Annotated in this window: 52 protein-coding genes; 26 read left to right on the top strand and 26 right to left on the bottom strand. The window is 63.6% G+C overall.

The genetic code is table 11. The annotated features are described in order from the left end of the window. On the top strand, nt 1-724 hold a 724-nt coding region (locus C1H69_RS11050; RefSeq protein WP_102651734.1), incomplete at its 5' end, for a transposase. Nucleotides 725-758: 34 nt separating this feature from the next. On the opposite strand, the gene C1H69_RS11045 is transcribed toward C1H69_RS11050, so the two are convergent. Beyond that, nucleotides 759-1,973, bottom strand: a complete 1,215-nt coding sequence (locus C1H69_RS11045; RefSeq protein WP_102653461.1) for a benzoate/H(+) symporter BenE family transporter — start codon at nt 1,971-1,973, stop codon at nt 759-761. A gap of 188 nt (nt 1,974-2,161) precedes the next feature. Between C1H69_RS11045 and C1H69_RS11040 the strand changes: the two genes are divergently transcribed. Then, on the top strand, nt 2,162-2,725 hold the full coding sequence (locus tag C1H69_RS11040; RefSeq protein WP_102653460.1) for a helix-turn-helix domain-containing protein: 564 nt from the start codon (nt 2,162-2,164) through the stop codon (nt 2,723-2,725). On the opposite strand, the gene C1H69_RS11035 is transcribed toward C1H69_RS11040, so the two are convergent. From C1H69_RS11035 to C1H69_RS11005, 7 genes are all read right to left on the bottom strand, one after another. Further along, entirely contained in the window at nt 2,713-3,627 is a 915-nt protein-coding gene (locus tag C1H69_RS11035) for an N-acetylmuramoyl-L-alanine amidase (protein ID WP_102653459.1), read from the bottom strand. The genes C1H69_RS11040 and C1H69_RS11035 overlap by 13 nt on opposite strands. Nucleotides 3,628-3,630: 3 nt before the next feature. Beyond that, a complete protein-coding gene (locus C1H69_RS11030; RefSeq protein ID WP_102653458.1) occupies nt 3,631-4,389 on the bottom strand; it encodes a DUF3307 domain-containing protein in 759 nt (252 codons plus the stop codon). After that, on the bottom strand, nt 4,386-5,033 hold the full coding sequence (locus C1H69_RS11025; protein ID WP_102653457.1) for a hypothetical protein: 648 nt from the start codon (nt 5,031-5,033) through the stop codon (nt 4,386-4,388). Before C1H69_RS11025 ends, C1H69_RS11030 begins: the two co-directional genes overlap by 4 nt. Nucleotides 5,034-5,146: 113 nt before the next feature. Then, entirely contained in the window at nt 5,147-6,325 is a 1,179-nt protein-coding gene (locus C1H69_RS11020) for a vWA domain-containing protein (protein ID WP_102653456.1), read from the bottom strand. 3 nt (nt 6,326-6,328) lie between these two features. Continuing rightward, a complete protein-coding gene (locus C1H69_RS11015) occupies nt 6,329-7,183 on the bottom strand; it encodes an AAA family ATPase (protein WP_102653455.1) in 855 nt (284 codons plus the stop codon). 160 nt (nt 7,184-7,343) lie between these two features. Next, nucleotides 7,344-8,546, bottom strand: coding sequence for an MFS transporter (locus tag C1H69_RS11010; protein WP_102653454.1), 1,203 nt, complete (start codon nt 8,544-8,546; stop codon nt 7,344-7,346). A 153-nt stretch (nt 8,547-8,699) separates the two neighbouring features. Continuing rightward, nucleotides 8,700-9,581, bottom strand: a complete 882-nt coding sequence (locus C1H69_RS11005; protein ID WP_102653453.1) for an NAD(P)-dependent oxidoreductase — start codon at nt 9,579-9,581, stop codon at nt 8,700-8,702. Between the two features lie 59 nt (nt 9,582-9,640). Here C1H69_RS11005 and C1H69_RS23815 point away from each other — a divergent pair, with 59 nt between their 5' ends. The 4 genes from C1H69_RS23815 (at nt 9,641) to C1H69_RS10985 (ending at nt 12,998) form a co-directional block, all read left to right on the top strand. After that, nucleotides 9,641-9,967, top strand: a complete 327-nt coding sequence (locus C1H69_RS23815) for a VOC family protein (protein WP_205738467.1) — start codon at nt 9,641-9,643, stop codon at nt 9,965-9,967. Beyond that, a complete protein-coding gene (locus C1H69_RS10995) occupies nt 9,949-10,230 on the top strand; it encodes a DUF503 domain-containing protein (RefSeq protein ID WP_102653452.1) in 282 nt (93 codons plus the stop codon). Before C1H69_RS23815 ends, C1H69_RS10995 begins: the two co-directional genes overlap by 19 nt. Before the next feature lie 486 nt (nt 10,231-10,716). After that, complete coding sequence (locus tag C1H69_RS10990; protein ID WP_102653451.1) at nt 10,717-12,042, top strand: NTP/NDP exchange transporter; 1,326 nt, start codon at nt 10,717-10,719, stop codon at nt 12,040-12,042. Between the two features lie 11 nt (nt 12,043-12,053). Next, nucleotides 12,054-12,998 carry an aldo/keto reductase gene (locus tag C1H69_RS10985; protein ID WP_102653450.1) on the top strand — a complete coding sequence of 315 codons (945 nt, stop codon included), beginning with the start codon at nt 12,054-12,056 and terminating at the stop codon, nt 12,996-12,998. Between the two features lie 145 nt (nt 12,999-13,143). On the opposite strand, the gene C1H69_RS10980 is transcribed toward C1H69_RS10985, so the two are convergent. The 4 genes from C1H69_RS10980 to C1H69_RS10965 all read right to left on the bottom strand — a co-directional run bounded on the left by C1H69_RS10980 (nt 13,144) and on the right by C1H69_RS10965 (nt 18,304). Continuing rightward, nucleotides 13,144-13,347 carry a hypothetical protein gene (locus tag C1H69_RS10980; RefSeq protein ID WP_102653449.1) on the bottom strand — a complete coding sequence of 68 codons (204 nt, stop codon included), beginning with the start codon at nt 13,345-13,347 and terminating at the stop codon, nt 13,144-13,146. A gap of 17 nt (nt 13,348-13,364) precedes the next feature. Next, nucleotides 13,365-13,724 carry a con-10 family general stress protein gene (locus C1H69_RS24595; protein WP_102653448.1) on the bottom strand — a complete coding sequence of 120 codons (360 nt, stop codon included), beginning with the start codon at nt 13,722-13,724 and terminating at the stop codon, nt 13,365-13,367. Nucleotides 13,725-13,929: 205 nt separating this feature from the next. Beyond that, nucleotides 13,930-15,693: an ABC transporter transmembrane domain-containing protein gene (locus C1H69_RS10970; protein ID WP_102653447.1), complete on the bottom strand. Its 1,764-nt coding sequence runs from the start codon at nt 15,691-15,693 to the stop codon at nt 13,930-13,932. 112 nt (nt 15,694-15,805) lie between these two features. Then, nucleotides 15,806-18,304, bottom strand: coding sequence for a vitamin K epoxide reductase family protein (locus C1H69_RS10965; RefSeq protein WP_102653446.1), 2,499 nt, complete (start codon nt 18,302-18,304; stop codon nt 15,806-15,808). A gap of 262 nt (nt 18,305-18,566) precedes the next feature. Here C1H69_RS10965 and C1H69_RS10960 point away from each other — a divergent pair, with 262 nt between their 5' ends. Beyond that, on the top strand, nt 18,567-19,361 hold the full coding sequence (locus tag C1H69_RS10960; protein WP_102653445.1) for a metallophosphoesterase family protein: 795 nt from the start codon (nt 18,567-18,569) through the stop codon (nt 19,359-19,361). A 17-nt stretch (nt 19,362-19,378) separates the two neighbouring features. Continuing rightward, nucleotides 19,379-20,104, top strand: a complete 726-nt coding sequence (locus tag C1H69_RS10955; RefSeq protein ID WP_102653444.1) for a glutamine amidotransferase — start codon at nt 19,379-19,381, stop codon at nt 20,102-20,104. A gap of 3 nt (nt 20,105-20,107) precedes the next feature. Here C1H69_RS10955 and yejK read toward each other — a convergent pair whose 3' ends face one another. The 5 genes from yejK to C1H69_RS10930 form a co-directional block, all read right to left on the bottom strand. After that, nucleotides 20,108-21,145 carry a nucleoid-associated protein YejK gene (yejK, locus tag C1H69_RS10950; RefSeq protein ID WP_102653443.1) on the bottom strand — a complete coding sequence of 346 codons (1,038 nt, stop codon included), beginning with the start codon at nt 21,143-21,145 and terminating at the stop codon, nt 20,108-20,110. 140 nt (nt 21,146-21,285) lie between these two features. Continuing rightward, a complete protein-coding gene (locus C1H69_RS10945; RefSeq protein ID WP_102653442.1) occupies nt 21,286-22,047 on the bottom strand; it encodes an ABC transporter permease in 762 nt (253 codons plus the stop codon). Beyond that, nucleotides 22,044-22,967 carry an ABC transporter ATP-binding protein gene (locus C1H69_RS10940; RefSeq protein ID WP_422666895.1) on the bottom strand — a complete coding sequence of 308 codons (924 nt, stop codon included), beginning with the start codon at nt 22,965-22,967 and terminating at the stop codon, nt 22,044-22,046. Before C1H69_RS10940 ends, C1H69_RS10945 begins: the two co-directional genes overlap by 4 nt. Before the next feature lie 217 nt (nt 22,968-23,184). Continuing rightward, nucleotides 23,185-23,463 carry a peptidylprolyl isomerase gene (locus C1H69_RS10935; protein WP_102653441.1) on the bottom strand — a complete coding sequence of 93 codons (279 nt, stop codon included), beginning with the start codon at nt 23,461-23,463 and terminating at the stop codon, nt 23,185-23,187. A gap of 91 nt (nt 23,464-23,554) precedes the next feature. Next, the gene (locus C1H69_RS10930) at nt 23,555-24,433 is read right to left on the bottom strand and encodes an SDR family NAD(P)-dependent oxidoreductase (protein ID WP_102653440.1); all 879 of its coding nucleotides are present in this window, start codon (nt 24,431-24,433) and stop codon (nt 23,555-23,557) included. An 80-nt stretch (nt 24,434-24,513) separates the two neighbouring features. Between C1H69_RS10930 and C1H69_RS10925 the strand changes: the two genes are divergently transcribed. From C1H69_RS10925 to C1H69_RS10905, 5 genes are all read left to right on the top strand, one after another. After that, entirely contained in the window at nt 24,514-25,299 is a 786-nt protein-coding gene (locus tag C1H69_RS10925; protein WP_102653439.1) for an aspartate racemase/maleate isomerase family protein, read from the top strand. A gap of 16 nt (nt 25,300-25,315) precedes the next feature. Next, complete coding sequence (locus C1H69_RS10920; RefSeq protein WP_205738466.1) at nt 25,316-25,555, top strand: DUF3185 family protein; 240 nt, start codon at nt 25,316-25,318, stop codon at nt 25,553-25,555. A 61-nt stretch (nt 25,556-25,616) separates the two neighbouring features. Continuing rightward, the gene (locus tag C1H69_RS10915) at nt 25,617-26,123 is read left to right on the top strand and encodes a hypothetical protein (protein ID WP_133154968.1); all 507 of its coding nucleotides are present in this window, start codon (nt 25,617-25,619) and stop codon (nt 26,121-26,123) included. 130 nt (nt 26,124-26,253) lie between these two features. Next, nucleotides 26,254-27,282 (top strand): sensor domain-containing diguanylate cyclase, encoded by a 1,029-nt coding sequence (locus C1H69_RS10910; RefSeq protein WP_102653437.1) that lies wholly within the window; start codon nt 26,254-26,256, stop codon nt 27,280-27,282. Nucleotides 27,283-27,413: 131 nt separating this feature from the next. After that, complete coding sequence (locus tag C1H69_RS10905) at nt 27,414-28,427, top strand: M28 family peptidase (protein WP_102653436.1); 1,014 nt, start codon at nt 27,414-27,416, stop codon at nt 28,425-28,427. 82 nt (nt 28,428-28,509) lie between these two features. Here C1H69_RS10905 and C1H69_RS10900 read toward each other — a convergent pair whose 3' ends face one another. Next, nucleotides 28,510-28,980 carry an aminoacyl-tRNA deacylase gene (locus C1H69_RS10900; protein ID WP_102653435.1) on the bottom strand — a complete coding sequence of 157 codons (471 nt, stop codon included), beginning with the start codon at nt 28,978-28,980 and terminating at the stop codon, nt 28,510-28,512. 155 nt (nt 28,981-29,135) lie between these two features. On the opposite strand from C1H69_RS10900, the gene C1H69_RS10895 reads away from it, so the two are divergent. Beyond that, nucleotides 29,136-29,672: a PH domain-containing protein gene (locus C1H69_RS10895; RefSeq protein ID WP_102653434.1), complete on the top strand. Its 537-nt coding sequence runs from the start codon at nt 29,136-29,138 to the stop codon at nt 29,670-29,672. Next, the gene (locus C1H69_RS10890) at nt 29,669-31,201 is read left to right on the top strand and encodes a PH domain-containing protein (protein ID WP_102653433.1); all 1,533 of its coding nucleotides are present in this window, start codon (nt 29,669-29,671) and stop codon (nt 31,199-31,201) included. The genes C1H69_RS10895 and C1H69_RS10890 overlap by 4 nt, the downstream gene beginning before the upstream one ends. On the opposite strand, the gene C1H69_RS10885 is transcribed toward C1H69_RS10890, so the two are convergent. The 6 genes from C1H69_RS10885 to glnH all read right to left on the bottom strand — a co-directional run bounded on the left by C1H69_RS10885 (nt 31,189) and on the right by glnH (nt 35,794). Then, complete coding sequence (locus C1H69_RS10885) at nt 31,189-31,596, bottom strand: glutaredoxin family protein (protein WP_102653465.1); 408 nt, start codon at nt 31,594-31,596, stop codon at nt 31,189-31,191. The two genes, C1H69_RS10890 and C1H69_RS10885, sit on opposite strands and share 13 nt — an antisense overlap. 84 nt (nt 31,597-31,680) lie before the next feature. Beyond that, nucleotides 31,681-32,607 (bottom strand): MurR/RpiR family transcriptional regulator, encoded by a 927-nt coding sequence (locus tag C1H69_RS10880; protein WP_240609909.1) that lies wholly within the window; start codon nt 32,605-32,607, stop codon nt 31,681-31,683. Then, complete coding sequence (locus C1H69_RS10875) at nt 32,579-33,631, bottom strand: C45 family autoproteolytic acyltransferase/hydrolase (RefSeq protein ID WP_102653432.1); 1,053 nt, start codon at nt 33,629-33,631, stop codon at nt 32,579-32,581. Before C1H69_RS10875 ends, C1H69_RS10880 begins: the two co-directional genes overlap by 29 nt. Next, a complete protein-coding gene (gene glnQ / locus C1H69_RS10870; protein ID WP_102653431.1) occupies nt 33,621-34,352 on the bottom strand; it encodes a glutamine ABC transporter ATP-binding protein GlnQ in 732 nt (243 codons plus the stop codon). Before glnQ ends, C1H69_RS10875 begins: the two co-directional genes overlap by 11 nt. Beyond that, complete coding sequence (glnP, locus tag C1H69_RS10865) at nt 34,349-35,005, bottom strand: glutamine ABC transporter permease GlnP (protein WP_102653430.1); 657 nt, start codon at nt 35,003-35,005, stop codon at nt 34,349-34,351. Before glnP ends, glnQ begins: the two co-directional genes overlap by 4 nt. Before the next feature lie 51 nt (nt 35,006-35,056). Continuing rightward, nucleotides 35,057-35,794 (bottom strand): glutamine ABC transporter substrate-binding protein GlnH, encoded by a 738-nt coding sequence (gene glnH, locus C1H69_RS10860; protein ID WP_102653429.1) that lies wholly within the window; start codon nt 35,792-35,794, stop codon nt 35,057-35,059. A gap of 359 nt (nt 35,795-36,153) precedes the next feature. On the opposite strand from glnH, the gene C1H69_RS10855 reads away from it, so the two are divergent. The 8 genes from C1H69_RS10855 to gntR all read left to right on the top strand — a co-directional run bounded on the left by C1H69_RS10855 (nt 36,154) and on the right by gntR (nt 43,709). Continuing rightward, the gene (locus C1H69_RS10855) at nt 36,154-36,528 is read left to right on the top strand and encodes a hypothetical protein (RefSeq protein ID WP_205738465.1); all 375 of its coding nucleotides are present in this window, start codon (nt 36,154-36,156) and stop codon (nt 36,526-36,528) included. 23 nt (nt 36,529-36,551) lie between these two features. Beyond that, nucleotides 36,552-37,673 (top strand): acyltransferase family protein, encoded by a 1,122-nt coding sequence (locus tag C1H69_RS10850; RefSeq protein WP_102653428.1) that lies wholly within the window; start codon nt 36,552-36,554, stop codon nt 37,671-37,673. Then, nucleotides 37,673-38,788, top strand: coding sequence for a serine hydrolase (locus tag C1H69_RS10845; protein WP_102653427.1), 1,116 nt, complete (start codon nt 37,673-37,675; stop codon nt 38,786-38,788). Before C1H69_RS10850 ends, C1H69_RS10845 begins: the two co-directional genes overlap by 1 nt. Before the next feature lie 239 nt (nt 38,789-39,027). Then, the gene (locus C1H69_RS10840; protein WP_102653426.1) at nt 39,028-40,104 is read left to right on the top strand and encodes a TRAP transporter substrate-binding protein; all 1,077 of its coding nucleotides are present in this window, start codon (nt 39,028-39,030) and stop codon (nt 40,102-40,104) included. 77 nt (nt 40,105-40,181) lie between these two features. After that, nucleotides 40,182-40,769, top strand: a complete 588-nt coding sequence (locus C1H69_RS10835; protein ID WP_102653425.1) for a TRAP transporter small permease — start codon at nt 40,182-40,184, stop codon at nt 40,767-40,769. Nucleotides 40,770-40,772: 3 nt separating this feature from the next. Beyond that, nucleotides 40,773-42,056 (top strand): TRAP transporter large permease, encoded by a 1,284-nt coding sequence (locus C1H69_RS10830; RefSeq protein WP_102653424.1) that lies wholly within the window; start codon nt 40,773-40,775, stop codon nt 42,054-42,056. 14 nt (nt 42,057-42,070) lie between these two features. Next, nucleotides 42,071-42,592: a gluconokinase gene (locus C1H69_RS10825; RefSeq protein WP_338066171.1), complete on the top strand. Its 522-nt coding sequence runs from the start codon at nt 42,071-42,073 to the stop codon at nt 42,590-42,592. Nucleotides 42,593-42,713: 121 nt separating this feature from the next. Then, nucleotides 42,714-43,709: a gluconate operon transcriptional repressor GntR gene (gene gntR / locus C1H69_RS10820; RefSeq protein ID WP_102653422.1), complete on the top strand. Its 996-nt coding sequence runs from the start codon at nt 42,714-42,716 to the stop codon at nt 43,707-43,709. Nucleotides 43,710-43,739: 30 nt separating this feature from the next. Here gntR and C1H69_RS10815 read toward each other — a convergent pair whose 3' ends face one another. Further along, the gene (locus tag C1H69_RS10815) at nt 43,740-44,153 is read right to left on the bottom strand and encodes a RidA family protein (RefSeq protein WP_102653421.1); all 414 of its coding nucleotides are present in this window, start codon (nt 44,151-44,153) and stop codon (nt 43,740-43,742) included. Nucleotides 44,154-44,363: 210 nt separating this feature from the next. On the opposite strand from C1H69_RS10815, the gene C1H69_RS10810 reads away from it, so the two are divergent. Further along, nucleotides 44,364-45,770: a bifunctional enoyl-CoA hydratase/phosphate acetyltransferase gene (locus C1H69_RS10810; protein ID WP_102653420.1), complete on the top strand. Its 1,407-nt coding sequence runs from the start codon at nt 44,364-44,366 to the stop codon at nt 45,768-45,770. Continuing rightward, entirely contained in the window at nt 45,767-47,020 is a 1,254-nt protein-coding gene (locus C1H69_RS10805) for an acetate/propionate family kinase (protein WP_205738464.1), read from the top strand. Before C1H69_RS10810 ends, C1H69_RS10805 begins: the two co-directional genes overlap by 4 nt. A gap of 17 nt (nt 47,021-47,037) precedes the next feature. On the opposite strand, the gene C1H69_RS10800 is transcribed toward C1H69_RS10805, so the two are convergent. Further along, entirely contained in the window at nt 47,038-48,432 is a 1,395-nt protein-coding gene (locus C1H69_RS10800) for an aminotransferase-like domain-containing protein (RefSeq protein WP_102653419.1), read from the bottom strand. Between the two features lie 99 nt (nt 48,433-48,531). Here C1H69_RS10800 and C1H69_RS10795 point away from each other — a divergent pair, with 99 nt between their 5' ends. Next, nucleotides 48,532-49,134, top strand: coding sequence for a LysE family translocator (locus C1H69_RS10795; RefSeq protein WP_102653418.1), 603 nt, complete (start codon nt 48,532-48,534; stop codon nt 49,132-49,134). Nucleotides 49,135-49,516: the final 382 nt, after the last annotated feature.

The raw sequence follows: 49,516 nt of genomic DNA, 5'->3' as shown, positions 1-49,516 counted from the left end.
TCCTGCGCAGGTACGTGACTTCTCTCGTAGCCTGGGGGTACGCGGCAAAACGGACAAGAAGGACAGCGTGGTGTTGGCACGGTATGGCGCAACTCAACAGCCTGAATGCTGGCAGCCAGAGCCTGAGGAAGTGCGCAAGCTCAAGGCGCTGGCGGCGCGACTCGATGCAATGGACAAAGACATTCACCGTGAGCGAAACCGGCGGGAAAAAGCCGAGTTCATCATGGCAACCGATATTCTCCGCTCGATTGATGACATCCTGCTGGCATTGACGCGCGAGCGGGATCGCCTCCAGCAACAGATCGATGATCATCTCGATCAGCACCCTGGCTTAAAGCGGGACCGGGTCTTGTTGCAAACGATCCCGGGGGTTGGTCCCGCCGTGTCACTCAGGTTGTTGGCGATGCTACGTAGCCGCGCGTTCCAGAGCGCTCGGCAGGCTGCTGCTTTTGCGGGACTTGTGCCCGTTAGTTGGGAGTCGGGTAGTTCCGTGCGCATGCGGCCCCGTCTTTCGAAAGCTGGCAACCCGAAGCTGCGCCAGAGCCTGTACATGGCGGCCGTCGTAGGGCTGAGGCGAAACCCAGATATCTCGGCGCTCTACCGGCGGCTGACAGGAAACGGCAAGAGCACAATGGCGGCCTTGGGGGCGGCGATGCGGAAGCTAATCCACATCGCCTATGGCATCCTCAAGACCCAAACCGAATATCGGTCGCAAACCACCTAATGGGTTGTTTGTGACTGGTTAGGAGAGATGGTATCTAGCGGCTGCCTGTCTGGCGGCGCGCTGCGCCGCCGACCCACAGCATTGCCATGCCGGCCACCAGGCCCCAGAAGGCCGAGCCGATCCCCAGCAGGCTGATGCCCGAGGCGGTGAACAGGAAGGTCACGAGCGCGGCATCGCGCTGGCCGGCATCTTCCATGGCGCCGGCCAGGCCGTTGCCGATGGTGCCGAGCAGAGCCAGGCCTGCCAGCGCCATGATCAGCTCGGCGGGAAAGGCGGCGAACAGCGCCGTGACGGTGGCACCGAACACGCCCATCACCAGATAGCCGACCCCGGCGGCAACCCCGGCGGTGTAGCGCCGTGCGGGGTCTTCGTGCGCCTCGCGGCCCATGCACACGGCGGCACTGATCGCTGCCAGGTTGAGTGCGTAGCCGCCGAAGGGCGCCAAGGCCAGGGTGGCGGCCCCGGTCCAGCCGATCAGGGGTGAGCTGGGCGCCTGATAGCCGGCGGCACGCAGCACCGTGATACCGGGCAGGTTCTGGGTCGTCATGGTCACCACGAACAGCGGTATCCCCACCCCGATCAGCGTCGACAGCGCGAATTCAGGCGCAGTGAACATCGGCACGGTGGGCACCAATCGAACGCTGTCCAGGCTGAAGTGCCCCTGCCCCGCGGCAATGGCGATTCCCACCAGCAGTACCACGGCGATCGCATGGCGCGGTACCAGGCGCCGGCTGAGCGTATAGGCGACCAGCATGGCCAGCGGCAGCAGCCACTGGCGCTCCAGGGCCACGAACAGATCCATCCCGAAGCGCAGCAGCACTCCGGCCAGCAAGGCGGCGGCCAGCGTGGGCGGAATGCGCTTGACCAGCGTGCCGAACAGACCGGTAACTCCGCACAGGGTGATCAGTGCCGCCGAGAAGAGAAAGGCGCCGATGGCTTCTTCCATGGGTACGCCCGGCAGGCTGGTGGCCAACAGCGCGGCGCCGGGTGTCGACCAGGCGGTGAGCACCGGCATGCGGTAGCGCAACGACAGGCCCAGTGATGTCACGCCCATGCCGATGCCCAGTGCCCACAGCCAGGAGCCGATCTGCGCCGGCGTGGCACCGGCGGCCTCGGCGGCCTGGAAGATGATTACCGCGGAACTGCTGTAGCCGATCAATACTGCCACGAGGCCAGCGGTGGCAGTCGATAGGCTCAGGTCGCGCCATAGGGAGCGGTGTCTGGTTGTGGGGGTGGGCGTTTCGGACATCTCGGCTCCCGGCGGCTCGGAATTCCCGTGGGGGCGTCGACACGGGGGCGTATGGCGATGATCGCTCTGCGTGGTTGGTGTGCGTTATAGCGCACGGGTACGATACCACTGTGCGTTATAACGTACAATGAGCCATCCACGGTCAGGATTCCGCATGGAAAGCATTCATTCACCATGGGAGAAGCCGCATGCATGACATCGCCCGGCAGATCGCCACCACCCTGAAATCCCTGCGCCAACAGCGTGGCTGGAGCCTGGATCGCAGTGCGGCGGAGACCGGCGTCAGCAAGGCCATGCTGGGTCAGATCGAGCGTGGCGAGTCGAGCCCGACGGTAGCCACGCTATGGAAGATCGCCAGTGGCTTCGAGGTCTCCTTTTCGGCATTGGTCGAGCCGCCGGGTGTGGGCCAGAACGATGGGACTTCGCTGCGCCAGGCGGATGTGACGAGCCTGGACGGGGATGCTTCGGGTATGCGCTTTGCGACGCTGTTTCCCGTGGATGAGCGGTTGGGGTTCGAACTGCTCGTCGTCGAACTGGCACCGGGGACGATCAGCGAATCGGACCCCCACGCGTCTGGGGTGATCGAGCATGTCGTGGTGGTGGAAGGTGAACTGGAGATTGGCTTGCAAGGCTGCTGGCAGCACATGAAAGCGGGGCAGGGGCTACGTTTTGCTGCCGATCAGCCCCACGCCTACCGCAACCTGAGTGAGAGCAGGGCGCTGTTCCACGATATGGTTCACTATCCGCGATAAGCCTTTCGGTCACTCAGGCGGCGTAGGGCCTCGGGCTGGTATCGTTCCAGCAACGCCCATAGGATCGCGGCGGTTTCGGCATCCGCCTGGCCGCGGTAGTCGTCGGGACGAAAGCGCATCTGGAAGGCGCGCAATACGGCGCGAGTCTGCGTATCCAGCTCGCCGCTTGCCGCCAGCGGATAGCCCCAGGCCTGGAGTGCTTGCTGCAAGGTGGCAAGCCCGGGGGGCGCATGGTCGAAGCGGTCGCGGTAGCGAGCCGTTGTCTCGTCCTCTGGCCATACCCCGATACCCGCTTCGTATAGCGCGTACCAGGGAAATGCCGGGCCCGGGTCGATCTTGCGCGTCGGAGCGATGTCCGAGTGGGCCACCACGTCGGTGGGATGAATAGCGTGGCGCTCGATGATATCCCGTGACAGGGCGATCAGCGCCTCGATCTGTGCGTCGGGGTAGGGTGCCCAATGGATCCCGGATACGTTTTCCGAGTCGCTTTCCAGCGCTTGCTTCACCTCGGCGTAGGGGCGATCGGGTCCGGTATTGACGATCTCGATCCCGATGGAGGTGTCGTTGATGTTGGTGCGGTTCTTCCAGGCGCTGGCGCCGGCATGCCAGGCCCGGCGCGACTCGTCCACCAGTTGATAGACCAGCGGCTCGCCGGCCCGTTGGTGAGCCGGTAGCGGCAGCACGTAGTGGGCACTGACATGGGGTCCGGTCAGGGTTGCCAGAGACTCGGCCTCGTCCACGTCGGTGTAGTGCACTACCAGGTGGCGCACCCTGCTGTTATGAGAATGCGAGACGTGGAAGTGGTCCACCACGTAGCCATCACGTCGCTCCAGGTGCTCGGGGCCCGCGCAGGCGCCCAGCAGCAGGGCGAGAGGCAGGAGGGCTGCAATGGGATAGCGCATGCCTCAACGCTCCAGCAGCAGTCTGAGCGTCAGGCCCAGCACCAGCGTCGATGCCACGCTCACCAGGGTGCCCAGCAACACATACTCGGTCAGCTTGCGATCCTTCGATTCCCGCAGGTCGCCGTAGCGCAGCACCGACTTGGCGGTCAGCAGAAAGCCCACCGCCGTCAGTTGGTCGAGCAGTACAAGCGAGAGCACCAGCAGGCGTTCGAGTATGCCGATGCGTGCACCGGCCCGGGCCAGGGTGCCGGTATCCTCGAGCTGGCTGCTCCAACGCTTCATCACCATGGCGATGGCGAACGAGAAGGGCCGCGTCACGATCAGATAGGCGGTGGCCACGCCCAGCACCGTCGGCGTGAGCAGCCAGGCGCCGAGCGCCTCGAGTGGTGCCAGGCTGCCGAGCCAGGCCAGCCACAGCATGCACAGCACCAGCAGGTGCAGCAACTGGTCGAGCAGGAACCAGCGCAGCCGGCCGGCGGGCAGCTTCGCCTTGCCCAGGTCGATCAGCCAGTGGCTGGCGGCCACCGCCGCAGCCCCGGCGAGCACTCCCGGCGGACCGGGGGAACCCGGCAGCAGCCAAGATGCAACCATCAACACCAGGGCGGTCAAGCCGGCGTGAACCAGCACGTGGTAGAGCAGGTGGTGCGAGCGGTGCAGGCGACGCACCCGCTCGTCGACCCAGTGGCGCGGCTGCAGCAGGAAGTCGCCGGCCAGGTGAGCCAGCACCAGCCCCATCAGCAGTGAGAGATCGTGGGGGTTCATCGGCGTTTATCCTTTTCCGCCAGCCGCTCGTTCAGGTAGGTCAGGGTATCGGCCAGCAGTGGCCAGCGGGCGGCGCGCAGGCGCTTGTGCACGCTGGGCTGGCGTATGCCCAGGTGATCGGCCATGGCCTGTTGGGAGGTCTCGCTCTCCAGACTGAGCCTGACCACCTCGGCCGAGTAGCGCGACCAGCTTGCCACCATGTCATCCAGGTAGCGCGTCAGCAGGGCCAGGCTACCATCGTCCGTTTCGTCGAGCAGTGCCAGCGACAGGTGCGAGCTGCCCTCGCTCAAGGCATCCAGGTCGTGGCCGGAGCGCACGAAGGGCTCGCTATCGGCCGCCGCGAGCCGGCCGTTTCCCGGCCAGCTTGCCGGGCCCACCGCCACCGCAATGCGGGCGTCCCAGCGCTGGTCGGCCTCGGAGTGCTCGATCAGTGCCGCACGCAGGGCGATAGCCACCTCCATGGCGGCTGTGGCCCTGGGCAGGGCCAACTGGAAGCCATCGCCGCGGAAGCGTTCGCTGCGTCCGCCATGCCGGGAGGCCAGTCCGGCCAGGGTTTGGTCCAGCAGTGCATAGAGCCGCTGACGATCCTCGACCTTGAGTGAGTCGATCACATCGCCGGTCAGCACGGCGATTCGCTGGGTCATGGCAAGCGCTCCAGGGAGGGTCGACTTCATCATAGCCGAAAAAGGCTATTCGGCAACTAAATAACCCTTGAGGGCTATATTTGTACATTATCGCCCTGCGGGGCTATTAGTGCTCAGCGAGCCAGCTCGCGCATGGCGTTTTCCAGCCCTTCCAGCGTCATCGGGTACATGCGGTCGTCGATCAACTGGCGGATCAGTTGGGTGGAGTGGGTATACTCCCAGGCCCGGGGCGGCATGGGGTTGAGCCAGGCCAGCCGAGGGAACTTGGCGGCCAGTCGCTTGAGCCACACGCCGCCGGCCTCGTCGTTGAAGTGCTCCACGCTGCCACCAGGGTGAGTCACTTCATAGGGTGACATGGCGGCATCGCCGACGATCACGACCTGATAGTCACTGCCGTAAGTATGCAACACGTCCATGGTGGGAATGCGCTCGCTTGTGCGGCGATGGTTGTTGCGCCAGACACCTTCGTACACGCAGTTGTGGAAGTAGTAGTGCTCCAGGTGCTTGAATTCCGAGCGGGCGGCGGAGAACAGCTCTTCGCAGACACGGATGTGGTCGTCCATGGAGCCGCCCACGTCGAGGAACAGCAGCACCTTCACCGCGTTGTGGCGCTCCGGGCGCATCTGCACGTTGAGCAGGCCGGCGTCGCGGGCGGTCTCACGGATGGTGCCATCCACGTCGAGCTCCTCCGCGGCGCCCTGGCGGGCGAACTTGCGCAGTCGGCGAAGCGCCATCTTGATGTTGCGGGTGCCGAGCTCCAGCGAGTCGTCGTAGTCGCGAAAGCGCCGCTCATCCCACACCTTGATCGCCCGACGGTGGCGCGAGCCATCCTGGCCGATGCGGATGCCCTCGGGGTTGTAGCCATAGGCGCCGAAGGGACTGGTGCCGCCGGTGCCGATCCACTTGTTGCCCCCGGCATGGCGCTCCTTCTGCTCCTCGAGGCGTTTCTTGAAGGTCTCGATCAGCTTCTCGAGCCCGCCCAGGGACTCGATCCGGGCTTTCTCCTCCTCGGAAAGCTGCTTCTCGAACTCGCGACGCAGCCAGTCGTCGGGAATCAGCGCCTCGATGGCGGCATCGAGATTCTCGAGCCCCTCGAACCAGGCGGCGAAGGCGCGATCGAAGCGGTCGAAGTGCCGCTCATCCTTGACCATCACGGTGCGCGCCACCTGGTAGAACGCTTCCATGTCGGCAAACACGACGCCATGCTCCACCACCGCATGCAGGTCGAGCAGCTCGCGCAGCGATACCGGTACGCCGGCGCGCTTCAGGGTCTCGAACAGGCCGATGAACATGGCTCAGCGCCTCTGATTGCCTTGGCGACGCAGCATGAAGGCCAGTCGCTCCAGCAACTGGGTATCCTGCTCGTTCTTCACCAGGGCACCGGCCAGCGGCGGGATCGCCTTCACCGGGTCACGGTGGTAGAGCGCCTCCCGGGCCAGGTCGTCGGCCATCAGCAGCTTCAGCCAGTCCACCAGCTCCGAGGTGGAGGGCTTCTTCTTCAGCCCCGGCGCCTGGCGCAGGTCGAAGAAAACCTCCAGGGCCTCGCCGACCAGCTTCGGCGCGATCTTGGGGAAGTGGACATCGACGATCTTCTGCATGGTGTCGCGGTCGGGGAACTCGATGTAGTGGAAGAAGCAGCGACGCAGGAAGGCGTCGGGCAGCTCCTTCTCGTTGTTGGACGTGATCACGATGATCGGACGCTGCTTGGCGGCGACGGTCTCGCCGGTCTCATAGACATGGAATTCCATGCGATCCAGCTCCTGGAGCAGGTCGTTGGGGAATTCGATGTCCGCCTTGTCGATCTCGTCGATCAGCAGCACTACCCGTTCCTCGGCGGTGAAAGCCTCCCACAGCTTGCCGGGCTTGATGTAGTTGCGCACCTCGTGCACGCCTTCGACACCCAGCTGGGAATCGCGCAGCCGGCTCACCGCGTCATACTCGTAGAGCCCCTGGGCCGCCTTGGTGGTGGACTTGATGTGCCAGGTGATCAGGCGGGTGCCCAATGAGGCTGCCAGCTCCTCGGCCAGCAGGGTCTTGCCGGTGCCCGGTTCGCCCTTGATCAGCAGCGGGCGCTGGAGGGTCACGGCGGCATTCACCGCCTGCTTGAGGGCATCGGTGGCCACATAGGTGGAAGTCGAATCGAAAGCCATGGTCCTGCCTCAGCGTCAAGTGGGGTAGAGGGGAAGTCAAACAAGTGTACGGAAGGGCGAGGGCATGAACAAACCCCGGTAGGTAGGAACCCGAGCAGGCATGTACCTCCGGCAGGCACCGCCCGCCGATGATGACATGCCACGCAAGGTGAACAAGCGCTCAGTCGAGGCTGCGTTGTCTGGCGAGACGTCGTCCCAGCGACCAGCCCAGTACCGACAGCGCGACCAGCACGATAAGGGGCAGCATGACCAGGTTGAGGGTTTCCCAGCCCAGCCGGTGGAACAGTTGACCCGACATCAGCGAGCCGACGGCGACCAGTGAAAAGATGATCAGGTCGTTGATGCCCTGCACCTTGCCCCGTTCCGTTTCGGAATGGACGGTGGAGAGCAGGGCACTGCCGCCGATGAAGAGGAAGTTCCAGCCGACCCCAAGCAGTACCAGGGCCACCCAGAAGTGGCCGATGGCCTGACCCAGGTTGGAGAGCAGCATGGCCGCGGTGAGAATCGCCGCCCCTGCCAGCAGGATGCGGTCCACGCCGAAGCGGGCGATAAGGCTGCCGGTGACGAACGACGGGGCGAACATGCCCAGCACATGCCATTGCATGATGAAGGCGACCTGGCTCATTTCGAAACCCGCCGAGCGCATGGCCAGCGGCGTGGCTGTCATCACCAGCACCATGATGGCGTACCCCACGGCGCCGGCCAGCACCGCCACCAGGAAGGCCGGCTGTGCGGCGATGGCCACCATGGGGCGGGAAACGTCGCCGGGTTGCGGCTCGCCGCTGGCCGGCACGCGCAGTTGAGTCAGCAGCCCGATGGCCACCAGGGCCAACAGGGCAATGATCAGATAGGGGCCGCCCGAGGGTACGCCAGCGACCCAGCCCAGCGTGGCGCTGGCGTTCCACGGCCCCAGGAAAGCAGCGACCACGCCGCCGGCCATGACAAATGAGATGGCGCGGCTGCGAAAGGAGGGGCTGGCCACGTCGGCGGCGGCGAAGCGGTAGTACATAGCGAAGCCCTGGTAGAGCCCAAGCAGCAGATTGCCGGCACAGAACAGCCAGAACGAACCCGCAGCAATGGCGGCGAAGCTCAGCAGGCCGCCACCCACGCCGCCCACGACGGCCCCGGTGATGAAGCCCAGCCTCCTGCCCACGCGTTTCATGAACAGTGAAGCGGGCAGCGTGGAGATCACCGTGCCCACCATCATCAGGGCGATGGGCAGCGTGGCCAGGCCAGGGTCGGGGCTCAACTGCTGGCCCACCACCCCGCTCAGGGTCATTACCGTGATGGCGGCGATCATGAACAGGGTCTGGCCGGTGACCAGAATGGCCACGTTGGTCTTTTCGCGAGGTTGTGTCGACATGGACTGGCTCCTTGAGAACACTGCGTGCTCTCCCACGAGGTCGCGCGGCGCCTGCGTCAACTCGGCTATCAGGTCCGGTGCTTTGAAGAAGGATATCCCAAGTGGAAAGCGGCGGGACTGCCGGTTAGCTGATTCCTATCGCGTAGTGACCGGTCACTGCTTCCGTCGATAGGTCTCTACCAGCGTTGCCGGGTCGTGCTCGGCATGGCCATGGCTGACATGGGTGCGCATCAGTTGGGCGGCCAGGCCGCTCATGGGCGTGGCACTGCCGGCGCGCTGGCTCTGGGCCACTGCCATGTCGAGATCCTTGAGCAGGGTGCGCAGATGCCAGGGCGGGTCGGCGAAGTTGCTCGTCGCCATGCGCGGGGTGAGAATCTGGAACGGTCTGGAGTCGGCGAAGCCGCCGGCCAGCGCGTCGGCGAGCCGCGAGGCATCCACGCCGCTCGATTCCGCCAGCGCCACCATCTCGGCGATCACCGCCACCTGGCAGCCGACGATCATCTGGTTGCACACCTTGGTGACCTGGCCGCTGCCAACCGGTCCCATGTGTGTTACCCGTGCCGAGAGCGGTGCCAGCAGGGGACGTATCGCCTCGATATCCGCTGCCTCGCCGCCACACATGATCGCCAGGCTGCCGGCCTCGGCCCCCGCCACGCCGCCGGAAACCGGCGAGTCGACCCAGCGCATGCCGCACTCTCCCTTCAGCCACTCGGCGAAGTCCCGCGTTGCGGCCGGATCGCTACTGGAAAGGTCGATCAACAACTGCCCGGTACGTCCACTGGCCGCCACGCCCCTTTCGCCGAACACCACGTCTTCCACCACGGCGGTATTGGCCAGGCACAGCATCACCACATCGACACCTTCGACCAGCTCGGCGATGGAGCTTGCCACATGGGCACCGGCCTCGACCAACGCCTCGGCCTTTTCCCGGGAACGGTTCCATACCGTGACCTCGAAGCCGGCTCCCAGCAGGCGGCGGGTCATGGGGCCGCCCATCAGGCCGATGCCGATGAAGCCGAGTCGTGGTTGGATCATGAGAAGTGCCTCCAGCGCAGCAAGCAGAAAGGGGAAGTGCCAGTTGTCGTTGGCAGTATATGCAGGCTTATACTGCCAACGACAAGATACCCGATCCGATCACCTGGACCCGAACGAATCAAGAGGTTCCCATACAACCCTACCTCAGCGTCATCACACTGGGCGTCGACGATCTGGAACGTGCCGTGCGCTTCTACCGCGATGGGCTCGGGCTGGCTACCGAAGGCATCGTCGGACAGGAGTTCGAGCATGGCGCGGTGGCGTTTCTCGACCTGCAGACGGGCTTGAAGCTGGCGGTATGGCTGCGGACAAGCATCGCGCACGATACCGGCAGCGGCAAGGCATTCGGTCGACAGGAGAGGATTCGATGCACATCGCGGTATTGACCATGAAGGTTTCCCTGCCTGGCTGTGCCTCGTTGAAGGAGAAGCGACAGCGTATGGGCGGATTGCACGAGCGCTTCGGGCGCAACCCGTCCGTGGCGGTCTGTGAAAGTGCCGATCATGACCGGCTGGAAGCCAGCGAGTGGTCCTTCGTGGTGACCGGTACCTCGTCCCTGCAGGTCGAATCGCTGTGTAGCGAGATCGAGGACAAGCTGCAGCGAACGGTGGATGGCAGGGTGCTCGATGTGGTTCGGGAGATGCTGTAAGGCCGGGTGGCGGTTCACCTGGGGCCATACTGCACTGCATCAATATGGCGCGTGAAGTGCCAAAATGGGTCCTGGTTGGTGCAAGGGAGAGAGCCGGCGTGCTGAATCCAACAAAGCCTTTGAGATTGTTTTTCTTGTAAGGCTATGTTTTTTCTTAAAAAGAGTTATAGTTGGCGCGGTAATCGCATTATATTTGTCAAGTGAACAATGCAGCAGGGAGGCCCTGCCTTCCTGAGCAACGTCGCCACAGAGCTGGCGATATACCGAGTGAGCTGGCGTGCTCCAACCTGGTCCCCTTCGGGGGGCCTTTTTTATGGCCACGAATCGGCAACGACCCTTCATGGTATGCACAGCATCGGACGCAATGGCGATATCGGCAACGCGACTTTCGTTGTAGTCTGGGCAAACCATGGCCTTTGCAGAGACAGGGAAGTGTGGCGGCGGGAGTGCTAAGGTCAAGGGAGCGTCGACAGGTTCAGGTTTCCCATGAAGGCTCTTTCCCAGCGATTGTTCAATGTTCGTCGAGACGAAATACTGCCGGTTGCGTTGGCGGTACTGTTCTTTTTTTGTGTACTCACCTCGCTGATGCTGCTGCGTCCCGCCCGCGAGGCGCTGGGCCTGCGCGGCGGTATCGAGGCGGTGCGTTGGCTGTTCATGGGCACTGCGGTCGTTACGCTGTTGATCAACCCCTTGTTCGGCTTGCTGGTCAGCCGTTTGCCACGGCTGACATTCATTACCGCCACGTATTCCTTCTTTGGCTGCAGCCTGCTGATCTTTTACCTGATAATGACGCTGACGCCCGAGGTCATCGGCGTGACGACCGGGCAGGTCTTCTATGTCTGGTTCAGTGTCTTCAATCTGTTCATCACCATGGTGTTCTGGGCGCTGATGGCCGACCGCTTCTCGCTCTCCCAGGGCAAGCGCTTTTTCGGCCTGATTGCAGTGGGAGGCACCTGCGGGGCGATTTTCGGCCCCTGGCTGGCGTCACGGCTGGCGGCCCCCCTGGGCACGCCGGCGCTGTTGCTGGTCTCTACCGGGTTCCTCATGCTGGCATTGTGCGCGGCCTGGGGCATCGCCCGGTCGCAGCCGGACAAGACCTGGCGCGAGGGTTCTCCCGATGAACCGCCTGCCGTGGACGAACGGGAGTTGATTGGCGGGAGTGCCTGGGAGGGCTTGCGGGCGGTGTTTCGTTCACGATACCTGCTCGGCATAGCCGTTTACGTGGTGATCCTGGCCATCATGGCGACCTTTCTCTACTTCACGCGGCTGCAGATGGTGGCGGCGTTGGGCGACGACCTGGACCTGCGCACCACCATGTTCGCCCATATCGATCTGATCACACAGGTGGCAACGCTGTTGATGCAGGCGCTGGTCGCCGGACACCTGATGAAGCGGGTCGGCGTCTCCCTCACCCTGGCACTGCTGCCGTTGACGGCCGCGCTGGGTTTCATCGGCCTGGCCATTGTCGGTTCGCTGGCGGCATTGATCACCTTCGAGGCGGCGTTCCGCGCGGTGCAGCGTGCCTTGATGCGGCCGGCGCGGGAAACGCTCTATACGGTCACCAGCCGTGAGGACAAGTACAAGTCGAAGGCCTTCATCGATACCTTCGTTTACCGAGGTGGCGACGTGGTGGGAGCCCAGGTGGAGGGCCTGCTGGGCCGGCTTGGCATGGGCCTGGCCGCGGTGGCCAGCGTGGCCTTGCCCCTGGCGCTGGTATGGGCGGCCCTGGCGCTCTGGTTGGGCCGTACGCAGCAGCGCATTGCCGCGCCATCTCCACCGGCTTCCGAATCCAAGCCGGCCATTAGCCGATAGAGGAGTGATCCATGATTTCACGTCGAGACTACTTGAAGCTGAGTCTGGCTGCGGGTGCGGCCCTGTCGGTGAAGCCTGGCCTGCTATGGGCCGAGGATCGCCAGTTGGAGCTGATTACCCGGGCCATCCCCTCGTCGGGTGAACGGCTACCGGCGGTGGGGCTGGGAAGTTCCGCTACCTTCGCTGAGGTGGCTCGCAGCGAGGATGTCGAGGCGCTGCGCGAGGTGTTCGTGGCAATGTTCGAGAAGCGAGGCCGCGTTTTCGATACCGCACCCGGCTACGGCGCATCGGAAGAGGTGGCCGGGCAGATCGCCAGTGAGCTTGGCATTACCGAGGATATCTTCTGGGCGACCAAGTTGAACGTCGCCGGGCGGGGCGGCGGCAGTGCGGACCCGGACGAGGCCCGGGCCCAGATCAAGACCTCGTTTGAACGAATCGGCAAGGCGCCGCTGGACCTGATCCAGGTGCATAACCTGGGCGATGTGCCGACACAACTGGGGATTCTGAACGAACTGCGTGAAGAAGAGCGGGTGCGCTATATCGGGGTGACCACCACGTTCGAGCAGCAGTATGAACAGCTCGAGGAGATCGTGGGTAACGAGCCGGTGGACTTCATTGGCATCGACTATGCCATCGACAACCGTTTCATGGAGGAGCGCATTCTCCCCATGGCCCAGGATCGCGGTATCGGCGTGCTGGTCTACGCGCCATTTGGCCGTACCCGGTTGTGGGAGCGTGTCAGTGGCCATGACGTGCCGGAGTGGGCGGACGAGTTCGACGCCCACTCATGGGCGCAGTTTTTCCTCAAGTTCGTCATCTCGCATCCCGCCGTGACCGTGGCCACCCCTGCCACCAGTCGTGCGCGGCACATGATCGACAACATGGGCGGAGCACTTGGCAGGTTGCCGGATGAAGCCATGCGTCAACGCATGGTCGATCATATCGAAAGTCTGTAGCATTGATGAGAATGACCCGGCCATGGCGTAACGCCGATCAAGGGTATCGATGACAAGAAAATGAAGGTTGATAACTTTAAGGTAAAAACGAACAAAAAGGGCTGCCAAGCCAAGCCTTGGCAGCCCCGGGACTTGCACTTGTCGTCTACAATCGCTGCTTGATCAACTGTCTCGCTTCGTCTGCGAGATTGCTATATTGCTGAGATGCTTTCTTGAAGAATTCCTGAACTTCGCTATCGGATCTTGACTCTGCATCCCTGGCATAGCCATCGCTGCGGTGTGCACCTTGTGTGGCATGGTACAGCGTGCTGATCAGGTCAAAATCCTTGTCATCGATAGGGCTGGACATACACGCTCCTTGCCTTGTCAGCGACCCTGACTCCTGCCGCCTTTCTGACCGGCTTCGGAAGCCTTCTGCGGGTCATTGGCGAAATTGCCGCCGCTGTGCTGTCCACCTTTCTGGCCAGCCTCGGAAGCCTTCTGCGGATCATTGGCGAAGTTGCCGCCGCTGTGCTGTCCACCTTTCTGGCCGGCTTCGGAAGCCTTCTGCGGGTCATTGGCGAAGTTGCCGCCGCTGTGCTGGCCACCTTTCTGGCCGGCTTCGGAAGCCTTCTGCGGGTCATTGGCGAAGTTGCCGCCGCTGTGCTGGCCACCTTTCTGGCCGGCTTCGGAGGCCTTCTTCGGGTCGTTGGCGAAGTTGCCTGGGTTCTGATTTTGCTGTGCCATCGTCACATCTCCTTTCTGCTTGCCTACTGCATGTCGTACGTCCATTTACCGGCTTTCCGGCACTGCTGGCGTGTGCCATCGTGTATAAACGTAGGATCATCAAGCGGGAACCATCAAGCGGGCAATGGTTTCCCGATGCAAAGAAATGTTTTTGTATCCAATGAGATTTTTCATTGCGTCAGGGCGAAAAGTGTTCTTCAACGACTCAATGCTGCACGAATTGCAGTTCCGCCAGGTGACGGTAGAGCGGGCTGCTGTCGAGCAGTTCGGCATGGCGGCCGGACGCCACCAGTCTCCCTTCATCCAGTACCAGTAACCGGTCGGCAGCGCTGACGGTGGCCAGGCGGTGGGCAATGACCAGGCTGGTCCGGTCCGCCATCAGCCGATCCAGTGCCTGCTGGACCAATCGTTCACTCTCGGCATCCAGCGCGCTGGTGGCTTCATCGAGCAGCAGTACCCTGGGATTCTTCAAAAGTGCCCGTGCGATCGCCAGGCGCTGGCGCTGACCGCCCGAGAGCTGCACCCCGCCTGGTCCCAGGGGCGTATCGAACCCCTGGGGCATGGCCTCGATGAAGGAGAGGGCATTGGCATCCCCGGCAGCGCCATGGAGCTCCGCGGGAGTGGCGTCCGGCTTGCCATAGCGCAGGTTCTCGGCGACGGTGCCGGTGAACAGGACGGGGTCCTGTGACACCAGCCCCATGGCGGCGCGAAGCTCGTGTGGATCCAGCTCACGCAGGTCGATGCCATCCAGGCATAGCCTGCCACCGTCGGGATCATGGAAGCGCAGCAGCAGGGAAAGCAGCGTGCTCTTGCCGGCGCCGGAAGGCCCGACCAGTGCAACCCGTTCACCGGGGCGAATCCATACGTCGAGCTCGTGCAGCGCCGCTTTGCCGCGCCCCGGATAGGCGAAGTCGACACCCTCCAGCCGGATTTCGCCCCGGAGCGGAACGGGCAGTGGCCTGGGCCGAGCGGGCGGTCGTATCGTCGGCTGGGCGTCGAGCAGTTCCAGCAGTCGCTCGGCGGCACCGGCCGCGCGCTGCACGTCGCCGGCCACCTCGGCGAGTGTTGCCACCGCACCGGCAGCCAGTACGGCATAGAAGACAAAGGCCGACAGTTCGCCGGCGGTCATGGCGCCAGAGAGCACGGCCTGCCCACCCTGCCATAGCATGAGTCCCACGGCGACAAAGATCGCCAGCATGGCGATGCCGGTCAGCCAGGCACGCTGGCGGGTACGGTCCACGGCGGCGACAAAGGCCTGCTCGACACGCGAGCCGTAGTCCCGGCGATCTATCGTCTCGTGGGTGAAGGCCTGCACGGTGCGAATGCCGGCCAGTGCTTCGCCGGCGTAGCGGCCGAGTTCGGCAACCCTGTCCTGGCTGTGGCGCGACAGTCGGCGTACCCGGCGGCCGAACCACAGGACCGGCAGCACCGTGGCGGGGATACCCAGCAACACCAGTGCCGAGAGCCATGGCTGGGTCACCAGCATCAGGCCCATCGCACCGATCAGCATGACCACGTTGCGCAGCGCCATCGAGATCGACGAGCCGAACAGGGTCTGCAGGACGCTGGTATCGGCGGTCAGCCGTGACGTGATCTCGCCGGCGCTCCGGCTCTGATGGGTGGCGCTCTCGAAGAAGCCGGGCTCGAGATCGAGCAGATGATCGAATACCTGTTGGCGCAGGTCGGCCGCCAGCCGCTCGCCGATCCAGCTGACCAGGTAGTAGCGCAGCGCTGAAGCACCCGCCAGCACGGCAACCACCACGGACATGAGGGCCAGCGTTTGGTTGAGCTGGCCGCGATCGGCGGCCAGAAACCCCTGATCGATCACCAGGCGGAGCCCTTGACCAAGTAGCAATACGCTGCCGGAAGCCACCAGCAGGGCCAGGGCGGCCAGCACAAGACGAGCCTGATGGGGGCGCAGCAGACTCAGTAGTCGGAGCAGAACCCGAGGATCGGGGCGTGGCGTCATGGCGAATTCCAGGCGGGTGAGGACAGCCGGTGCTGCGGCGCCACCGGCGTCAGGGGAATTCTGCATGGTAGCCCAACAGGTGGAACGCCTGTAGCGTTCTGCCTGGCCGGCCTTATGCCAGCAGCTTGCTCCAGCTGCCGTAGCGACCCTGAATCGGTCCCCGGCGCAGGCTCAGCGCCATGACGGCGGCCCCGCACAGAAGGCTGCTGATGGTTGCCACGATGCCGACGCCATGCAGGAAGGGCGTGAAAAGCAGGACCGCGGCCAGTGGAATCAGCAGCCAACGGATCGGCCGGGCCGATTCCGCCAGGGCAATGACCGCCACGGTAATGATCAAGGCGCCGATCACATGATCCCAATTGGCCATGGCTCCCTCGGCGCCGAGCGTGACCCGGGTGAGCATCAGCCAGGCACCGATCAGAAGGCAAAGTGCCAGGTTCCAGGGAAGATTCACGCCGGTACGCAGCGCATCTCCCAGGATGGCCATGGGGCTGCGCTGGAAGTTTTCATCGACCGGTTCGCTCTCGCCCTCGTCGGTATCACCGGTGAAGAAGATCTTCAGCACCGGGGCTCCGGCACGATGACGGCGCTTGAGGAATTCACCCGTGGCAACGAACTCGTTGAAGGCATAGGCGATCTGCAGCAGCATGGCGCCGGCCTGGATCAGGCACAGGGTGCACCAGGTGCCGATGACGATGGGCTGGATGATGATGAACGTAACCGACACCACGCCCAGCGGTACGATCAGCACGCCAAAGGAGGCGACCACCCAGGGCATGGTGCGCCAGCGCTGCGAGGTGCCGATCAGTCCGATGAGGATTTCCAGCATGTAGACCATGCCGCCCAGGCCGGCATCGGGAACCGGCCAGGCCTCGGATGCCTCGGAGGTGATGATGTCTTCGGTGCCGTTGAGCCCTTCGCGGGTACCGCTGAAGAAGGGGTCCCAGACGGTGTCGATATGCCCCAGCTGATAGGCGGCGAGATATCGGGATATGAAGAAGCCGACGAAGGCCAGGATGATGATCGGCATCCGCTGGAACCAGCTCGACGGGTTGTTGTTCCACCCTGGCGGGGTCGTCGGGCCAATCATCGCCGCTGCCGGGGACACCCCGGGCGCCGGTCGCACCACCGCGGACAAGCCGATGGCCAGCATCCCCGTTATCGTGCCGTTGAGGTACGCCGCCGCGCTTTCGGTCCAGAACAGCAGCGGCGCGAACAGAAGCCATAACCCCACCACGGCACATACCCAGCGGGCCCAGCTGTTCTTCCAGGAAAGTGAAATGGCCGCGAACATCATCAACAGAAGCCCCGACACGATCTCGCTGTAGATCATGCCGCTGGTGGTATATCCGAGGATCGCAGGGGAGGTGACCAGCCAGGCACCGAGTGCCATGTTCGCGAAATGGGCCCACAGGTTCTGGTAATGCTGACGCTGGAACCGTTCCTGATACTGCTCCAGCACCCGTTCGGCGTTCCGGCCCTTCTCGTCGGCCTCCGCGATCCAGTCCGGGGGGGTGATGCCGTTGGCTTCGTACCAGGCGTGGGGGTCCTCGAGCAGGTGGCCCACGATGTCCTCGAGCGTCTCGAACACTTCGAAACGTGGCGCCCACCCCAACTGCTGGCGAGCGCGCCGGATATCCAGTTCGTAGTGATCGTCGGCCATGTCGATCATGAACGGCCGGATGAAGGGCTTTTCGCCCTTGTCGAAATCGTCCGGTATCAGCGGCTCGCTCTTCTCCTCGACAAGCGCACCGGTCTTGGCGATCGGTTTGGGTACCGAAATCGTCTTCCAGTGGTCCTCGCCGTGAATCAGCTCGCCGAGCCGGTTCTGTAGGGCTTCGTAGCTGACGCAGTGCTCCTCGCCGATCAGGATCTCGTTCTCCCGGGGCAGGTCATGGCGCCTGTCGATGGTGCGGCGGAAGGCATCGATCATGTCTTCCTTGTGCACACAGGCCTGACCGGCACCGGTATTGCCGGAGTAGAGATGACTTTTCAGCGTGTGTTCGTAGATGCGCGCGATCTGATGGGACAGGGTGGGTACACAGGTGGTTTCGTCGTACATGCCGGCAAGCCGCAGCAGGGTATAGGGCATGTCCCCGGCATGTTCGCGAATGACGGCTTCCGTTTCGGCCTTCGATTTCGGGTAGGCCCAGGTCGGGGCGATGGGCGTATCCTCGTTCACCCGCTTCCCAGGGACCTGCGGCTCGTGGACCAGCATGGTGCTGGAGTAGATGAACCGCTCCACGTTCATGTCCTGCAGCGCCGTCAACAGGTTGCGGGTGCCCTGGACGTTGACCTTGTCGTAGAGGGGGGATGCTTCCCCGGTAAAATCGAAGTAGGCCGCAAGATGCACGACCGCGGCGATATCCCTGCCGTATCGGTCGGCCAGCGTGTCCAGGGCCTCCTTGATGGAATCGACCGAGGTAAGATCGAATTCGTAGCTGTCGTCGGCCTCTTCGCCCTTGGTCTTGTCCAGCCCGATGATGCGATAGTCGCGTTTGAGGCTGCGCGTGAGGGCGGTGCCGATGCCCCCGGAGGCACCCGTGATCACCACAATCGGTTTTTGCTGGTTGGCCGGTTTCTGCCGATTCGTTTCTTCCTTGTCCTGCATGGCTAAGGTCCCTTTGCCGGATTGTGATAGATCGGTATCACTGCGCATGACAACTCGACCTCAAGCTAGTCGGGAAACCGGCAAAGGGGCAAACGGAACTTGCCGCCCAGCATCATTCTCCGTGCGCGGGCCCGGGTTCAGGTCTCGTTGCGTATCATCGGGTTGCAAGGGTAGTACTTTATATCGATGGCATTCCTGTGGTTTGCTATCCGACAGGGCCCAGGTCAGGTGGGAATGGTCGGGCGGAACAAGGAGAGACGGCGTGCGCGTGAGGATTCTTTCGGATCTGCATCTGGAGCACTTTGACGAGGGGCGTGACATCCCCGATGTCGAGGCGGATCTGGTGATCCTGGCCGGCGACATCCACCAGCATCTGCAGGGGCTCGCCTGGGCCGCCGAACGTTTCAAGGGCCTGCCGGTTCTCTACGTTCCCGGCAACCATGAGTTCTACGGGGCGAGCATGCCCACGCTGCGCCGCGAAATGCGTGACGAGGCACAGAGGCTGGGAATTCACCTGCTCGACAACGATGTACTGGTGCATGGCGGCGTGAGGTTTCTGGGTACGACGCTGTGGACCGACTTTGCGCTGTATGACGGCGAGCCTGAGCACAGCGCCGAGCAGACGGAGCTCAAGGCTCGAATGATGATGCCGGACTTTCATATCATCGAGCAGCCCGAGGGAGAGGTCCTCACCCCGCAGTCCAGCCGGGAGCTGCATCGGCAGGCACTTGCCTGGCTTACGTCCGAACTGGAGACGCCCTTTGCCGGGCCCACGGTCGTCGTCAGCCACCATGCGCCGCTTGCCGGCTGCATTCCACCTTGCTATCAGGGGGACGCCCTGTCACCCGCCTTTGCGTCGCACCTGGAATCCCTGATGGGACCCATGACACTCTGGATCCACGGCCATGTTCACGAGCCCGTGGATCTGACCTGCCAGGGCACGCGGGTCATCGCCAACCCTGGTGGCTATCCCGGAGAGTTCGAGCCGTCCCTGTTCGTGCCGGACCAGGTGATCGCCATTCAGGCAGGTGTCACCTGGCCGGATGCGCGCCCTTGAAACGGAGCTCCACCAAGATGAAAAGTGTTGTCGCCATTCGCCATGTCGCCTTCGAGGACCTGGGTGTCTTCGAGCCGGTTCTCGACGAGTTGGGCTATCGAATCCGCTACCTGGACCCTTCCGTGCTGGGTTCCGATGCCCTCGAGGCTCTGGAGGTGGAGACCCCCGAACTGATGGTGGTGCTGGGCGCTCCCATCGGTGCCAACGACGAGGCGCTGTACCCCTTTCTCAGTGCCGAGCTGGATGCCATACGGCGACGGCTCGATTCCGGCCGGCCGCTGCTCGGCATCTGCCTCGGCGCCCAGCTGATCGCCCGGGCGCTGGGCGGCCGGGTCTTTCCCATGGCGGAGAAGGAGATCGGCTATGCGGATGTCGGCCTGACCCGCGAAGGGCAGGAGAGCCCGCTGCGCCATATCGGCAACCCGGATACCGTACTGCATTGGCATGGCGACATGTTCGAAACGCCACCTGGCGCCACGCGCCTGGCCTACAGCCATTCATGCGCGCATCAGGCCTTCGCCGCGGGCGATACCGTTCTGGGGCTACAGTTTCACCTGGAAGCCGACCCATTGAGGATCGAGCAGTGGCTGGTGGGCCACACCGCCGAGCTGGCGCTGGCGGGGGTCGATCCCGTCGAGGTCCGCGAACAGGCCCGACGTTTCGGCGCCGACCTGATGCATCGCGGCCAGCAGACGTTTCGTGAATGGCTTGAGACGGCGGAGACAGCCGCCCGCACCGAGTAGATGTCAGTTCTGGCGCTGCTTGATCTGGTCCCGTAGGCCGCTGGGCACCTTCTTGATGATCAGCCGGTCCTGGTCCTCGTCATACTCGATGCTGGAGCCGAGCAAGTGGGAATCGAAGCTGATCGAGACGCCGCTGGCCCGGCCGGTAAAGCGGCGGAACTGGCTGAGGGTGCGCTTGTCGGGGGGTATCTCTGGGGAAAGACCGTAGTCGGCGTTGCGGATATGGTCGTAGAAGGCCTTCGGCTGCTGTTCGTCGAGCAGTTCCGACAGTGCTTCCAGGGTCATGGGCTCGCCCCGGCGGGCCTGTTCGCTGGCGTAGTCCAGCAGCGTGTCGGTCTTCTCGCGGCTCTGCTCCTCCGGGTAATCCTCTTGCTCCACGTAATCGCTGAAGGCTTTCAGCAGGGTTCGGGTCTCGCCGGTGGCATCCACCCCCTCGGTGGCACCCAGGAGGGTGGCGAACTCTTCCGCCAGCTTCTTGCCGCCGCGGTCACGTGTCCATGAGAGATACTGCCTGGACGGCGTATCGCTGCGCCACTGGCTCAGGTTGATGCGTGCCGCCAGGCTCATCTGGGCCAGGTTGAGCTGATGTGCCGGCACCACGTCGAGGCTCCCGTCGATGCCGTACCCTTCCCTGTGGTGCAGGAGTGCCAGGCTGAGATAGCGGGTATCGCCATGCTGGAAGTCGACAAACAGCAGGTGGCCCGTCACCGACAGGTGTGCGTTGACCAGCCCGACGATCCGTTCGGCTACACCCCGCGTGACGTCGGGGAAGTCACGCCGGCCGTCGAGATAGTCGATCAGCTCACGAGCGAAGAGGGAAGCCGGGGCGCCTTCCTTTTCCTCTTGTGAATCGTCACTGTCTGTCGTATCGCCGAAATGGCCCCAGGCCTTGGGCTTGGCATGGTAGGCGTCATTGAAGCGGGACAGCAGGCCTTCCTGTGCATCAGAAGGTGACGTCTCGTCCGAGGCCGGCTTGAGCACTGCCGGCTGGTCGCCGGATGCCTTGTCGATGCGGTGAATGATGCTATGCAGTATCGGCATGGGAAATCCGGTAGAAGGACAGGCAAGCGATGATACCTGCCACGGGCCCGAGTTCAAGCCGGCAATGGGCATTGGCTCGTCTATCCGCAGGACATCGCCACCATGTGATCCGGCGCTGCTCCGGTGGCTTGTTCACCGGCTCAGGGTTTTAGCCGATAGCCGCTCTTGAAGATCCAGTTGACCACTGCCAGCGAGACGACCAGAAAAAGGGCGATCACCAGCAGGCTTGCCCAGATGCTGACGTCACCGGTGCCATAGAAGCTCCAGCGAAAACCGCTGACCAGATAGACCACCGGGTTGAGCAGGGTCACCGCCTGCCAGACGGGCGGCAGCATGTCGATGGAGTAGAAGGTACCACCGAGAAAGGTCAACGGCGTCACGACCAGCAGGGGCACCAGTTGCAGCTTCTCGAAGCCATCGGCCCAGATACCGATGATGAAGCCGAGCAGGCTGAACGTCAGGGCCGTCAGGGTCAGGAACAACAGCATGATCAACGGGTGCTGGATGGTAAAGGGAACGAACAGCCGTGCCGTACCCAAGACGATCAGACCCAGAATCAGCGACTTGGTGGCCGCCGCTCCCACGTAGCCCAGCACGATCTCGAAATAGGAGATCGGAGCCGAGAGGATCTCGTAGATCGAACCGGAAAAACGGGGAAAGAAGATGCCGAACGAGGCGGTGGAGACGCTCTGTGTCAGCAGCATCAGCATGATCAAGCCCGGCACGATGAAAGCGCCGTAGCTGACGCCATCGACTTCACTGATACGCGATCCGATGGCGGCACCGAACACTACGAAGTAGAGCGACGTGGACACTACCGGCGATACGATGCTCTGCAACACGGTGCGCAGGCTGCGAGACATCTCGGCCAGGTAGATCGTCTTCACGGACTGCAGGTTCATGCGTTCTCCCTGACGAGGCTGACAAAGATCTCTTCCAGTGAACTCTGCCGGGTATGCAGGTCCTTTACCCTGATGCCGGTGGCTTCCAGGTCGGCGAGAAGGCCGGTGATTCCCGTTCCTTCGTCCTGCCGTGTGACATCATAGGTGTAGACCAGTGCATGTCCCTCATCGTCCAGGGTCAACTCGTGGCCGGCCAGCGCGGCGGGTACCTCGGTCAGCGGATTGTCCAGGTGCAGGGTCAGCTCCTTGCGACCCAGTTGGCGCATCAGGGCACCTTTTTCCTCCACCAGGACCAGTTCGCCCCGGCGAATCACCCCGATGCGGTCGGCCATCTCCTCGGCTTCCTCGATATAGTGCGTGGTCAGAATGATCGTCACCCCATGGTCGCGCAGCTGGCGCACCACGTCCCACATTTCACGGCGCAGTTCCACGTCGACGCCCGCGGTGGGTTCATCGAGAAACAGCACCTTGGGCTGGTGGGCCAGCGCCTTGGCAATCAGCACCCGTCGCTTCATGCCGCCGGAGAGTTCGAGCAGGCGATTGTCCCGTTTCTCCCACAGCGTCAGGGCGCGCAACACCTTTTCGATGTGCGCGGGATCGCGAGGCTTGCCGAACAGCCCGCGGCTGAAGCTCACCGTGTCCCACACCGTGGTGAAGGCCTCGTTGGTCAGTTCCTGGGGTACCAGGCCGATCAGCGAGCGGGCCTGGCGGTAGTTCGCCACATTGTCATGGCCATCGACCAGCACGCGGCCCGTGGTGGCGTTCACGAGGCCGCAGATCACGCTGATCAAGGTCGTCTTTCCCGCCCCATTGGGGCCAAGAAGGGCGAAGACCTCGCCACGCCGGATTTCCAGGCTGACGTCCTTCAGCGCCTGAAAGCCTCCCTGGAAGACCTTGGAAAGCGACTCCACCTGAATCATGGGCGAGCCGATACCGCTGCCACTATCGAGAGGGGGAGCCTCTTCCGGCGCGGCTGTTGGCGAATGGTTGAATGAAATCGTCATGCGTCGTCCCTGTTGACGTTAGAGAACGAGCCATCAGGCTCCATCCTAACGCGAGATGGCACCTGGCACAGGGCCGGGAACGAGAAAAGCCGCCGTGGCGGGCACGTGCGGCTTTTCCTTGTCACCGCGGGGCTCAGCTGCGGCTGGTGATTTCCAGCAGATGATAACCGAACTGGGTCTTCACCGGGCCATGAACCTTGTTCAGCTCGCCCGAGAATACCACTTCGTCAAACTCGCGAACCATCTGGCCAGGGCCAAAGCTGCCCAGATCGCCGCCGCGGCCGCCGGAAGGGCAGGACGAGTGCTCGCGGGCCACCTCGGCGAAATCGCGACCACCCTCGATCTCGGCCTTGAGGGCCTGACACTGCTCTTCGCTGCTCACCAGAATATGACGTGCGGTCGCCTTGGCCATGTTGCGCTCCTGAAAGGTTGGCATGGATGCCGATTTAAGGTGCGGCAAGGATAACATGTTGGGCCAGTGCCGCAGCACCTCGACGTGCCCTCTATCCCCGTGCCGGTCCCTGCCGCTCGTCACGGGTCGAGCGCAGCAGCACCCGATCCATGGCTCGGGTGGAGAGCAATCGCCTGAGCACGCCGAAGAGGTGGGTGGGAACGGTCACGTAGTAGCGTGCCCTGGGGCGCCGACTTTCCAGTGCATGCACCAGCTTGCCGACCACGGCATCCGGGCCCAGCGAGAAGGCACCGCCGGCAGGGGACTGGCCGGCCAGCCGTGACTCGACGGCGCGGTAGGTCTCGGCGTGGTAGCTGTGGCGGGTATCGATATTGGCGAGAAAGGCACGGTAGGCATTCTCGCGGAAACGGGTGTTGATGGGGCCGGGTTCGATCAAGCTGACGTGAATGCCGGTGCCCTGCAGTTCCTGGCGCAGGGTGTCGGTGAGCCCTTCCAGGGCGAATTTCGAGCATACGTAGGCGCCGCGATAGGGCAGGGCGGCCAAGCCGAGCACCGAGCTGTTCTGCACGATGCGCCCGCCGCCCTGCCTGCGCATGGCCGGGATGACCCGGGCGGTGAGTTCGTGGGTGCCGAGCACGTTGGTTTCCAACTGCGTACGCAGCGCCTCGCGGGTAAGGTCTTCCACCGCGCCGGGCTGGCCGTAGGCGGCATTGTTGAAGAGCGCATCGAGGCATCCACCGGTGCGGTCCAGTACCTCATCCACGCAGGCTGCGATCGACTCGCTGGACATCAGCTCCAGCGGTAATGCCTCCAGCCCCTCGCCACGCAGCCGATCGAGATCTTCCCGTCGCCTGGCGGTGGCGAAAACCCGCCACCCCCGCTGCACCAGTGCGTGTGCCGCGGCATGGCCGATCCCGCTGGAACAGCCGGTTACCAGCACGCTGCGCGCGGTCGAATGTTTCGTGGACATAGTGGCTCCAGGAGAACTAGGTTGAGCGACATATCAGGCAATGACGATACCATCCGGCCTGGAATGGAGGGAGTACGACGATGAGACCCAATGCATGTCTGGGCATTCTCTTGCCCGATGACGGCCCTACGGACTACGAATGGTACGAACTTGGCCAGGGAACGGTACCCGGCGAGCAAGACCTTCCACGGATCGAGGTCGGGAAGATTCCGAGCGACGGGCATCATGAGCGGGAGGCGTTGACGGCTCTCGGCGCCGTCGATCGGCTATCGCCGGTGGGAAGAGCGCTGGTGCGAGAGGGCGGCGCACAGGCGGTGGTATGGGCGTGCACCAGTGGGAGTTTCATCGGCGGGCTGGAATGGGCCAGAGCGCAGTCCCGCGACCTGGAAGCTACCCTGGGCGTGCCGGTCACCAGTACCGCGCTGGCCTTTCATGAAGCGCTGGCGGCGCTCGGTCAGCGTCGAGTGGATCTGCTCAGCCCCTATCCTGACGATGTGACAAGGCAACTGGTGGCGTTCTTGCACGATGGCGGTGTGACAGTCGAGCGCGTAAGGGTGCTCGACTGTCCCTATGCGGCCGATTCTCACCAGGCGGATATCGCGGAAGAGGTGCGTCAATTCTGCCGCGAGCAGCAAGGCTCGAAGGTTCCTCTGCTGGTGCCCGACACCGCGGTGAACACCCTCCGACTGCTGGAGGCCCTGAACAGGGAGGCGTGCCGCATCGTATTGACTGCCAACCAGGTGAGCCTATGGGCCGGCCTGAAGCGGCTGGCATGGCCTGAGCTGTCAAGACATCTCCTGGCTGATCTGGCATCCGGAACAGAGATGCAACGCCGAGCGCGGCTTTTTGATAGGCTGCTAGGTTGAAAGGAATGATCGGCGCATGTCGCACCGACAAGCAGGGGGCAACATCATGGGCACGTTTCGTATTCTCGGTATCGCATTGTTGGTGGGTGGCTTGATTGCCCTGTATTTCGGCTGGCAGGCCTCGGAAACCCTGCTGGAACAGGCGCACGAGACCGTTACCGGGCGCTTCACCGAAGAAACGACCTGGTATTTCATTGGTGGCGGTGCAGCGGCTGTAGCAGGCTTGTTTCTGATGCTTCTGGGTGGCAAGCGGTAGTCCTGCTCCCGGTCGGGAGCCTGGATCTGACCGGTACGACTACACCGAGGCGGGAGTGAACATGATGAGGGGATGGAAACTACCCGCCCTGAGTATGGCGGCGGCTTGTCTCTGGAGTGCCCCGGCACTGGCGGAACGGTTGGAGGGCGTACTGGATGGTAAGGAGCGCGAGTGGTTCATCCTGCGCCATGAGGGAGACTCGACGGCTACCTTCACCGACCTCGGTGGCATGCATACCATCGATGTTGTGGGATTCGTGGATCCGGATAGCTGGAACAGCCGGGATTCGCTCTCCATCAGCATGACGCTGATGGATGGGGAAGTGACAGACTACGATGTCCTGTACTTGATCGGTACCTCGGCAATGCCGCCACTCTACACCTCCGAAGAGGCGGATGTCCGGCTGTTACTCGAGTCCTTCGATGTGGACGGCAATACCGCCCGAGTGGTCGGCCGCGTTGAGGGCACGCTGGCGTTGCAGGCTACCCTGGGGGAGGAGCCCAGTCTCGAGGAAGGGGTCGATATCGCGGTGACGTTTGATATCGAAGCTTCCCGGATCGAATTCTAGGCGCCTGCTTTCTCTGTTCAACGTTGAAGAGACGCGTTGAAGCGCCTCGGCATAGAGCATGAGAGTCCCGAAGCCGCTGCGGTAGTATCATTCCAAGAAAGGCGGCGCTGATGCTGCGACTGGAGTGGGCATGGAGCAAGAGCAACCGCAATCCCCCGACACCCCGCTAAGCGTGACTCTCTTCGCCGGTCTATCGGATATCGAACTGATCCGTGAGCTATGGAATCACTTTCCCGAGAACATGTTCCTTGTTCGTGTGGAAAGCGAAGACGACTTCATCATGGAGGCTGTCAATCCGGCCCAGAAAGCCACCCTGGGTGCGGCCTGCGAGGGCCGGCGCCTGCACGACTTCCTGCCCCGGGATACGGCCGACGCCATCTGGGCCCGCTACCACGAATGTGTCGTCAGCGACATGCCGATGCGCTATCAGGAAAGCGCCACCTATTTTGATCCGGAGGGGGTCGAGTGCTTCGGCCATTGGCTGACGCTGCTGGTTCCGATCCATCACCACAGCCATCGCGTCACGCATCTCTTTGGCATCTCGCAGGATCTGACCGAGCTGCAGCTGGCCCGGGAGGCCCTGGAGCGGCAGAACCAGCGGCTCGAGGCCCGGGTGGCCGAGCGCACGGCTGAGTTGCGTGCGGCCAATGACGAGCTGCAGTCGCTCAACGCCCGGCTCGAGGAACTCGCCACCCGCGATTTCCTCACGAGTGCCTACAACCGCCGTCATCTGGAAAGTCTTGCCGAGAGTGAGCTCAGGCGCGTGGATCGCAGTGGGGCACCCTTGTGCATGCTGATGATCGACCTGGATGAGTTCAAGCAGGTCAACGATGCGCTGGGCCATGCCGCTGGTGACGCCGTGCTCAGGCGTGTGGCCGATACGTTGCGTGCCGAATTGCGCGACAGTGACTTGCTGGGTCGCTATGGTGGCGACGAGTTCGTGATCGTGCTTCCCGATACCCGACTGGAGGAGGCGTTGGCGACGGCAGAGCGACTTCGCCATGCGGTGCAAGCCTCGACCCAGACCACGATCAGCCTGGGGGTGGCCCAATATCAACCGGGCGATATACACCTCGGCGAATTGACCCAGCGGGCCGACCACCAACTACTCGATGCCAAGCGTGATGGCCGTAATCGTATCGGGATCGAATCGATGTAGCGGCCGTTCCGATGCGCAGGAGCCAGGAAAGGCGATTCATACAACAGGGAGAGTGGAATGAAGGACTTGACGCTGCATTCGTTGAGTGTTTCCAGGCATGGGCTTGAAGCGCCCTGTGCCGGGAAGTGGCCATGAAACGGCGTGCAGGCCCCCGGGGCAGCGGGATACTGGCGGGATTGCTGTTTCTGGCATCGATGGCGGGAGGAGCCGGCTACTGGTTAGTGCTGCATATGCCGGGAAGCAGTCATGAGGGCACGCCGCCGCCCCTGGATGAAGAGGGGCAGGTGTTGCGTGACCGACTGCACGGTCATGTACGGGTGCTGGCCGAGGAAATCGGCGAGCGCCACTACTGGATGGCCGATCGGATGCATGCCGCAGCCGATGCCATCGAAGCGGCCTTCCGGGAGGCCGGCCACGAGCCATTGCGACATCCCGTGCCCACCGGGAGCCAGGTGTTCGACAATATCGAAGTCCGGCTGCCCGGCAATGGCCTGGAGGAGGAGATACTGGTCGTCGGTGCGCACTATGATACGGTGCGTGGCAGTCCCGGCGCCGATGACAATGCGTCCGGCGTGGCCGTACTGATCGAGCTGGCCAGACTGCTCCGTGATGCCGAACTCGACCGTTCGCTGCGACTGGTTGCCTTTGCCAATGAGGAGATACCTTTCTTCGGCAGCGACGCCATGGGCAGCCTGCGCTATGCCCGCCAGGCTCGGGCGGAGGACGCGAACATCGTCGGCATGATGTCGCTTGAGATGCTGGGCTATTACTCCGATGCGCCCGGCAGCCAGTACCATCCACCCTTGCTTGGCCATTTCTATCCGGACCGGGGCGATTTCGTGGCCTTCATCGGTAACATGCGTTCCCGGCAACTGGTACGACAGGCCATCGGGGCATTTCGTGAGCATGCTCATGTGCCGTCGGAAGGGCTGGCGGCGCCGGAACTGATAAGAGACATCCGGCGCTCGGATCACTGGGCCTTCTGGGAGATGGGCTATCCGGCCGTCATGCTCACCGACACCGCCAATTTCCGTAATCCCTACTATCACGGCCCCAATGACACACCAGAGCGGCTGGATTACGAGACCATGGCGAGGCTGACGGAGGCACTGGCCAAGGCGCTCGAGACGATGGCGCGTCGATGAGGCGGTTCCCTTGCGCCGCGTGTGGCACCGGCGGTGCGGGCCCACCCAGGCCGCGATCCGAAGACCGCGGCCTGTGTTGGGTTCAATGGTGGCGGCTGAACTGGCCGTGCGGACTGTCGGCCATCAGACGGGCGAATTCGCTGCCGCTCATATGCAGCAGCGTTTCGTGGTCGCCGGCATCGAAATAGATGTCCGGCTGATGGCGCAGCATGTCGTCGACATAGACCTGCAGGCCGTAGGCCTGGCCGACCGGCGTTATGGCTCCTGGGTCGCAATCGTTGAAGCGGCTGGTGATCTCGTCTTCCGAGGCTAGCTCGACCTTCTCGTTGAAGAGCTGCGAGAGGCTTTCCAGGTCGGCATCGCAGGTGCTCGGCAGAACGGCGACACGGTAGCCGGAATCCCCGTGGAGCATGATCGCCTTGGCGAGCTGTTCGCCGGTGACATGGGCCTTCTCGGCGATACGGCTGGTGCTCACTTCATGTGGATGCTTGACCTCCTCGTAGTCGATATCGCAGGCTCTCAGGTATTCCCGGATCGTCATCGGGATGGCCATGACACGTTCTCCCTCGGCCACATGGGCCGACAATTGACGGTTACCACGTCTCCCTTCGCTGCTATTGCTATCCTTCCTGCCATCAGCATAGCGTCTACACCCAAGGCGGGCAGTGCTGGATCACATGCCATGTGTTTTTTTCATCTGGAGTTGCCGTGTCGTTCACCAATCTCTCCCTCGATCCCGATGACCTGCCGGCCTTGGAGCACGCTCCTCTCACACCGGTGTCCCGTCGCCTGGCTCCTTGCCAGGCGCTTCAGCGAGCGGGGCGCTGGGTGTTCCTCGTCATGTTGACAGGACTCTTTCCGGTACAGCACGAGGAACTGGCCCAGTGGCAGTCCTGGGCGGCCGCCGGGGTGGCGGGGCTGGGGGTCGTTGCCATCGCCCTGGGCTGGGTCGAGGCGCGCCGCCGCGCCTATGGCCTGCGTGAGCACGATGTACTCTATCGGCGGGGTTGGCTGGTGCAGCGGACCCAGGTGTTGCCCTTGGCTCGCCTCCAGCATGTCGAGACACTGAGCAATCCCGTCGAGCGGGCGTTCGGGCTGGTACGTCTGGCCTGTTTCACCGCCGGTGGACGGGGCGCCGACCTGATGCTCGAAGGGCTGTCGGCGGCGCGTGCCGAAGCGGTCAAGCAGCATCTGCTGGCGCGCCTGGAGGGAACGACGCGGCAGCCGGAGTCCCTGACGCCATGAGCCGCCAGCACGACCGATCGGTACCGGAAGCCCTCTCTCTGCAGGGTTGGCAACGACTCTCGCCCTGGGCCATCGGATTGCTGCTGGTGACGACCAGCGTCTCCCTGGTACGACAACATATGCCCTTGCTGGCTGGCGCTGGCGCGGGTCTCGCGATGATCGAGCGGGTCGGGCTGCGTGAGACCGCATTGGGTGGTCTGACACTACTGCTGGTCGCGGCCCTGGCGAGCCTGCTTTATTACCGTCGCTTCCGCTTTCGGCTGGACGGTGATGTGCTGATCATCCAGAAGGGCTTGTTCGAGCACCGGGAATTCAAGGTGGCGGCTCGTCATGTCCAGCACATCGCCGTGCATCAACCGGCCTACATGCGGCCTTTCGGCGTGGTTCAGTGGGAAGTGGAGACGCTGGCGGGGGAGTCGTCGAGCATTTCGCTGCCGGGCATTCACCGGGAACTGGCCGAGGCACTTGGACAAGGGCTCAAGGGAAGACAGGAAGCGCCGCCCGATGCGGAGTCATCCGACGAAAGCGTCGACGCCGCGAACGTGCGGGCGCCCGTCATACGCTTCGCCATTACCCCCGGCGCCTTGATCCTGCACGGACTGACCAGTCGCTCGATCTATGTCATTGCCGCGATGCTGTCGCCCCTGGCCCGCCCGCTGGAACGCTGGGTTCACGACCACTTGCCGCATCTCGACCTGAGGGGATGGCTGCCTCCCTCACCGGCCCTGGCCATTGGGGCCGGTGTCCTGGCCCTGGTGATACTACTGGCTCTCCTGGCCGTGTTGGCGGCCTGGTGGCGCTTTCATGGCTACGTGCTGCGCGAAGGGGATGGGCGCCAGGTGCAGGCCAGCGGACTCTTCACCCGGCAGGAGCAGGCACTCACGTTATCCCGGCTGCAGGTGGTGGAGTGGGTGCAGACCGGGCTCGGTCGCCTGCTCGGCCGTGGTTATCTGATATGTCATCAGTTTGGCGCCATGGGCGGCGGTGGGGCGGCCGAGTCGCGCCGCTTCCTGGTGCCAGGCCTGGCGGCGAACCAGGGCAAGGAGCTGACTGCCACGCTATGGCCCGGGTGTCGCATGGAAGCTCCCCTGGCCAGGGTTTCCAGGCTCTATTGGCGAGTGGTGTTTCTGCGGCTAGGCGTGGGGCTGACGGCAGCACTGTTGCTGCTCGTCGGTCTGTTGGGCCCGGCCGGCCTGTCGCCGATGCTCTGGGGCGGCATGGTCGCAAGCCTGCCGCTGGTTGCGGCCGGGGTGGCGCAGCTGCGCTGGATGGCTACGGGCTGGGCAAGAGAAGGGGCGTATTTGCGAATTCGACAAGGGCTTTGGGGGCAGCGCACCAGTATCTTCCCGTTGACCCACCTGATCGCAATCAGCGTACAGTGGAGCTGGCTACAGCGTCGGCGAGGTGTCGTCACCCTCCATCTCGCCCTGGCCAATGGCGGGTTGACGTTGCCCTATCTCGAGGAGCGGGAAGCGCTGCTGCTGGCCAACCAGCTGTTGGCCAGCGTAGAGGCCGCTCAGGCCGCCTGACGCTCCACCTCGCCGAAGCGACGATGTAGCCAGGCATTGATGGCGTCGGATTCGTAGAGCCATTCATGGCTGCCGTCATCCGCCGTGATCCTCAGGCAAGGCACCTTGATACGGCCGCCGCCAGCTTCGAGTGCCTGGCGATGTTCCGGGTCATTGCGGGCGTCGCGCAGTTCGATACTCAGGCCCAGCCGAGCGATCTCCTTGCGCACCTTGATGCAGAAAGGACAGCTCTGGAACTGATAGAGCGCCAACCGGGTGCAGGCCTTGTCGACGCCGGCCTGGTCCTCGGCCGAACGGGACATCGACTGCGGCGTGCTCAGTTTCTCGGAGAGCAGCAGGATCGGCGACAGCACCAGGCGCACGCCGCGAAAGAAATAGCGAATCAGGATTCTCATGGACTGTTGGACGTTCTCGGTCGTGAATGGATGAAGCCGGTTCGGGGTGCCCATGATGCCGCTCAACGCGCCGGGATGCCAACCTCAGCTCATCTCGATGCCCAACTCGTCGATGAGCTGGTCACGTCTCGACAGTGCCTGTGCCGCGGCATCGCCGGCTACCGTGGCGCAGGCGTTGACCAGACACTCCACCGCCGCGAGAAATGCCACCATGCTGTTGGAGATGAAGCTCGACTCATGGGGGGCAAGAATGACGATGTCGGAATGGCGTACCAGGGGTGAGCTCGAGAAGTCGGTGATCACGATGGTGCGAATGCCGTTGCCGTGTGCTGCCTTGCAGACTTCGATCACGTGCCGCGTGTAGGGCTTGCAACTGGCGGCGATCAGGACATCGCCTGCCGACATGGCGGCGAGTCCTTCGGCCACCCCCGGGCTGTCATCGCTGAGCATGCCGACGTCAGACCGTATCATGCCCAGGCCATAGGCCAGGAAGCTCGAGAAGGCATGGAACTGGCGTACGCCATGCAGGCGCACACGTCTTGCGCCCATGACGGTGTCGGCGAAGGTCTCCAGGTCGTCGTTGCTGAGGCCCTGGAGGAAGCGTTCGATGTTGTGCTGGTGCTCCCCGCATAGCTGGCGCGCCTGGGAATGGAGATCCTGCTTGTCGGCGGCCAGGGCCGCCGTGGCGTGCTGGCGGTAGAAAGAACGGGTCGGGGTGAGTCGCGAACTCAGCAGCAGGCTCTGCAACTCGCCGAAGCGTTCATAGCCCAGTGCCCGTGCCAGGCGGGATATGGTGGAGGGATTCACCTCCAGGCGCCTGGCCAGTGAGGAAATCGAGAGCAACGATTGATCGCCGCTGAGCTCGATCAGCTGCGACAGCACTCCCTGAGCCTTGGGGCCGAGGTGCAGCGAGGTCTCGCCGCGGGAAATTGCGATGGAAAGGGTGCGAAGCTCCTCGAGAGTGCGAGGCGCTTCGTGGTGTTCAGGCGAAGAGTGATTGGTCGGTGCCATGTATCGGTCCGCGGTCCCGGGGGGTGTGAACTTCCCATTCAATGCGGTCATTAAGCAGGCGGAAAATCCCGGTCGCAAGTGTATTCTCGTGATCGGGATCGTCCGCTTCACGCCGATAGATGGGCAGGCCGTCTCCCCCGGTATCCTTCAGAATGGCAAGGGGATCCCTCACCCCAGCGGCGATCAGCTCGCTACCGCGCCGCTGGCGATCGCGTGACGAGCGGGTCACGATCTGGTTTCCGTTTCGACAGTCATGGTGTAGCGCATGGTTGGCATGCACCGATGGGGTTTCGATGTGGATGGAGGAGGTTCGTCGGCCACCGATCTCGACCGAGTACAGCGATGGGATGCCGTGTTGGGCCAGGGTGAAGTGAAACCCGCCGCTGGCGGGCGCCTGGCTCAGGAAGTCGACGATGTTGTCGAGAGACGTTCGGGACAGCATGTCACGGCCCAGCACCATGCGCGGTATCTCGGGAATGACATTGTCCAGGCGCAGGTTGTTCACCGTCTGGACGATGCCGTTCTGGGTCAGGGCGAAGGTATGCCCCGGAATGGAGCCGGGGTAGCAGAGTGCCAGGAAAGCTGGCTGATCATCCGGTCTGACGTTGGCGAGGAAGGCATCACCGTCGAAGAGGGGGAGGCCGTCTTCGTTGTGTGCGATGCAGGGCTCATCGCCGGGGAGAATGACCGTGGTACAGCCATCCGGACAAGAGGCCAGCAGGTCGCCCCGACAGTTCCAGGCGAATACGTCACGCAGCGGCAGCGCCAGACCTTGGGCCAGCCCCCGAATCTCTTCGAGTACCCAGGGCAGCTGCCGGCGGGTGGTGTCGAGCATCCGTTCCACCTGCATGGCGTAGCCAGGTCCGGTGATGGTCTCCCACAGCTGGCTGTCCATCAGCTTGCCGTGCACCGCCCGACGGCCGTGGCGACCCAGGGTGAACCCAATCTCGAAAGGGTTGCCCCGCGCGGTCAACCAGGCTAGCCCAGTGGCACCCTGGGACGCCGTCGAGTATTCAGTGGACATGGCGGAGAAAATCCTGAAGCCGTGGGTTGTTGGCGGAGTTGGCGAGTATTTCGCGTGGGTTGCCATCTACCGAAATCTTGCCGTTCTCCATGAAGATCAGTCGTGACCCGACCTGTTTGGCGAACGACATCTCATGGGTGACGACCACCATGGTCATTCCCTCTTCGGCCAGATCGCGCATCACATTGAGAACTTCCTGCTTGAGTTCGGGGTCGAGCGCTGACGTCGGCTCATCGAACAGCATCACCTTGGGCTTGACGGCCAGTGCCCGGGCAATGGCGACACGCTGTTGCTGACCGCCGGATAGCTCATTGGGGTAGTGATGGGCCCGTTCCTCGAGGCCGACCTTCTTGAGCAGTGCCAAGGCCTGCGCCCTGGCCTCGCGGGTCGACTGGCCGCGCACATGTCTGGGGCCGAAGGCAACGTTGTCCAGCGCGGTCAATTGCGGAAAGAGATTGAACTGCTGGAATACCATGCCGGCCTCCTGGCGAATCTCGCGCAGCATGGCGTTGCCGGCCAGGACGCTTATCCTGTCAACCCGAAGGTCGCCGCCGGTGATCGTCTCGAGCCCGTTGATGCAGCGAAGCAGGGTGGACTTTCCCGACCCCGAAGGGCCGATCAGTACCACCACTTCACCCTGGTCGATGTCGAGATCGACCTCATCAAGTACCTTGAGCGCACCGAAGTGCTTCGAGACGCACTTGAACTCGATGATGCTCATAGAATCTTCATCCTTCTCTCGATGAGCCGCAGCAACAGCGTGAGCGTACCCGTCATGATCAGGTACATGACCGCAATCGCAGACCAGATTTCAACGGCGCGGAAGTTGGCCGCCATGATCTCCTGGCCGGTTCGGGTCAGCTCGCTGACACCGATCACGATGAACAGCGAGGTATCCTTGAGGCTGATGATGAACTGGTTGCCCAATGGAGGGATGAGGCGGCGGAAGGCCAGTGGCCCCACGATATACACCAGGACTTTCCAACGCGGCAGCCCCAGCGCCAGCCCGGCTTCCGCCAGCCCTCGGCTGATCGACTGCAGCGACCCTCTGACGATCTCGGCGATATAGGCTCCCGCATTGACCACGATGGCGATCATGGCGGCCGTCAGCGGGTCGATGCGGATGCTGGCGAGAACGGGCAGCGCGAAGTACAGGAACATGACCTGCACCACGATAGGCGTGCCACGAATCACCTCGATATAGATCATGGCGGTGCAATTGAGCAGCCAGTTGCCATAGGTCCGCATGAGGCCGGCAATGGTGCCAACCACCATGCCGCCGCAGAGCCCCACGAGGGTGATGTAGATCGTCATCCTGGCGCCGCTCAGCAACTGCGGCATGAAGTTGGCGATGACGGACCAATCAGTATTCATCCGGAACCTCGGCAGTCGCAGGGGAGAGGCGTGAGAGTGGCTCGCATCGGCTCAATTGCCCGGGGCTGTGCCGAACCACTTCGCGTAGATCTCATCGTAGCGACCGTCCTCTCGCAGGGTGTTCAAGGCTACATTGACGTCATCGACCAGAGGGCTGCCCTTGGGGAAACCGATGCCATACTCATGGGCCATCATCTGCTCGCCCACGGCCTTGACCTCGCCTTCTCCCGCGGTGGCGATGTAGTAGAGCACGTTCGGGGTGTCGTGCATGGCGGCATCGACACGGCCGGTGCGCAGCTCCAGGTAGGCATTGTCGATATTGGGCAGGGTCCTCAGCTCGGTTTCGGTGAAATGCTCCTTGGCATAGTCGGCCGCGGAGGTGCCCATCCTCAGTGCCAGCGTCTTGCCGGCCAGATCCTCGATGCTCTCGATATCGCTGTCTGCCGGGACCATCAGGGTAAAGCCACTGTCGTAGTAGCCGTCCGAAAAATCGATGACCTCTTCCCTGTCCGGGCGAATGGTGATGCCGGCCAGGGCCACATCCACCTGGTTCGTCTGCAGGGCGGGAATGATCCCCGAGAAGTCCATGGGGCGCAGCTCATAGTCCCAGCCATTCTCCTGGGCAATGGTGTCCCACATATCGATATCGAATCCGACGTATTCGCCATCCTTCATGAATTCGAAAGGCACGAAAGCGGTGTCGGTGGCGACGATCAGCTTGTCGGCGGCGGCCGTGGAGGCCATGGCCAGGGAAAGGCCCAGAGCGGTGCAGATGGTCAGCTGTTTCATGGTGAGTTCCTCTTGGTGTTGTTGTTGAACTGTCTGTTCTTTGGCGGTCGTTGTTGAAAACGACGTGGACGCCCGTTGTTGAGATCATTGCCGAAACCACAGGCGTAGCCGATGACCAACATCCCGCGGAATGGAAATATCTTTGCGCAAAAATATGTGATGCGCAAATTATTTGCAATGATTTTTGAAGACCTGGCTTGAGCGTGATTCATGACGCCAGCGAGCCTATGCTAAGATCCGGCTCTCGTCTGGACTGACACGATGCGCTGATCCTTACCGACCGAGAGAAGCTGGCGGCCGGGGAAGCCCCTGGCTGCAGGCAATCCTGGCCGACGGCCGGACCAACCGTGGAGACAGGTATGCAGCCCCTACATCAGCGGCCAACCAGTGGCAGACGCTGGGTACTGTTCGCCGGCTTCTGTCTGCTGGGCCTGACGGCCTGCGGCGGCAATGGTGATGCGGCAACGGAAGTGACACTATCGGTACTGGCCGCGAACCCGGCGGCCCATGATGGCGCCCTGGTGGCCACCGAGGGTGTGGTCCGCCATTTCGACGACCCACTCCACTACTGGATCGAGGATGAGGATCTCAACCGCGTCGAGGTCTTTCCCCGGGAGGAGATCGCTCCCCATCTGGGCGACATGGTGCGGGTCATCGGGAATTTCGAGTACTCTGTTACCGAAGGACGTCGACTCACGCTGGAGAGCGTTGATCCGTTGAACGCCGCCGATTGAACGGACGAGAGGACATCGGGCGCATGCAAGGGAAGGCTTTCAGGGAAGGTATCAGCGCCCGGCCGATACTGCCGCCGACTCAGGGTCGAATCGAGGCTATCGACCTGGCCCGGGGCATCGCCATCGCCCTGATGATTCTCAGCCATACGGTCAGTGGCTTGCTGGGCATAGGCCAGGTGCCCGATTGGGGCATGGTGCCTATCCATCTCATCACCAAGTTTTCCTCGTCACTGTTCATTGTCGTGTTCGGGATCGCTCTCGCCGTGGCCTTCCTGCCGAAGACCGATTCACCGGACTGGCCGCGACGGCGCCTGAAGCTGATGCTTCGCGGGCTGGAGGTGATGTTCTGGTACAAGGCACTGACCGTTGTCGAAATGCTGCCGATCTACGCGCCAGGCGACATCCTCGACACGTTGCTTTATCAGCGCTTCGCCATCTGGGTCGAGATACTGGGCTTCTATGCCATCGCCCTGCTGTGGTTGCCCTGGGTATTGCCGCTATGGCGTCGAATGCCGCTATGGCTGCGTCTGGCACTGCCGATCATCATTGCCGTCATGGCGGGCTGGCTGGAGCGTCATTTCCATTTCTGGGGTATCGAACCCCTCAAGGCGCTTCTGGTCGAGGATGCCGACCATTACACCTGGGGCCAGCTGTCACGGCTACCACTGGTGATGCTCGGACTGTTGATCGGGGAGGGCGTGCTGCGAACCTACTGGGACGCTTCCCATCGCCGCCGGCTGGTGCTGGGCCTCGTTGCCTTCGGCGCCATGTTGCTGGTCGGTTTCCTGGCGGTGTCGTTGCCGATGATCGATGCAGCCTTGATGTCGGCGGCCTGGAATGAAGGCAAGCACCCGCCGGAGCTTCCCTTCATGCTGTTCAGCGTGGGCGGCGCCCTCGTGATCCTGGCGCTGTGCCTGCTCGGTGGCGAGCGGGCGGCGGCCTGGCTCCGGCCCGTCACGACCATCGGCTCCGACGCCCTCAAGGCATTCATCTTTCATATCGTGGTGATCTTCCTCGTCTTCCGCTTTCTGCTCGATGCCTGGCAGGCTTACACCTACCCCCAGGTGTTGGGTATCGGGCTGGCCATCATCCTGGCCACCGCGGGCTGGATTGCCATGATTCGCTGGATTCGGGAGCGAGCGTGATGCGTTTTACCCTCACCTCTTTCTGCCGCCCGGCTGCCATGGCGCTGCTCGCGGTGGCGTTTTCGGTCAACGCCATGGCCGAACCCACCTGGGTGGACCGGCTCGCGCCGGGCGGCGTCCAGAAACCCGCCTGGGCGGAGCGGCTCGAAGCCAGGCTGGCCCTGCTCGAGGCCGGATTCAACGGCGAGATCGGTCTTCACGTCCGCGAGCTGGGCGAGGGTGGCGCCCGGTATGGCTGGCGTGACGGTGAAAGCTGGTATCTGGCCTCTCTGATCAAGGTGCCGGTGGCCATCGAGCTGATGGCCCGGGTCGAGGCGGGAGAAGCGTCGCTCGATGATCGGCTGGTCCTGCTTGAAAGCGATTATGTCGACGGTGCCGGGCCCACCAACTGGGCTCCGCCTGGCAGTGAACCGAGGCTGCGCCAACTGCTGGAACCCATGCTGATCGTCAGCGACAACACGGCCAGCGACATGCTGATACGCCATGTCGGCCTCGATGCCGTCAACCGGCGTGCCCGCTCGCTGGTTGCCGACAGCCGCGGCCTCGGGCCGATCACCACCCTGGAGGACGTCCGCCGCCACGTTTACGCGGGTTTGCATCCGGACGCCTTTGCTCTCACCGGGCGCGACTTCATCGAATTGCGCAAGCATGGCAATGATGCAGAGCGCCTGGACTGGTTCATCCGGCGCCTGGGGCTCGCGCCGGAAGCGTTGCGGTTGCCGACGCTGGAAGCCGCTTTCGACGCGTACTATGCCAGCGATCTCAACAGCGGCCGTCTCGACAGCTTCGGCGACCTGCTCGCCGAACTGGGCGAGGGCAGGGCGCTGGGCGCGGCGGCCTCAGCCGAACTCCTGTCGATCATGACGCGTACCACGAGTGGTGACCGGCGTCTCAAGTCCGGCTTCGGCTCCGACGTGCGTTTCGCCCACAAGACCGGAACCCAGCATCGGCGGACCTGCGATGCCGGCATTGCCTCTCATGGACAGGGCGATGCGTTGCGCAAGGTCGTGGTCGTGGCCTGTGTCCGGGGGGAAAGCAATGTGGTCCGCTCCGAGTCGGTAATGGCCGGCATCGGCCGCGCCATGCGCGAAGCCGGTGTGTTCGCAAGGCACTAGATACCATCTCTCCTAACCAGTCACAAACAACCCATTAGGTGGTTTGCGACTGGTTAGGAGAGATGGTATCTAGTCGGCAATGCAAGGTATGGTGGGTGCTACGAAGGTCTAATGCTTCCTCACCCCGTATTCGTTGACAGCGCAATAGCCCGTGACTAGCCTTCCATCATCGAATGTTACCGGTAACAAACCAGACGTTCGATCATCTAACAATGACAAACGATATTGGAGATTTCGCCATGACAGTCACCTGGCTTACCCTGGCCGGCGCGGCCACCCTGACCCTTGGCTTCGGCCTCACCGCCCAGGCCCAGTCGCCCGACCTGTCCGACCCGCCAGCTATCGACGGCGAGGTGATCGCCGACCACGGCAGCCACACCATCCGCATGGGCCTCGGCCTGGCCGAAAGCTCGCCCCAGTACATCTCGAGTCAGTATTTCGCCGACATCCTCGAACAGCGCACCGAGGGTCGCATCACCATCAACGTCTTTCCCAACAGCCAGTTGGGCGATGACGTGCAGATGATGGAGATGCTGCAGACCGGGACCCTGGACATGACCTATCCATCGAGCTCGGCGGCCACCACCTATGTTTCCGAGCTGGCGGCCTTCGACCTGCCGTTCTTGCTGCCGACCCGCGAGGCGGCCATCGCCGTGATGCAGAGCGACATGGCCCAGGACATGCTCGACGCCTTCGAGGGCAGCGGGATCAAGGCGCTGACCTTCTCCGAGAACGGCTATCGTCAGCTTTCCAACAGCGCCCGTCCGGTGGAGTCGCCCGACGATGTCGCCGGCCTCGACGTTCGCGGCCTGAGCGTACGTACCATGGAGAACCCGGTACACCTGGCGATCTGGGAGGCGATGGGCGCCAACCCCACGCCGATGGCATTCGGCGAGCTGTTTTCGGCGATGGAGCAGGGCGTGGTCGACGGCCAGGAGAACCCCTGGAGTACGATCCTCACCTCCAACTTCCATGAAGTGCAGGACTACGGCACCGAAACCCGCCACGTCTATACGCCGTTCATCATGATGATGTCCCAGCGCACCTGGGACCGCCTTGACCCGGCTTACCAGGAGCTGATCCAGCAAGCCGCCCGCCAGTCGGCCCAGTACGAGATCCAGCTGTCCGCAGAGTATGACGACTGGTCCCGCGATCAGCTCGAGGCGCGCGGCATGCAGATCACCCGTCTCGACGACGACCAGATCGCCGCCTTCCAGGAGGCAGTGCAGCCTGTCTACGAGACGTGGGCACCGCGTATCGGCGAGGAGCTGATCAGCGAGATCCAGAGTATCGCCGAAGCGACCGCCAACGATTGATTCCTTCCTCCTCCTGACGTCGAACCGTCCAGTGGCAGAGGGCCTGGCGGCCCCTTGTCCTGGCGCTGGAGTGTCTCATGTCAACGCCAACGCCTGGCCCGTCCCCAGGGCCCCTCTCCCTACCCGACACCTCGGTCTACCAGGATGATCCCAACCGCGAACCGCTGGAGCTCGATTTCGAGGCGCGCAAGGGGCCGGTACTGTTCCGCTGGCTGACCGTCGCCATGGAGCAGCTGATCGCCATCATTCTGATTGCCCTGGTCCTGTCGGTCTCGACCAATGTCGTCGGGCGTTCGCTGTTCAACCGCTCGCTTCCTTGGGCCGACGAAGTGGGGCGCATGTTGTTCATCTGGATGATCTTCATTGGTGCCGCGGCGGCCTTCGCCCGCTACGAGCACATCGCCGTGGATTTTCTGGTGCGTCGGCTCAAGCCTCGGGCCGCTCACGGGCTCTTCCTGCTACAGCACCTGATCATCAGTGGCCTGATGGGGGTGATGATCTGGGGCGGCTACCTGGTGCTGTCCCGCTCCACCGGACGCACCGCGATCCTCGGCGTGCCGTGGAACCTGATCAATGTCTCGCTGGTGGTCTGCGCGTCCTTCATTGCCATGGTGGCACTGTGGCGTGCCTGGCAGAGCCTCACCATCATCCTCCGGAGGGCCTAGGCCATGCTATGGATATTCCTGGGCATCCTGTTTGCCTCCATCGCCATCGGCCTGCCCATCGCCTTTGGCCTCGGCGTGGCCGCCGTGGTCATGGCAGTGATGTCCGACATCTCGCTGTCGATCCTGATCGAGCAGTCGGTTCGCGGGGTCAACAGCTTCCCGCTGCTGGCGATTCCCTTCTTTATCCTGGTCGGCGAGGTGATGAGCACCGGCGGCATCGCCCGGCGGCTGATGAACCTGGCCGGTGCGCTGGTCGGTTTCATTCGCGGTGGCCTCGGCCAGGTGGCGATCACCGGCTCGATGTTCTTCGGCGGCATCAGCGGCTCGGCCGTCGCCGACACCGCCGCTACCGGCTCGATGATGATTCCGGCGATGACACAGCAGGGCTACACGGCGCCCCATGCCACCGCCATCAACACGGTGTCGTCGGTGATCGGCATCATCATTCCGCCGTCGATCCCGCTGATCCTGTTCGGAATCGTCACCGAGACCTCGATCAGCCGGCTGTTTATCGCCGGTATCGTACCGGGGCTGCTGATCGGCTTCTGCCTGATGGTCACCACCTTCATCATGGCCAGCATCGAACCCGCCGGGCAGACCCGAAAGTTCCGGCTCGACCTGCTGTGGCAGGCCTTCAAGTCGGCTTGGCTGGCCCTGGTGCTGCCGGTGATCGTGATCGGCGGTATCATCGGCGGGTTGTTCACCGCCACCGAAGCGGCGGTCGCCGCACTGCTCTACTCGCTGGTCATTTCACTCGTGGTCTATCGCGAGATCGGCCTGCGCGACCTGTGGGGGATGCTGATCCGCACCGCGCGTCTGACCGGCATGGTACTGTTGCTGCTGGCCTTTGCCACGGTGATCGCCTGGTTCCTGACCATCAACATGGTGCCGCAGACCCTGGTGGGTCAGGTGCAGGCGATCACCCAGGAGCCATTCCTGCTGCTGCTGATCGTCGCCGGTCTGCTGCTGCTGGTGGGCTTCGTGATGGACCTGACCCCGGCAATGGTGATCATGGCGCCCATGTTGACGCCGATCGTCACCTCGGTGGGCGTCGACCCGGTCTACTTCGGGGTGCTGATGTCCTTCCTCCTCGGTATCGGCCTGCTGACGCCGCCGGTGGGCACCTGCCTGTACGTCGGCTGTGGGGTGGGCAAGGTGTCGATGGAGTCGCTGGTCAAGGCGATGCTGCCCTACTACGCGGCGCTGCTGGTGGTGGTGCTCATCCTGCTCGCCTTCCCGGGCATCGTCACCTGGCTGCCCGACCTGGCCGCCGTGCGTGGCAACTGAGCAAGGGGCTGGATGTGACGACTCCGCAACGAATCGTGGTGATGGGCGTGTCGGGCTCGGGGAAGACCCATGTCGGCCGCCTGCTGGCCGATCGCCTCGGCGTGGCCTTCATCGATGGCGACGATTACCACTCGCCGGCCAGCATCGCCAAGATGGCGCGTGGTATCCCGCTCGACGACGAGGATCGCTGCGAATGGCTGGAAACCCTGGCGGATTTCCTGGCTGACCACCGGGCGCGGGATGTGGCCGTGGTGGTCGGCTGTTCGGCTCTCAAGCGGCGCTACCGCGACACTCTGCGCCGGGGCGATCCGGCGCTGGCGTTCCTGTTCCTGAGCGGCGACCGCGATCAGATGCGCCAGCGGCTCGGCCAGCGGGAAGGGCACTTCTTCAAGGGCGATGCCATGCTCGACAGCCAGTTCACCGCCCTGGAGCCGCCGGGGGCGAACGAGGCGGTGACCCTGGACATCGGGCAGTCACCGGAGGCGCTGGTCGAGGCTTTCCTCCAGCACTGCCGCTCCGCCAGCGGCGAGACATGATTCGGGGCGCGATGTCGGTTATGGTGTGGCGCCGTCGACCGAGTGCCTCGGCCACTGGCCTGGCCGTGGCCCGTTGCCGGACTCGTCCCTCTCCGTCACGACACAGGTATTGCGATCCCCCGTGAAGAAAAAACGCCCCACACTCCAGGATATCGCCGACCGGGTCGGTGCGACCAAGATGACCGTGAGCCGTTGCCTGCGCGACCCGGCCACTGTCTCCGAGGAACTGCGGGAGCGAATCTTCACGGTGGCCGAACAGGTCGGCTATATCCCCAACCGGGCGCCGGACCTGCTCTCTCGGGCTACCAGTCATTCGATCGGGGTATTGGTTCCCTCGTTGACCAACCAGGTATTCGCCGATGTCCTTGTCGGTATCGAGGCCGTCACCGAGCCGGCCGGCTATCACCTGATGCTGTCCCATTACGGCTACAGCCCGGAGCTTGAAGAGCGCAGCTTGGCGTCCCTGCTCTCCTATAACGTCGATGGCGTGATCCTGTCCGACAGTCGGCATACGCCGCGCACCTGCCGGATGCTGGAGACCGCGGGTATTCCCACCATCGAAATCATGGACTCCCTCACACCGCCGTTGAATCAGGCGGTGGGTTTCAACAACGTACGCGCCGCCTACGACATGGTCAGCGAAATGATCAGACGCGGCCGACGCCATGTGATCTACCTTGCCGTTCGCTTGGACGAGAGGACTCGCCAGCGTGAGCAGGGCTATCGACAGGCCATGGAGGAACAGGGTCTGACCCCTGTGACCCTGCAGCGTAGCCAGCGTTCGTCCTACAGTGTGGGGGCCGCTCTGCTGGAGGAGATCGTGACCGATTATCCGTCGGCTGACGGCATCTTTTGCACCAACGACGACGTGGCCGTCGGCGCCTATTTCGAGTGCCTGCGGCGCGGGATCGAGGTGCCGGAGCAGTTGGCCATAGCGGGTTTTCATGGCCATGACGTCGGACAGGTGATGTCACCCCGCCTGGCCAGTGTGGTGACACCCCGGCAGGCTATCGGCGAGCGGGCGGCCAAGGAACTGCTGGCGCGTGTCCGAGGCGGGGCAGTGAAGGCAACAGTGATCGACCTCGGCTACAGCATCGAGCCCGGGATGACGCTCTAACGCCCCGAATCCCTTGCCGCAGTGCCGATGTCAGCTCTCCGTCCCGGAACTTTCCTTCTCGGGCCGACGTCGGGCAACCAGCGTGATTTCCACATTGGAGCCGCCGCTGAGCCGGGGCGACTCGGTGCAGGTCCTTGCCGGGTACCGCTGGGCGTCGAAGAACTCCGCGTAGGCGGCATCCATGGTATGGATCGTGTCCAGGTTGGTCAGGTGGACCTCCACCCGGAGCGTGTCGGCCAGCGTTGCGTCCACGTATTCCAGCATGTGCGCCAGGCGTCGCATGATCCAGCGGGTTTCCTCTGCGATATCGCCCAGGACCGCTTCTCCGCCCTGGATATCCGTTACCGTCAGTCCCGACAGGAAGACATGGCGATCGTCGAGCACGATATGGCTGCCCGGAAACACCGGCACGGCCAGGGTGGGGTCGTTATGATAAGTGGGCATTGGCGGCGTCCCTGCTTGCTGAGTGTCGATGGCTGGATAACCAGCCTGAACCACTATAGTGCGGTCTGCCTGGGCTGGCGAAGATCGGCGATAACGTTGATGTTCGTCAAGTATTGGTCGATGCTGACTGCAATGAAATGCTGCATCGCAGTATTCTGGGCACAGATACCGCCTTGTTCCCAAGGCATGTCGGCAGGAGAACAAGGTCCCATGGACAGGAATGAACACGACAACATCGAGAACCGCACCTTCGATGAGATCCAGATCGGCGACAGCGCCTCGATAGCGAAGCGCCTGACGCTGGACGACATCAAGCTGTTCGCGATCATGTCGGGCGATATCAACCCGGCGCATCTCGATGATGATTTCGCCAAGAGCACGCGGTTTCAGGAGATCGTCGCCCATGGCATGTGGGGTGGGGCATTGATTTCCACGGTGCTGGGCACCGAGCTGCCAGGTGCCGGCACGATCTATCTGGGCCAGACACTGCGCTTTCGCATGCCGGTCAGGCTTGGCGACGTGCTCAGGGTCAGCGTCAAGGTGCGCGACAAGGACCAGGCTCGCAAACGCATCACCTTCGATTGCCTGTGTGTCAATCAGGACGGCCGGACGGTGATCGAGGGCGAGGCCGAAGTACAGGCACCCACCGAGAAGATCAGCCGCCCTCGTGCCGTGCTTCCCCGGGTACGGTTGGCCGAACGGGCCAGGTTGCACGAGCTGCTCACCGCCGCCGACCTTCCCGAGCCGGTGGACATGGCGGTGGTCCATCCGGTGGACGAGGTATCGATATGCGGTGCCTGGGAGGCGGCACAGCACGGGCTCATCCGGCCTGTGCTGGTGGGGCCGGAAGCCAAGGTTCGTGCCGCCGCCGAGGAGGCCGGCATCGATATCGGCGATTTCCCCCTGGTTGATGTACCCCATAGCCATGCCGCCGCCGCCGAGGCGGTGGCCATGACCCGGGCCGGCCGTGTCGCCTCGATCATGAAGGGAGCGCTGCATACCGACGAACTGCTTCATGAGGTGGTCAAGCGCGACGGTGGGCTGCGCACCGAACGCTGCATCAGCCACGTCATGGCATTCGATGTGCCGACGTACCCACGTCCCTTGTTCATTACCGATGCGGCCATCAACATCTACCCCACGCTGTCCGACAAGCGGGACATCGTGCAGAACGCCATCGACCTGGCCCATGCCGTGGGTAACGACAATCCCAGGGTGGCGATTCTCTCGGCCGTCGAAACCGTCAACCCCAAGATCGCCTCCACCGTGGAAGCCGCGGCGCTGTGCAAGATGGCCGAAAGGGGGCAGATCCGCGGCGGTACGATCGACGGCCCCCTGGCCTTCGACAATGCCGTTTCCGAGGCGGCCGCCGCCGCCAAGGACATCGTCTCTCCGGTGGCGGGGCGGGCCGATATCCTGGTGGCCCCGGATCTCGAATCCGCCAACATGCTGATGAAACAGCTGACCTACCTGGCCGATGCCACCGGAGCCGGCCTGGTGGTGGGGGCCCGGGTACCCATCGTACTGACCAGCCGTGCCGATGACGCGATCACGCGCATGGCCTCCTGTGCCCTGGCGCTGCTGGTCGCCGAGTACCGGAAGAAGGCGAAGGCATGATGGGTGAGATACTGGTCATCAACAGCGGCTCGTCCAGCCTCAAGTTCGCACTGTTCGACGTCTCGCCGGGTGCCGAACCGGTGGACCTCCAGCTCCGCTATCGCGGCCACTTCGCCGGGCTTGGCAGCCAGGGCCGACTCACCCTGAAGGATGGGGAGGGCAGGACGCTGGACGTTGCGTCTGTCGGCCCCGAGCTGGGCGAGGTGCCCGAGGACCTGGACCACGACACGGCGCTATCGCGGCTGTTGGCCTGGTTCGAAGCGCATCCCGATCTCGGTGATATCAGCGCCGTGGGGCATCGCATCGTTCACGGCGGTCGCGACCATGTCGAGCCGGTGCGCCTGGACGGCACCGTCCTGGAGGCCCTCGAGGCACTGGTGCCGCTGGCCCCGCTGCACCAGTCCTACGGACTGGCGCCGGTCCGCGCCCTGGCGGCACTGCGGCCCGACCTGCCCCAGGTGGCCTGCTTCGACACGGCCTTTCATGCCCAACAGCCGGATGTCGCACGGACCTTCCCCCTGCCGCGGCGATACCGCGATGCCGGAGTCATTCGTTACGGTTTCCATGGGCTCTCCTACGACTACATCAACCGTACCTTGAACGGGTGGATCCTGCCGGCGCATCGAGGCGAGGCGACGGCGGGGCGGGTGATCGTCGCCCACCTGGGCAACGGTGCCAGCCTCTGCGCCATCCGTGATGGTCGAAGCGTTGCTTCCACCATGGGATTTACTGCCGTGGAGGGGTTGATGATGGGCACCCGAAGCGGCAGCCTCGACCCGGGGCTGGTGCTGCATCTGATCCTGCAGGAGGGCATGCCGCCGGAAGCCGTGCAGCGGCTGCTCTACAAGGAGTCCGGCCTGTTGGGTGTCTCCGGCATCAGCGGCGACATGCGCGAACTGCTGCAGAGCGAGGCGCCCGAGGCGGCCGAGGCCATCGAGCTGTTCGTTTACCGCATCGTATGCGAGATCGGCAGCATGGCCGCCGCCCTCGGCGGGCTGGACCATCTGGTATTCACCGCCGGCATCGGCGAGCGGGCGGCTCCGGTGCGTGCCGCCGTGGCGCGAGGCTGCGAGTGGCTGGGCGCACGCCTCGCTCCCACCGCCAACGATGCCCACGCCACCGACATCGCGGCGGCGGACAGCAGGGTGGGGCTGTGGGTGATCCCCACCGACGAGGAGCGCATGATTGCTCGCTACACGGCCGCCGAGCTGGCCGGCCTCGATGAGGTCATGCAATCGCGCCTGTCATGAGAGGTGCGGCAGCGCACTCACACCATGCGCCAGGGCGCGGCAGGGGGCTCGTTCAACAGTTCGACGAGGATATCCAGCGCCTGGGCCAGCGCCTCTTGCGAGGGCGCGGCACTGAGGCACAGGCGCAGTGCCTGAGGCGCAGGCTCGCTGCCCACGCAGAAGGGTTCGGCGCTGGTGACCAGCACGTTGCGTCGTGCCAGTGCTTCCTGCAGTACCGCGCTGCGTAGTCCTTCCGGCAGCGGCAGCCATAGGTTGGCGCCATGAGGGCGGCCGCCGATGGTGAAGCCGGCCAGCTTTTCCCGGGCCAGACGCTGACGCTCACCCAGCTCCTTCGTCTGCCAGGCGAGCAGCGTCGTGTCGTCATCGCTCGCCACCCAACGGCACACCGTCTCGACCATCAGCGAAGGCACCATCCAGCTCTGGGCGCGCAGCGCCGCACCCAGGCGATCCCGTAACGTGGGCGGAGCCGCCAGGGTGCCGATCCGCAGCCCACCGGCCAGTACCTTGGCGGTGCTGAAGACGAACAGGGTTCGCTCCGGCGCCAGCCGGTGGAGGGGGGTGCCGCGCTCGGCCTCGGGCAGGTACTGTACGCCGTCTTCCAGAATCCAGATATCGTACTGACGGGCCAGCCCGGCCAGTCGTTCGCGGCGACTCTCGCCAAGCATCACGCCGGTGGGATTGTTCTGGTCCGGCGTGAGATAGATCAGCCGCGGTGGCTGCTGAACGCAGAGCCGTGCCAAGGCTTCCATGTCCATGCCTTCGTCGTCCATGGGCACGCCCACTACCTTCAGGTGCGCCTGCTGGGCGGCGTCTATCAGCCCCGGGTAGGTGAGCACGTCGGCGGCGATGCGCTCGCCCGGCCGTGTCAGGGCCTGCAGTGCCAGGCTGATGCCGTGCTGTCCGCCCTGGGTGATCAATAGCTCGTCGGCGTCGACAGGCATGCCCAGGCCGGTCATCCAGGCGGCCAGCTGCTCGCGATGGGCGGGTATGCCACGTTCGGACTGAAATTCCACGACGCTCTGAAGCACATCGATATCCGTGGCGATACCCTGCAGGGCCCGGCCCAGGGCTGCTGCGCGCAGCGGATGCGGTGGCGGCAGGCTCAGGCTGAGATCGATCGTGTCGTCCTCGTGGGGGCGGCTGGAAATAAAGTCGCTGCGTGGGGAAGCCTCGCCGTTGCGCACATAGGTGCCGCTGCCGACCCGGGCGGTGACCCAGCCCTGGCGTTCGGCCTCGGCATAGCCGCGGGTCACCGTGCCCACGGTCACGCCGAGCTGGTCGGCCAGTCGTCGCTGTGGGGGAAGGCGCTGGCCGGGCGCCAGTTCACCTGCCTGTATCGCCCGGGCAATGGCATCGGCGATTCCGCGGTAGCGAGGCCCCGTGTCCACCAGCTGTGGTTGCCAGATTGTCATGGTGACAATAAAACCCTTTGATGCCGTTGTTGTGCCCATTATGCTGTAGAAAATACGCAAGGCCAACCAAAGTCACTGTAATTGTATGGGTGCAATAACATGGAAGCTTTCGCATTTCTCGGGCCGGCGGCCCTCTACATGATCTCCATGACCATCACGCCCGGACCGAACAACGTGATGCTCACGGCCTCGGGCGCCAACTACGGCTTCCTGCGCACACTGCCGCACATTTTCGGCATCCTGGGCGGCTGCTTCCTGCTGTTTGCCGGTATCGCCCTGGGGCTCGGGCTGGTCTTCGAACGCTATCCCGCCGTCCAGACGGTCCTGCGCATCGTGGGCAGCGGCTACCTGCTCTATCTGGCCTGGCGTATCGCCACGGCACCGCCGCCCGACCTGCGCCGGCGTGGTGAAGGGCGGCCGCTGAACGTCTGGCAGGCGGCGGCCTTCCAGTTCGCCAACCCGAAGGCCTGGGTCATGGGGCTGGCGTTGATGGCGGGCTTCCTGCCCCAGGGGGGCGACACGGTCATGAATGCGCTGATGCTGGCGGGCTTCGCCGAACTGGTGGCGCTGCCGTGCATCGCCCTGTGGGCGGGGTTCGGCACGGCCATCGGCCGCTGGCTGCACACGCCACGGGCATGGCGTGTATTCAACGGCGTGATGGGTGGCCTCACCGCCGCCTGCGTGATCTTCATCCTGGGCTGAACCCTCAGCCGGCAACGATTGCCCGCTGCACGGTCTTCTGCGCCTGTGCCGCATCGCGACATCGGTTTTTTCCACCCTGTGGGAGCGCCGTTTTGCGTCGCGACTGGCGCCGCAGGCGCCTCGGCGGAGGTCGCCGTGTGGCGATGATCACCTGCCCGGGCAACTCCGTGGTCGCGAGCTAACGCTGGCTCCAACAGCTGTTTTTCCACCCTGTGGGAGCGCTGCTCCGCATCGCGACTGGCGCCGCAGGCGCCTCGGCGGAGGTCGCCGTGTGGCGACGATCACCTGCCCGGGCGACCCCGCGGTCGCGAGCTAACGCTGGCTCCAACAGCTGTTTTTTTCTACCTTGTTGGAGCGCTGCTCCGCATCGCGACTGGCGCCG

The sequence above is a fragment of the Billgrantia endophytica genome, from assembly GCF_002879615.1.
GTDB classification, from domain to species: domain Bacteria; phylum Pseudomonadota; class Gammaproteobacteria; order Pseudomonadales; family Halomonadaceae; genus Halomonas; species Halomonas endophytica.
This window is presented reverse-complemented; position numbering and strand designations above follow the sequence as displayed.

Bases quoted from the DNA above. Each gene is read 5' to 3' on its own strand.
- C1H69_RS10800 (WP_102653419.1), bottom strand. From the start codon at position 48,432: ATGACAATCTGGCAACCACAGCTGGTGGACACGGGGCCTCGCTACCGC.
- C1H69_RS10855 (WP_205738465.1), top strand. From the start codon at position 36,154: ATGCAGCCCCTACATCAGCGGCCAACCAGTGGCAGACGCTGGGTACTG.
- C1H69_RS10880 (WP_240609909.1), bottom strand. From the start codon at position 32,607: ATGGCACCGACCAATCACTCTTCGCCTGAACACCACGAAGCGCCTCGC.
- C1H69_RS11040 (WP_102653460.1), top strand. From the start codon at position 2,162: ATGCATGACATCGCCCGGCAGATCGCCACCACCCTGAAATCCCTGCGC.
- C1H69_RS10925 (WP_102653439.1), top strand. From the start codon at position 24,514: ATGAGACCCAATGCATGTCTGGGCATTCTCTTGCCCGATGACGGCCCT.
- C1H69_RS10910 (WP_102653437.1), top strand. From the start codon at position 26,254: ATGGAGCAAGAGCAACCGCAATCCCCCGACACCCCGCTAAGCGTGACT.
- C1H69_RS10920 (WP_205738466.1), top strand. From the start codon at position 25,316: ATGTCGCACCGACAAGCAGGGGGCAACATCATGGGCACGTTTCGTATT.
- C1H69_RS10850 (WP_102653428.1), top strand. From the start codon at position 36,552: ATGCAAGGGAAGGCTTTCAGGGAAGGTATCAGCGCCCGGCCGATACTG.
- C1H69_RS11020 (WP_102653456.1), bottom strand. From the start codon at position 6,325: ATGTTCATCGGCCTGTTCGAGACCCTGAAGCGCGCCGGCGTACCGGTA.
- C1H69_RS10840 (WP_102653426.1), top strand. From the start codon at position 39,028: ATGACAGTCACCTGGCTTACCCTGGCCGGCGCGGCCACCCTGACCCTT.
- yejK (WP_102653443.1), bottom strand. From the start codon at position 21,145: ATGCCGATACTGCATAGCATCATTCACCGCATCGACAAGGCATCCGGC.
- C1H69_RS10990 (WP_102653451.1), top strand. From the start codon at position 10,717: ATGAAGGCTCTTTCCCAGCGATTGTTCAATGTTCGTCGAGACGAAATA.
- C1H69_RS11005 (WP_102653453.1), bottom strand. From the start codon at position 9,581: ATGATCCAACCACGACTCGGCTTCATCGGCATCGGCCTGATGGGCGGC.
- C1H69_RS11035 (WP_102653459.1), bottom strand. From the start codon at position 3,627: ATGCGCTATCCCATTGCAGCCCTCCTGCCTCTCGCCCTGCTGCTGGGC.
- C1H69_RS10980 (WP_102653449.1), bottom strand. From the start codon at position 13,347: ATGTCCAGCCCTATCGATGACAAGGATTTTGACCTGATCAGCACGCTG.
- C1H69_RS10995 (WP_102653452.1), top strand. From the start codon at position 9,949: ATGCACATCGCGGTATTGACCATGAAGGTTTCCCTGCCTGGCTGTGCC.
- C1H69_RS10965 (WP_102653446.1), bottom strand. From the start codon at position 18,304: ATGCAGGACAAGGAAGAAACGAATCGGCAGAAACCGGCCAACCAGCAA.
- C1H69_RS11030 (WP_102653458.1), bottom strand. From the start codon at position 4,389: ATGAACCCCCACGATCTCTCACTGCTGATGGGGCTGGTGCTGGCTCAC.
- C1H69_RS10915 (WP_133154968.1), top strand. From the start codon at position 25,617: ATGATGAGGGGATGGAAACTACCCGCCCTGAGTATGGCGGCGGCTTGT.
- C1H69_RS10955 (WP_102653444.1), top strand. From the start codon at position 19,379: ATGAAAAGTGTTGTCGCCATTCGCCATGTCGCCTTCGAGGACCTGGGT.
- C1H69_RS10985 (WP_102653450.1), top strand. From the start codon at position 12,054: ATGATTTCACGTCGAGACTACTTGAAGCTGAGTCTGGCTGCGGGTGCG.
- C1H69_RS10970 (WP_102653447.1), bottom strand. From the start codon at position 15,693: ATGACGCCACGCCCCGATCCTCGGGTTCTGCTCCGACTACTGAGTCTG.
- C1H69_RS10875 (WP_102653432.1), bottom strand. From the start codon at position 33,631: ATGTCCACTGAATACTCGACGGCGTCCCAGGGTGCCACTGGGCTAGCC.
- C1H69_RS10905 (WP_102653436.1), top strand. From the start codon at position 27,414: ATGAAACGGCGTGCAGGCCCCCGGGGCAGCGGGATACTGGCGGGATTG.
- C1H69_RS23815 (WP_205738467.1), top strand. From the start codon at position 9,641: ATGCAGGCTTATACTGCCAACGACAAGATACCCGATCCGATCACCTGG.
- C1H69_RS10890 (WP_102653433.1), top strand. From the start codon at position 29,669: ATGAGCCGCCAGCACGACCGATCGGTACCGGAAGCCCTCTCTCTGCAG.
- glnH (WP_102653429.1), bottom strand. From the start codon at position 35,794: ATGAAACAGCTGACCATCTGCACCGCTCTGGGCCTTTCCCTGGCCATG.
- C1H69_RS24595 (WP_102653448.1), bottom strand. From the start codon at position 13,724: ATGGCACAGCAAAATCAGAACCCAGGCAACTTCGCCAACGACCCGAAG.
- C1H69_RS10935 (WP_102653441.1), bottom strand. From the start codon at position 23,463: ATGGCCAAGGCGACCGCACGTCATATTCTGGTGAGCAGCGAAGAGCAG.
- glnP (WP_102653430.1), bottom strand. From the start codon at position 35,005: ATGAATACTGATTGGTCCGTCATCGCCAACTTCATGCCGCAGTTGCTG.
- C1H69_RS10940 (WP_422666895.1), bottom strand. From the start codon at position 22,967: ATGATTCAGGTGGAGTCGCTTTCCAAGGTCTTCCAGGGAGGCTTTCAG.
- C1H69_RS10900 (WP_102653435.1), bottom strand. From the start codon at position 28,980: ATGGCCATCCCGATGACGATCCGGGAATACCTGAGAGCCTGCGATATC.
- C1H69_RS11025 (WP_102653457.1), bottom strand. From the start codon at position 5,033: ATGACCCAGCGAATCGCCGTGCTGACCGGCGATGTGATCGACTCACTC.
- glnQ (WP_102653431.1), bottom strand. From the start codon at position 34,352: ATGAGCATCATCGAGTTCAAGTGCGTCTCGAAGCACTTCGGTGCGCTC.
- C1H69_RS11010 (WP_102653454.1), bottom strand. From the start codon at position 8,546: ATGTCGACACAACCTCGCGAAAAGACCAACGTGGCCATTCTGGTCACC.
- C1H69_RS10835 (WP_102653425.1), top strand. From the start codon at position 40,182: ATGTCAACGCCAACGCCTGGCCCGTCCCCAGGGCCCCTCTCCCTACCC.
- C1H69_RS10930 (WP_102653440.1), bottom strand. From the start codon at position 24,433: ATGTCCACGAAACATTCGACCGCGCGCAGCGTGCTGGTAACCGGCTGT.
- C1H69_RS11045 (WP_102653461.1), bottom strand. From the start codon at position 1,973: ATGTCCGAAACGCCCACCCCCACAACCAGACACCGCTCCCTATGGCGC.
- C1H69_RS11015 (WP_102653455.1), bottom strand. From the start codon at position 7,183: ATGGCTTTCGATTCGACTTCCACCTATGTGGCCACCGATGCCCTCAAG.
- C1H69_RS10845 (WP_102653427.1), top strand. From the start codon at position 37,673: ATGCGTTTTACCCTCACCTCTTTCTGCCGCCCGGCTGCCATGGCGCTG.
- C1H69_RS10830 (WP_102653424.1), top strand. From the start codon at position 40,773: ATGCTATGGATATTCCTGGGCATCCTGTTTGCCTCCATCGCCATCGGC.
- C1H69_RS10795 (WP_102653418.1), top strand. From the start codon at position 48,532: ATGGAAGCTTTCGCATTTCTCGGGCCGGCGGCCCTCTACATGATCTCC.
- C1H69_RS10815 (WP_102653421.1), bottom strand. From the start codon at position 44,153: ATGCCCACTTATCATAACGACCCCACCCTGGCCGTGCCGGTGTTTCCG.
- C1H69_RS10945 (WP_102653442.1), bottom strand. From the start codon at position 22,047: ATGAACCTGCAGTCCGTGAAGACGATCTACCTGGCCGAGATGTCTCGC.
- C1H69_RS10885 (WP_102653465.1), bottom strand. From the start codon at position 31,596: ATGAGAATCCTGATTCGCTATTTCTTTCGCGGCGTGCGCCTGGTGCTG.
- C1H69_RS10810 (WP_102653420.1), top strand. From the start codon at position 44,364: ATGGACAGGAATGAACACGACAACATCGAGAACCGCACCTTCGATGAG.
- C1H69_RS10805 (WP_205738464.1), top strand. From the start codon at position 45,767: ATGATGGGTGAGATACTGGTCATCAACAGCGGCTCGTCCAGCCTCAAG.